Raw genomic sequence first — 55,858 nt, 5'->3', positions numbered from 1 at the left:
CCCCGATCGACTATCAGGACGCCTATTACTACGCCGAGCCGAAGCAGAAGAAGACCATCGCGTCGCTGGACGAACTCGATCCCGAGATCCGGCGCACCTATGAAAAGCTCGGCATCCCGATCGAGGAGCAGAAGCTGCTCGCCGGCGTCGAAGGCGCGGAGCCGCCGCGCCGCGTCGCGGTGGACGCGGTGTTCGACAGCGTTTCGGTCGCGACCACGTTCCGCGACGAGCTAAAGCGCGCGGGCGTGATCTTCCTGTCGATCTCCGAGGCGATCCGCGAATATCCGGAGCTGGTGAAGAAGTGGCTGGGCCGCGTCGTGCCGCAGCGCGACAATTACTTCGCCACGCTCAACAGCGCGGTCTTCTCCGACGGCACCTTCGTCTATGTGCCCGAAGGCGTGCGCTGCCCGATGGAGCTGTCCACCTATTTCCGCATCAATGCGGAGAATACCGGCCAGTTCGAACGCACGCTGATCGTCGCCGACAAGGGCGCGTACGTCTCGTATCTGGAGGGCTGCACCGCCCCGATGCGCGACGAGAACCAGCTCCACGCTGCGGTGGTCGAGCTGGTCGCGCTGGACCATGCCGAGATCAAGTACTCGACCGTCCAGAACTGGTATCCGGGCGACGAGAACGGCGTCGGCGGCATCTACAATTTCGTCACCAAGCGCGCGCTGTGCCAGGGGCGCAACAGCAAGGTGAGCTGGACGCAGGTGGAAACCGGCAGCGCGATCACCTGGAAATACCCGTCTTGCGTGCTCGCCGGCGAGAACTCGGTGGGTGAATTCTACTCGGTTGCCGTCACCAACAACCGCCAGCAGGCCGATACCGGCACCAAGATGATCCACCTCGGCAAGGGCAGCCGCTCGACCATCGTGTCGAAGGGGATCAGCGCCGGGCGGAGCGACAACACCTATCGCGGCCTCGTCCGCGTCGGGCCGACCGCCGAGAACGTCCGCAACTTCACCCAGTGCGACAGCCTGCTGCTCGGCGACCAGTGCGGCGCGCATACCGTGCCCTATATCGAGGTCCGCAACCCGTCGGCACAGATCGAGCACGAGGCGACGACGAGCAAGATCAGCGAGGACCAGCTGTTCTACGCCATGTCCCGCGGGCTCGATCAGGAAGCGGCGGTGGCGCTGATCGTCAACGGCTTCGCCCGCGAGGTGCTCCAGCAACTCCCGATGGAGTTCGCGGTGGAAGCGCAGAAGCTTCTGGGGATCTCGCTTGAGGGGAGTGTTGGATAGTGCTTTTGATCTTGGCCCTTGCCCAGGCAGTCGCCGCTCCTTCAGCAGCAAGCGACGGAGCCGATGTCGCGTTCGGCTTTGATCGTTCCGGCAAGGTTACGCATTGCACTGTGACGAAGAGTAGTGGCGATGCCGAACTGGACGCACGGACGTGCGACATGGTTCGCTGTCAGCCCTTCAAGCAGCGCCGTCCAGCCAAAGATTTCGCTGCCTGTGTCGCTTCCGAGAAGGTGAAGCGGTCGCGGCCCCGCTGAACTTCTGCCCAGATCAAAGGCAAGGCTCCATGATGCGCAAAATCGAAAACCTCCACGCCGAGATCGACGGCAAGCCGATCCTCGAGGGCTCGCTCCCCGTCAACGCGGGCGAGATCCGCGCGGTCGGCGACCCGAACGGCGCGGGCAAGTCGGAGCCTGGCCGATGATCGTCGCCGCGCTCCTCCTGCTGCTGCAGAGCACCATCGTTTATGACGATCCCGGCGACGCCCCGCGCGTGCCGGACGAAGCGGGGGTGATCTATGCGGATTATCTCGGCTGCATCAGCGACCCGCTGGAGCCGGTGATGGCCAGCGGCGAGCCCGCCGGCAAGGCTGCGCGCCTCGCCCTGGTCCGCAAGACGCTGGCCGGTTGCGCGGCTCTCCGCGCGCAGACCGCGGCGGGCATGGAGGCGAAGATCGCGCACGAGGGCGACTGGAAGCAGCCCGCCCGCCGGGCCGCGCTGATCGAGGAGATACTCGGCAAGGCGGAACAGCGGGTCAGCTTTTCCGTGATCGAACCCGACGCATTCCGCCAGATGATCGAGAGCTTCCGTACGTGCCTCGACGCCGGCGGCGACAAGGAACGCTGCGCCACGAAGCAGCCGCAACAGGAACCCCATGCTCAAGATTGAAAACCTCCACGCCGAGATCGACGGCAAGCCGATCCTCAAGGGCCTCTCGCTCACCGTGAACGCGGGCGAGGTGCACGCGATCATGGGGCCGAACGGCGCGGGCAAGTCGACGCTCGGCTACGTCTTGGGCGGGCGGCCGGGCTATGAGGTGACGGAAGGCAGCGTCCACTTCCGCCCCACCCGTCATGGCGAGCGCAGCGACGCCATCCTGGGGGGCACGCGCGACACTGGATTGCTTCGCTCCGCTCGCAACGACGGAGAGGCGGCTCGCAATGACGAAGGCGGCGACTGGATCGACCTCCTCGCCCTCGAACCGCACGAGCGCGCCGCGGCGGGGCTGTTCCTCGGCTTCCAGTATCCGGTCGAGATCCCCGGCGTGTCCAACGTCCAATTCCTGCGCGAGGCGCTGAACGCGCAGCGCGCCAGCCGCGACGAGAAGCCGCTGTCCGGCGGCGAGTTCCTGAAGCTCGCCCGCGCCCAGGCCGATGCGCTCGGGCTCGACCAGGAGATGCTCAAGCGCCCGGTCAATGTCGGCTTTTCTGGCGGCGAGAAGAAGCGCAACGAGATGGTGCAGATGGGCATCGTCGATCCTGCCTTCGCGATCCTCGACGAAACCGACAGCGGCCTCGACATCGACGCGCTGCGCATCGTCGGCGACGGCATCAACCGCATCATGCGCGCGCCCACCAAGGCCGTGCTGCTCATCACGCACTATCAGCGGCTGCTCGATTACGTGAAGCCGGACGTCGTTCACGTTCTGGCGGACGGCCGCATCACCCGCACCGGCGGGCCGGAACTCGCCCATCAGCTCGAGCGCGAAGGCTATGCGGGCGTTGGGGCCGAGGTGACGGCGTGAGCCTTCGGAGGTGCAGTTCCCCGGCGAAGGCCGGGGCCCGGCTTCGGCGCGACGCGCCGATCGATGCTGCCGCGTCGGCTGTTGATCGGGACTGGACCCCGGCCTTCGCCGGGGAACCCGGTCATGGTTGAGGCGCTGGATCTCCCCACCACACGGGGCGAAAACTGGCGTTGGGCCGACATGCCCGCGTTGCAGGCGGCGCGGGCGTTGCGCGGAGAGGCCGATCTGCCAGACCGCTTGCTGAAGGGCGCAGCGCGGCTGGTGTTCGTCGATGGCCAGCTTGCCGAGCATCTGAGCGACGTGGACGCGCTGGACATCACGCGAACGACGCTCGCCAGCGACCATCCGCTCGCCGCCCACGCGAATGGCGACGCGGTGGCGCTCGCCCTTGCGGCGCAGAGCGTCACCGCGCTGGAAGTCGTCCGCCTGACAACGGGGGAGGGGCATGCCCCCCTCGCCATCACGCTTGCGGCGGACGCGGTGCTCACCTTGGTGGAAACCTTTGCCGGGGCGGGCTGGTCCAACGCGCTGACCCGTTTCGACCTCGCCACCGGCGCGCGGGCGATGCGGGCGGTGCGCGTGGTGCAGGAGGCGGGCTTCGTCTCCACCCGCGACGAGGTGCGCGTGGGCGAGGCGGCAAGCTTCGTCTCCACCGCGCTCGCCGCCACCGGCGCGGGGGTGCGGTTCGATGCGATGCTGACGCTCGACGGCGACGGTGCCTTTGCCGAGTTCGGCGGCGCGCTGCTGACCCGCGAGGACCAGCGCCAGGAATGCGCGGTGCGCGTGCGTCACGCCAGGCCCAACGGCCAGAGCCACCAATTGTGGCGCGCGGTTGCCGCCGATCGCTCCACCGCCAGCCTCGCGGCCGCGGTCGAGGTCGCGCGCGATGCGCAGAAGACCGATGGCGAACAGTCGCTGCGCGGGCTCCTCCTGCAACGCACCGCGACGGTGAACCTCAAGCCGGAGCTGGAGATCTTCGCCGACGACGTGAAATGCGCCCACGGCGCCACGGTGGGCGAGCTCGACCGGCGGGCGCTGTTCTACATGGAGTCGCGCGGCATTCCGGCACCCCGCGCCAAGGCGCTGCTGACCCGCGCCTTCGTTGCCGATGCGCTCGGCCGCATCGCCGACGAGAGCGTGCGCGAGCAGTTCGAGGCGGCGGCCGACGCCTGGCTGGAGCAGACGCTGTGAGCGGCGCCGCGCCGCTGGACGTGGTGGCCGACTTCCCGGCGATCCCCGTCGGCTGGGCCTATCTCGACACCGCGGCCACCTCGCAGAAGCCGCAGCCCGTCATCGACGCGATCGCGCGCGGCTATGCCGAAACCTATGCAACCGTGCATCGCGGCGTGTACCAGCGCTCGGCCGACATGACGCTGGCTTATGAAGCGGCGCGGCGGAAGGTCGCCACGTTCATCGGCGGCAATCCGGACGAGATCGTCTTCGTGCGCGGCGCGACCGAGGGCATCAACCTCGTAGCAGCCAGCTGGGCCGCGCAGCAGCTTCGGCCCGGCGACCGCATCCTGCTCAGCCAGCTGGAGCATCACAGCAACATCGTCCCGTGGCAGGTCGCCGCCGAGCGCACGGGCGCCGCGATCGACGTGGTGCCGCTCACCCCGGACGGCCGCATCGACCTCGAGGCGATGGCGGCGATGCTGACGCCGCAGCACAAACTCGTCGCGCTGGCGCACGTCTCCAACGTGCTCGGCTCCGTGCTCGACGCCAGGGCCGCGACGGAGCTGGCGCACGGCGTGGGGGCGAAGATCCTGATCGACGGCTGCCAGGCAGTGCCCCGGCTGCCGGTGGACGTGGCGGCGATCGGTTGCGACTTCTACGTCTTCTCCGGGCACAAGCTGTACGGTCCGACCGGGATCGGCGTGCTGTGGGGCCGCGCGGAACTGCTGGAGGCGATGCCGCCCTACCAGACCGGCGGCTCGATGATCGACCGGGTGAGCTTCGCGCAGACCACCTACGCCCCCGCGCCGACCCGGTTCGAGGCAGGCACGCCGCACATCGTCGGCGCGCTCGGGCTGGCGGCGGCGATCGACTATGTGGAAACGATCGGGCTGGATCGTATCCATGAACACGAAACGGCGCTCGTGCGTCAGGCGCGCGCGGCGCTCGGCCGGATCAACTCCGTCCGTCTGTTCGGGCCGGACGATGCCGCCGGTATCGTCTCCTTCGCGGTGGAGGGGGTGCATCCGCACGACGTCGGCACCATCTTGGACGAGGGACAGGTGGCGATCCGCGCCGGCCATCATTGCGCGCAGCCGCTGATGGACGTGCTGGACGTGCCGGCCACCGCCCGCGCCAGTTTCGGCGTCTATAACGGGCCCGGCGACATCGAGCGGCTGGTCGCCGGGATCGAGAGAGTGAGTAGGATCTTCGGATGAGCGAAGAACGTATCATGGTGGAAGAAGTGGACGCGGTTGTCACGCCGCCCAAGGCGCGGGTTGAAGATGCCCCGCGCGAACGCGATTACCTGTCGGGCTTTCTGGCCCAGCAGCCCCGCGCGCAGGGTACGGGCGAGCCGGGCGGCGCGCTTTACGAGGCGGTGATCGACGCGCTGAAGGAAATCTACGACCCCGAAATCCCGGTCAACATCTACGACCTGGGCCTGATCTACGGCGTGGAGGTGACCGCGGAGGGCCATGCCGCCGTCACCATGACGCTGACCACGCCGCATTGCCCGGTCGCGGAGTCCATGCCCGGCGAAGTGGAGCTGCGCGTCGGCGCGGTGCCGGGCGTGTCGATCGCGGACGTGAACCTCGTCTGGGATCCGCCCTGGGACCCGCAGAAGATGACGGACGACGCCAAGCTCGAACTGGGGATGCTGTGATGGCCGACACGATGACCCGCACCCGTCCGGCCGCGCTGCTGCTCACGCCCGCTGCCGAGGCGCGGATCGCCGCCCTGATGGCGCAGGCGCCGGAGGAGGCGATCGGGGTGAAGCTGTCCACGCCGCGGCGCGGTTGCTCGGGGCTGGCCTATTCGGTGGATTTCGTGGCCGAGGCGAAGCCGTTCGACGAGAAGATCGAGACGCGCGGCGGCACGCTTTACGTGGACGGCGGCTCGATCCTCTACCTGATCGGCTCCACCATGGATTGGGTGGAGGACGATTTCACCGCCGGCTTCGTGTTCAACAACCCCAACGCCAAGGGCGCCTGCGGCTGCGGCGAGAGCTTCACCGTCTGACGCTCAGCCGGCGCAGCCGGTCGTCCGCTGCGACCAGGTGACGTTCAGCACCTTCCACGCGCCGCCCTCGCGCACCAGGTCGAAATGGTTCACCCCGCAATGCTGCACCTGGCCGTTCAGCCGGAAGGTGAAGGGTGCCCACACCATGGCGATGTCGCCGTCGATCTCCACGGCGGGATCGCTGATCGTCTCGTAGGCGCCGCTGCCCGGCTTCAGCCCGGCGGTGAACTGTGTCCAGGTCATGCGGCGCACGCTGCGGCTGCCGTCGGGCCGCTCCACCGCGGCGGTGGCGCTGCCGTCGGCGCGCAGCACGGCGTTCGCCGCCTCGGCGCTCCCGCTGCGGATCGCGCCGAGCAGCGCGTTCACCGGCGCCAGCACCGCCTCTTCCTCTGCGCCCCCGATCGGCAGCGGATTGGCCGGCGGCAGCTTGGGGCTAGGCGTCACCTGGCTGGACATGGATTGCAGGGCGAGCAGCAGGGCGAACAGGGGGGAGGGGGTCAGCATGGCGCCACGCTAGGCTCTGGCGTCGCTCCCGGCAACGATGTAGCAATCGGGTCCATGAAGCGCCTCGCCCTCGTCGCCGCCCTGATCGGCACCACCGCCCTTGCCCAATCCGCAACGCCGCCCGCCCCGCGTCCGGCCGGCGTGGACACGACGGCCATCGACACGTCGGTGAAGGCCGGCGACGATTTCGATGCCTATGCCAACGGCGCCTGGCGCGCGCGCACCACCATCCCGGCGGACCGCGCCTCCACCGGCGTGTTCTACGACGTGTTCACCGTCGCGGAAAAGCGCAACGCGGAACTGATCGCCGGCCTCGGCGCCGCCAAACCGGCGGCGGGCACCGATGCGCGCCGCATCGCCGATTATTACGCCGCCTATCTCGACACCGCCGCGATCGAGCGCCGCGGCCTGGCGCCGATCAAGCCGGAGCTCGACGCGATCGCCGCGCTGCCCGACAAGGCGGCGCTGGCGCGGATGATGGGGGCGGACCTGCGCGCCGATGTCGATCCGCTCAACGCCACCAACTTCCGCACCGAGCATCTGTTCGGCCTGTTCGTGTCGCAGGGGCTCGCCACGCCGGACCGCACGGTGCCTTATCTGTTGCAGGGCGGCATCGGCATGCCGGAGCGCGATTACTACCTGTCGCAGGACGCGGACAAGGTCGCCGCGCGCAAGGCCTATGTCGACTACATGACCCAGGCGATGACGCTGGCCGGCCTCTCCGACCCGGCCGCTCGCGCGCAGCGGGTGATGGCGCTGGAAACGAAGATCGCCGCCGCGCACCTCGACTATGTCAGCTCGCAGGACGTGACCAAGGCGAACAACGTCTGGCGCGCAGGCGATTTCGCGACCAAGGCGCCGGGGCTCGACTGGAAGGCGTTCTTCGCCGCTGCGCAGCTGGGCGGCCAGTCGGAGTTCATCGTCTGGATGCCGGACGCGACGACCAGGCTCGCCGCGCTCGTCGCCAGCGAGCCGCTGGCGGCGTGGAAGGACTGGCTCGCCTTCCACCATATCAATCAGGTCGCCAGCGTGCTCCCCAAGGGCTTCGACGACGCCAGCTTCGCCTTTTATGGCAAGACGCTGTCGGGGGCGCAGGTGTCGCGTCCGCGCGACAAGCGGGCGATTGCGGCGACGAACGGCGCGCTGGGCGATGCGATCGGCAAGATCTACGTGCAGCGCTATTTCCCGGCCTCGTCCAAGGCCGAGATCCAGTCGATGGTGAAGAACATCCTCGCCGCGTTCGACGGGCGCGTCGCCAAGCTCGACTGGATGGCCCCCGCCACCAAGGCCGAAGCGCGCCGCAAGATCGAGACGATGCGCGTGGGCGTCGGCTATCCGGAGAACTGGCGCAGCTATGCCTCGCTGGAGATCCGCGCGGACGACCCCGTCGGCAACCTCCAGCGCGCGCGGGCAGCCGAATACCGGCATCAGCTCTCCAAGCTGGGCAAGGCGCCCGATCGCGGCGAATGGTGGATGACGCCGCAGACGGTGAACGCGGTCAACCTGCCGCTGCAGAATGCGCTGAACTTCCCCGCCGCGATCCTGGAGGCGCCGTTCTTCGATCCCCGCGCGGACGCGGCGAGCAATTACGGCTCGATCGGCGCGGTGATCGGGCACGAGATAAGCCACAGCTTCGACAATAGCGGCGCCACGTTCGACAGCTCGGGCGCCCTGCGCAACTGGTGGACGGACGCCGACCTTGCCCGGTTCAAGGCGCAGGGCAAGATGCTGGCCGACCAGTACAGCGCCTACGAGCCGCTGCCGGGCGCCAAGGTCAATGGCGAGCAGACGCTGGCGGAGAACATCGCCGACGTGGCCGGCCTCACCGCCGCCTATGAGGCCTACCACGCCTCGCTCGGCGGCAAGCCCGCCCCGGTGATCGGCGGCCTCAGCGGCGACCAGCGCTTCTTCCTCGCCTTCGCGCAGAGCTGGCGCGAGAAGACGCGCGAGGCGGCGCTGCGCAGCCAGATCGCCACCGACGGACATGCGCCGGGGGGCCTGCGCGCGCAGACCGTGCGCAACCTCGACGCCTGGTACCCGGCCTTCCAGGTGCAGCCCGGGCAGAAGCTGTACCTCGCCCCGCCGCAGCGGGTGAAGGTGTGGTGAGGCTCAGGCTGCTAGGCTGAGCTTTCCACTGCGCCTCCCCGGCGAAGGCCGGGGTCTAGTTGGGGGACGCCGATGATGAGCGTTGCGGCTCGCCGCAGAAGCTTTCCCAACTGGACCCCGGCCTTCGTCGGGGAGAAGCGAGTAGGCGAAGCTCTTATCGCCCCACCGCCGCCACGTCCGGCGCTGCCCAGCCGCCGCCCAGTGCCTGGTACAGCGTGACATAGGCGTTCAGTCGGTCGGTGTTCGCCTGGATGAGCGACAATTGCGCGCTCAGCAGCCCGCGCTGTGCATCCAGCTGCTCGATGTACGAACTATAGCCTGCGCGATAGCGATTGCTGGCGTTGCGCAGCGCACCGGCCAGCGCGTCGCGCTGCCCGGCAAGCGCCACCGCCTGCTCGCCCGAACGCTGCACGCCCGCCAGGCTGTCGTCCACTTCGCGGAACGCCTGCAGCGCGGCCCGGCTAAAGGCGAACGCCGCCTGGTCGCGCCGCGCCGCCGCCGTGTCCGCCTGCGCGCGCAGCCGCCCGCCGTCGAAGATCGGCGCCAGGATGCTGCCGCCGAGCGAGAACACGCCGATGCCGGCCGGCAGCAGGCTGGAAAGCGCCACCCCGGTCGACCCCGTCAGGGAAAGCCGCGGCAGCAGCGCCGCGCGCGCGCTGTCGAGGGTGCGGTCGGCGGCGACGAGGTTCTGCTCGGCCTGGAACAGGTCAGGCCGGCGCCGCAGCAGATCGGCGGGCAGGCCGTCGGGGATCGCGGGAAAGACGAGGTCGTCGAGATTGCGGCCGCGCGGGATCGCGCCGGGCGTCTGCCCCAGCAGCAGCGACAGCGCATTCTCCTGCCGGCTGATCGCCAGCTCGGCCGCGGGCACCAGTTGCAGCGTCGCCTGATACTCGGCCTCGGACTGCCGCAGTTCCAGGTTGGAGGTATAACCCGTCTCCGCCCGGCGCCGGGCGATGCGCAGGCCTTCGCTGCGCGCCCCCAGCGTCTGGCGCGCCACCGCGAGCCGCTGGTCCAGCGCGCGCAGGGTGATGTACCCGGTGGCGACCTGTGCGGCGATCGTCAGGCGCACCGCGTCGCGCGCCGCCTCGGTGGCGAGCAGGGTGGCGCGGGCGGCCTCCGTCGCCTCGCGCAGCCGGCCGAACAGGTCGGCCTCGTAGGAGATGGTGGCAGCGGGCTGGCCGGCGAGGGAGGTGCTCGGCTCGCCGAAGGCGTTCACCGCGCGCGCTTCGCTGAGCGAGCCGCCCAGGTTGAGCTGTGGCGTCAGCTGCGCGCGGGCCAGACGGGTCTGCGCCTGCGCTTCCTCGATGCGCGCGATCGCCGCGCCCAGATCGGGGTTCGCGGCCAGCGCGCGGGCGACCAGCCCGGTCAACACCGGATCGTCGAAGGCGCTCCACCAATCCGCGCGGATCGGCGTGCCGGGGCCGAGCGCGGTGCGCCAGGCGGGCGGCGGCACCACCGCCGCGCCGGCGGGCGGGGCAGGGCGCTCGCCCACGCACGCGGTCAGCGCCAGCGCGCCGGCCGTCAGGACAGCGAGAGCGCGCGTCACCGCGGCTGCGGCCCGCCGGAGGTGTCCACCCGCGCCTGCACCGACATGCCGGGGCGCAGGCGGGTGGCGAGGGGCTGACCGGGATCGATGCGGATGCGCACGGGGATCCGCTGCGGCACCTTGGTGAAGTTGCCGGTGGCATTGTCCGGCTTCAGCACCGCGAACTCGCTGCCGGCTGCTGGCGAGATCCGCTCTACATGGCCGGTCAGCTTGGCATTGCCGAGCCCGTCCACCGTGAAGATCGCCGGCTGGCCCACCGCCATGCGCGCGGTTTGCGCTTCCTTGAAGTTGGCGATCACCCAGGTTTCCGGCGGCACCAGGAACATCAGCTGCGATCCGGCGGTCACATACTGGCCGTTGCGCACGCCCACTTCGCTCAGCCGGCCCGTTTCGGGCGCGCGGATCACGGTGTTCGCAAGGTCGATCTGCGCCAGCCGCTGCGCCGCCTCCGCGCCGGTGACCGCGGCCTGCTGCCCGCCGCGGCCGACCTCCACCGTGCGGATGTCCTGCTGGGCGATGTTGCGGGCGGCCACCGCCTGCTGCAGCTGCGCCTGCGCCTGGCGCAGGGCGGCGAGCGTCTGGTCCCGCTCGCGCAGGGACACCGATCCGTCGGTCACGAGATCGTTGACGCGCGCCATGTCGGCCTGCGCCCGCATCAGCTGCGCGCGGGCATTGGCGACGGCGGCTTGCTGTCCGGCGAAGCTCGCCTGTCGGCTGGCCGCGGCCTGCCGGCTGTTGGCCAGCGTGGCCTCCTGCGCGCCGACCTGCGCCGCCGCCTGGTCGACCCGCTGGGCGTAGATGCGGTCGTCGATCTTCACCAGCGGCTGGCCGGCGGCCACCTGCTCGAAATCGCGCACCAGCACCTGAGTGACGTAACCGGACACCTGCGGCGCGATCACGGTGGTGCGCCCGCGCACATAGGCGTTGTCCGTGCGCTCATAGGCGTTGGCGAAGGGCGGCAGCCGCCACGCGGCCAGCACGGCGAGGATGCCGGCGAGCGCCACCAGCGCCAGGACGATGATGGCGGTGCGGCTTGGCCGTGGCGGCGCCCAGCCGGAGCCGACCGGCGGGGGCGGCGCCTGCTCGGCGGCGCGCTCCTCGGTCACGGGGGCGGGAGAAACGGGGGAGCGGGTGTCGGTCATGCAAGGGCCCTGCGCTCGCGCCAGCGACGGCGGGCGAGCAGGAAAAGGAGATACAGGAAGGTAGCGGCGGCGAGCGCCGCGACCAGCCGGAAGACGTCGTCGTAAGCGAGCACGTTCGCCTCGCGCGTCGCCGTCTGCGACAGCAGCGCGCCGCCTTCCGCCGATCGCAAGGCGGGATCGCCGACCACGCGCGCCAGGCCCGCCGATCCTGCCTGCAGCCGCTGGGTGACGATCGGATCGGTCGGGTCCACCGCTTGCGTGATGGCGGCGCTGTTCGCCTTTTCGCGGATCGTCTGGTAGCTGCCGAGCATCGCCGTGCCGGCCAGCCCGCCGACGCTGTTCAGGATGCCGAACAGGGCGACGAAGCTGATGATGTGTCCGCTCCCCTGTTGCAGCGCGCGCGTCATTCCGAACAGCAAGGACGGACCAAGGAAAAAGGTTCCGGCAAAGGCGATCACCATCTGCGTCAGGTACATCTGCGGCGCGCGGGTGAGGCTGGTGGAATAGCTGTCAGCCCAGGCGGCCACCGCGACCAGGCCGATCGCCAGCATCACCGGATGGGCGAGCTTTTCCACGTTCAGCGTGATCGCGCTTGCCGCGACGCCGGCGGCCGAGGCGAGGAACAGCAGCAGGAAGAAGGTGCCGAGCTGGTCGTTGTTCTGGCCCAGCACGGTGAGCAGGCCCACCGCGGCGAAGGTCTGTTCCGACAGGACGATGCGCGCCATGATCGTGACAACGGCAAAGCGCAGGATGTCCGCGCTGCCGAGCCAGCGGGTGTTGAGCAGCGGATTGGCCCGGTGATGCTCGATCAGCAGCGCGGCGGCGAGCATTGGAATGGCCGCGATCAGCGCCCAGGCGATCCATGTCGCATTGGTCCACCAGACATAGCGGCCGAGCCCCAGCACCGCCGCGAACAGCGCCACCGCGCTGCCGTAAAGCGTGAAGGTGACGAAATCGAGCGGCTCGAACGCCTTCTGCCGGACGGTCGGCGGCAGGCGCAGCAGCGCCACGGCGGCGACGCTGAGCAGCGCCAGCCCCAGCTCGAACAGGTACAAGGTGCGCCACTGCGACATGGCGAGCAGATCGGGCGAGAACATGCGCGCGAGCGGCGTCGCGCATTGCGGCACGCCGATGCCGACGACCACCGCCTTCAACCGCCACTTCGCCGGAAACGCCTGCATCATGTAGTAGAGGCACAGGCTGGACAGCGGCGCGCCGGCCATGCCGCTGGCCGCGCGGACGATCAATGCGGTGGAGAAATCGAGCACGAACAGGTGCGCGAACGTGATCGCGGCATACAGCCCCAGGAAGATCAGCGCGAACGGCCGGAGGCCGAACTCCTGCCGGAACTTGACCAGCAGCAGGTTGATGCTGGCATTGGTCGCCACATAGATGGTCGGCAGCCAGGCGATCTCCACCGGATCGAGCCCCAGCGCGCCCTGCAACTGGTAGGTGTTGGCCGAGATCAGCGAGTTGCCGAGGCCGCCGGTCAGCCCCACCAGCACCGCGATCAGCGCATAGGCGATCTGGCGGCGGAGCGGATGGTCCGGGGAACCGGGCGAGCCGGGCATCACCGGGCGCTCGTGCGCGGCGAACTCCCATTCCTGTTCGGTCAGGAAGCGGCGCAAGCGATACCAGGGCGTCAGGAGGGTGCTGGACGACACGTGCGTGTCCATGCGCCGAACATTGCTGCTCTGCAACGCCGTACGGCGCCGCCGTTGATAAAGCTCAGTCAACCGCCGGGGCGAGGGCGGCTTCCAGCCAGTCCGGCCGCAAGGCATCGCCGAGCGCCTCCACCCGGCGCAGCTCCACCATCCAGCCGAGGTCGGGATAGGTCGCGCGGGTGCGACTGCCCGGCGCGGAAAGGGGGGCGACGACCAGCCGGCGGTTCACCTTGGCGCGGTAGTGCATGCGCGCGGTGTTCTCCTGCCCGACATAGCAGCCCTTGGTGTAGCTGACCCCGTTGAGCTCCGCGCCGTTGCATTCCAGCCACAGCGTTTCGCCGTCGCCCAGCTCGCCGCGCCCTTCCGTCACGCCCAGCGCCAGGCGATGCTCGCGCCAGCCCTCCGCCGGTTCGCCCGCCGGCCCGAGCCAGCGCCGGCCGAGCGCCGCCAGTCGCGGGTCCGATACGCCCGCCTCGCCGTCCGCCGACCAGTGCACCGCGCCGGCAGCCGGTTCGATGGTGATCGCGCGCCGCAGCCGATACAGGGACAATCGCCGCGCGAGCGCCTCGGCGGCATCGGCCTCGCAGTCGATCAGCACCGCGTCGCCATCCGCCCACAGCAGGAAGTCGAACAGCGCCTTGCCCTGCGGCGTGAGCAGCCCCGCCCAGCGCGGCCCTGCCTCCAGACCGGCGGTGTCGTTGGTGACGAGCCCCTGGAGAAAACCGCGCACGTCCTCCCCGGCCAGCCGGATCAGCGCGCGATCGGTCAAGGTGGTGGCGGTCGAGAAGGTGCCCATGGCCGCTACCTAGGCACGCGGGACGACCCGCGCTAGGGCAGCACCATGACCGAGCGCCTGACGATCCGCCGCCCCGACGACTGGCACGTGCACCTGCGCGACGGCGACATGCTGCGCCTGGTGGCGGGGCACACGGCGCGGCAGTTCGCCCGGGCCATCATCATGCCCAATCTGGTGCCCCCGGTGACGGAGGCGGCGACCGCCGCCGCCTATCGCGACCGCATCCTGGCCGCGCTGCCCGAGGCCGCCGCCTTCACGCCGCTGATGACCTGCTACCTGACGGACGCCAGCGATCCGGCCGAGATCGAGCGCGGCCATGCCGAAGGCGTGTGGGTCGCCGCCAAGCTCTACCCCGCGCATGCCACGACCAATTCCGCCCACGGCGTCAGCGACATCCGCGCGCTCACCGGCGTGCTGGAGACGATGCAGCGGATCGGCATGCCCCTGCTGATCCACGGCGAGGTGACCGATCCCGCAATCGACATCTTTGATCGCGAGGCGGTGTTCGTGGAGCGGATCCTCGCGCCGCTGGTGCGCGACTATCCGGCGCTGAAGATCGTGCTCGAACATATCACCACCGAGGAAGCGGCTTCGTTCGTGCGCGAGGCCGGGCCGAACCTCGGCGCGACGATCACGCCGCAGCACCTGCACCTCAACCGCAACGCGCTGTTCGCCGGCGGCTTGCGCCCCCATGCCTATTGCCTGCCGGTGGTGAAGCGCGAGCGGCACCGGCTGGCGGTGCGCGCGGCGGCGGTGTCCGGCTCGCCCAAATTCTTCCTGGGCACCGACAGCGCGCCGCACGCGATCGGGCGCAAGGAGATGGATTGCGGCTGCGCCGGCATCTTCAACGCGCCGTTCGCGCTGGAAAGCTATCTGGCGGTGTTCGAGGAAGAAGGGGCGATCGAGCGCTTCGAGGGTTTCGCCTCCGAGCACGGTGCCCGCTTCTACGGCCTGCCGCTGAACGAGGGGACGGTGACGCTGGCGAAGGGGAAGGCGACGGTGCCGGAGCGGGTCGGCGACGGCGCGCTCAGCGTGGTGCCGTTCCATGCCGGCGAGACGCTCGGGTGGCGCTTCGCGGGGTGAAGGGCGGGTTTCGACCGGCCCCTCTCTGAACGGCTCCCCGGCGGAGGCCGGGGTCCAGCTGGGGAAGCGCTTGTAGGTGAGCGTGGCACCTTCCCGCCGAAGCTCTCGGGCGATCGCGCGACCGTCTCACGTCCCAATGCCGCCGCGGCTTAGTTGGGAAGCGCGCGTAAGACAGCGCAGCACCCGCTGTCGAGGAAAGCCGCCCGCACTATTCCCCGCCGCGGCAAAGCCGCGTCGTCGGTCGGAGCGATGCTCCGCCGGCCGGACCGGCGTGAGTCCAGCCGCTGCAGGCGGCTGGCCACGCTCGGTCAGAACGGCAGCCAGTTGTTCTTGTGGCTGAACTTCATGTAGCCGACGTTCACGCCCTGCCGCCAGCCGACGCCCAGGCGAATGGGGATCAGCACCACGTTGCCGCGGCGCAGGTAGGTCGCGGCGAACCCGCCGACGAGGTACAGGCGCCCCTCCGCGGCGGGAAAGCGCGCATAGATCTCCTCGCTGTCGTACAGGTTGTAGACGAGAACGAAGACCTTGTTCGCGTCGCCACCCAGGTCGAAGCCTACGGAAGGCCCGGTCCAGTAGATCGGCTGCTGGCCCTCCACCTTGTGGAACATGGTTCCCTGGCCATAGCGCAGGCCCACCACCAGGGCCCCGGAGGCTTCCTTGCCGGAGATATACGCGTTGGGGCGGCCCTGTTCCTTGAGCGTCCGCTCCAGAATGCCGGCAAGCCCCGCGGCGCCCTTGCCGAACACGCCTTCTGCGGCATTCAGCAGTTCCGGCTCGGTGAAGGTGTCGCCGCGTGCCGCATCGGCGTTTGCCGCCTCGCGGGTGCCGGTGGTGCCGTCCGCGCCGTTGCGCACGGGAGCGGGGGCGGGCTCGTTCGCAGGCCGTGCGGGCGCCTCCGCAGGCGCTTCGTCGGCCACCGGCACCGGATCCGGGTCGGCGACGGGCGGCGGCGCGCGTCGGCCGGGTGCCAGGTCCGCATCGATCGCCTGATTGGGATCGATGGTGCGGACCTGCGCGGCAGCAGGCGACGCCATCGCGACGACCAGAAGCAAGGAACAGAGCAGCGTGCGCATGGTAACAGAAATCCCCCGGGGCATGGCCCGGCGACAAGGTTAACCCGACATCGCCTTGCCCGGCAATGAACACGCGACGATCCGAGTCGATCCGACGCCAAAAAGCGGTCGCAGACGGTGTTGATCGCCCGCCCGACCATCGCTATAGCCGCGCATCTGCCGCCGAAACCGGAGACGTGGGTGAGTGGCTGAAACCAACGCTTTGCTAAAGCGTCGTACCTCCAAAGGGTACCGAGGGTTCGAATCCCTCCGTCTCCGCCACCGGGCCTTCCGCAGCCTTCCGCGCGCTCCCTCCTAAGCCCTTGTGACCCGCAGAAATCCTCGGCTTTTGTTGCCGTGGGCTTCCGTTGCCGTTCGCCCGCTTTCGCGCTAGGAGAGGGGGATAGGGTGGGGGAAACGCTCCACGACCCTCGCAAGGAGGCAGCATGGGCAAGTTGACGCAGGCCAGCATCCGGGCCGCGCTCGCCAAGCCGGGGCGCTACCGCGACGGTGACGGGCTGCTGCTGTTCGTCAGCAAGCCGGGCCTCGCATCGTGGGTGTGTCGCTATCAGAAGGACGGCAAACGCCGCGACTTCGGGCTGGGTTCGCTCAAGACCATCAGCCTTTCGGAAGCACGGGAGAAGGCCCGCGCAGCCAAGAAGGCGCTGACGGAGGACCGCGACCCGCACACCCTCTGGAAGCAGCCACCCGCGATGACCCGCCTGTTCCGCGACGTGGCGGGCGAGTTCGTGGCGGCCAAGCTGTCGCCGGGTGGGCAGAAGCTGGCCCTCTCCCGGTTGCAGGCCCACGCCTTCCCGGCGCTCGGCAAACTGCAAGTGCAGAGCATCGACGCAGATGCCATCGCCAAGGCGCTCGCGCCGATCTGGCAGAGCAAGCCCGAAACCGCGAAGCGCGTTCGGCAGCTTGTCATCCGCGTCATCCGGTTCGCCCGGCCAGACGGCCCGCTGCTGGAGACGACGCTGGCGAAGGGCGTGAGCGACCGGCTCCCCGCCCAGCCGCGCCGGGGTCGCTTCGCCGCGATGGACTACCGGGACGTGCCGGGCCTGATGACCCGCCTCGAAAGCAAGGGCGGCTTCGGCGCGCTCGCACTTCGCGCCACCATCCTGACCGCCGCCCGGTCGGGCGAGGTCCGGGGCGCGACCTGGGATGAACTCGACCTGGAGCGCGGCGTGTGGACAGTCCCGGCGGAGCGGATGAAGATGCGGCGCGCGCACCGCGTCCCGCTGTCGCCGGAGGCGCTTGCCGTGTTCCAGCAGGCCGCCTCGCTTCGCCGGGCGGGCACCAACCTCGTTTTTCCGTCAGCGAAGGACGGGATGCTGTCCGACATGACGTTGAGCAAGGCGCTCCGCGACCTGGGTGTTACCGACGCGACGGTGCATGGCTTCCGCTCGACCTTCCGCGATTGGGCGGCGGAGCAGACCAGCCTGCCCGGGGAGGTCGCCGAAGCGGCGCTCGCCCACGCCGTCCCCAACGCGGTCGAAGCGGCCTACCGGCGCACGACGTTCTTCGACCTGCGGCGCGACCTAATGGATGCCTGGGGACGCTTCGCCAGCGGCGCGGGCAGCGCGACGGTCGTGCCGCTCGCCAGCGCCAGCGCGTAGCAGGCACGACTTCCGCCCGGCGTCACCCGCCGCCGTTGGAGCCTTGATCTGTTCTCGCGCTGTTCCTATAACGCCCGCCCATAGGGGCGATGCCCCGGTTCTAAGCCGACCCGACGTGGGGCGGCACGGACATATTCCAGTGGAGTATGTTCGTGACGGTCAAGGCTACCTTTCCCGCCAGCAGCGCCGATGCGGCGGCTGACCTCCAGCCCAAGCTGGTGAGCGTCGAGAAGGCGCGCAGCCTCCTTGGCGATATCGGCAAGACCCGGCTCTACGAGTATTTCTACAGCGGCGATCTGACCCGGGTGAAGGTCGGCGCGCGCACCTGCGTCACTGTCGAGAGCATCGACCGGCTCGTTGCCCGGTTCATGCAGCAGGCCGCGTGATGGATGCCCCTCCCCCCGCAGGGGGAGAGGACAGCGTCACTGTGGCAGGCGACGCTCCCCTTTCCACCCGTTCCGCCCCCGCTGGCAAGACCCTCTTCCGCAAGCAGGACGGCTCGTGCTTCGCTACCGGCGGCGCGAACGCTCGTGCGCTGCTCAAGATGATGGCGTCGCCAGGCGGCATCACGACGCTCGACCTGTGGCCCCGGCGAGCGGATGAGCCCGGCATCACCACCCGCTTCGGCAGCGTCCTCTATCAGCTTCGCACCCGGTTCGGGCTGGTTATCGACACGCTCTACGAGCCGAACATCACCCGGCCGGGACGGCACGGCGTGTATCTTCTGCGCGAGCGCCTGACGGTCGTGGGCAGCGGGTAAGAAGAGGCTGGCCGGGCGGCGGCAACCGCCCAGCCAGCACCACCACCGGCGCGGAGGGTATGACCAAGACCGTGGCGCGCCGGGACGTGAAGGCACCACCTACGGGGATGCGTCCATAAGTGCCAGCCCAGCCGAAGGAGCAAGGGGCGGACGCCGGGGCAGGGAACAGCCTCGAAAGCAGTGCTCCCGCCGTCTCGCCAGCCCTTGCGAGCGGTGCCCGAACGCGAGGCCCGGCTCCGCCGTCCATCGCCCAGGGCAGGGACGCCTCCTTCGCATCGGCCAATGGCCAGGGCGGGGGATGGTCGCCTCTGCCCTCTGCTCGGCCCTCACCACCATCCATCAACGGCTGAACCAACGTAGGTTATTAGGAGAGAGGGGTTGTCGAGTTCCGCGCGCGAAGCCCTGGACAGCAGCAAGGGAGGCCGCCCAGCCCGCCCGGTGCCCGCCGACTTCGCCGCGCGCTGGCCGCAGGTGGGTTGGGAGGGAGCGACGCTCGAATGGGGCACCCATTCCCGCGTCATCGCCCGGTGGCTGGCCGAGTGCGGGCGGGAGCGGCTGATAGCCGCGCGGGTCGCGTTTCTGGAGAGCCAGCGCGCGCTCCGCGACCGGGAGCGGCGCAAGACATACGGGATGGCCCGGTGAGCCGGGCCGCGCCGCCGCAGGGCCGCAAGGCGGGTCGCGCCGGACCTCCGGGGCCTCCCGCGACGCGCGGCGCTCTGGCGGCCTCCTGGCGGGGCCGGGTCACCCGGATAGATGCCCGCCTACTGCTGCCTTCCCGGTTGATCGGAAGGCAACCGGTCTCGCCAGAACTTCGCGGCGCGCTCGTACACGACGTCAGGGGTCAGCTTGTTGAAGAGGGCGAGCACCTGTTTATCGACGCACACGTTCCCGTTTGCATCGTAATAGGCCACCTCTTCATCGTGCAGGTGAAGGAGGTGGGTGGCGGCCTCCTCCTGATAGAGGAACCGCTTCGCCTCGAACTGCGCGAGCATCCAATCCGCTGCGTCCTGACGCGTCATTTCTTTGCCGGTGGCGTGTATTTTTGAAGCAGGTGCTCGGCATAGTTGCCGGAGTCGGCAGTCGCGCCTTTGAACCATCGGCAGAGATAGGTCTTTCGGGTCCGGCCATCTGGAGTTTCGCCCGGAACCTCATCAACGGTCATGGGCGGGCCACCCGATTTGAGCACCACAACGTCACCCTGGTTGAACATATTCGCCATCAGCAAAACCTCCTGCGTGAAAAGGTAGGAGACTCACTGGTGCCATGCCAGCGCCGACTTGTCCTTGGGTTTCGTCCCTAAACTTCCGATCGCCCGGTGCGGTAGGCCGTCTCGGTGAGCAGCACGACCGACAACGCCCAAGAGGGCAATGACAGCAACACGGTTCGCGATGGCGAGAAGGTCAGTCTTCCCTTCTCGTTCCGCGACAGCGCCCGGCGAGGTCCACCCCCGGCCCCGCCGCTCGCCGGGCGCACCCTTCGTTGCACGGACACCGGACGGCTGACCATCATCGACGGCAGCATGGCCGCCGCCATCGGCAGCGAGGCGGCGCGCTCGGGCCTGACGGTCGAAGGCTACCTGCGGCGGCTGCACTACGCACTGGAAAGGAGCGACGCATGATCGAGATGGCTGGCCTGTCGGCGGAGGAACTCGCCTTCATGGGAAGCCCCGAAGGCGAGGCGGCCATCGCGCGCGCCCGGCGGGACCATGAACTTCGCACCCGGTCGCAGCCCGACGCGCTCGGCTGGAGCATCGGCCATGTCGCCGCCGCCGTCCGGGCCGGTTACCTGGAGCGCCAGCGCCAGCAGTTCGCTGCCGCGACGGAGCAGGCCGGGGCCGACTACCGGAACGGCGAACTGGTCGCTTTGCGCGCGCTCCGCAACGAAGCCGCCGCTGCTGGAGGCCGCAATGTTCGCTGACGCCGTGCCCGCGCTGGATGAGCGCATCGCCGCCGCGCTGACCGGCACGGACGCCCTCACGTCCACCGATGCGAGCGCGGTGCTGGAGGAAGCCGAAACCGAGTTCCGGTCGCTGGAGCAGCAGGCGGACGCGCTCGACACCGAGGCGCTGTCGCCTTCGCTCACGCTCGCCCAGGCGCAGGCCAAGCGGGCCGAGGCTGGCGACCTGCGCTTCCGCAGCGACCGGCTGGACGCCGCCTGTTCGGCGCTCCGCATCCGCGTCGCCGATCTGCGCGAAGCCGAAGAGCGCGCCCGGCGGGCGGCGCAGCAGGAGGCCGCGCGGGAGGCGCGCGACGAACTGGCGGCGGAGATTGCCGACCGCTACCCCGCCCTGGTCCGCGAACTGACCGGCCTCGCCAAGCGCATCGCCGACTGCAACGCGGAGTGCGAGGCAGCGGGCATTCCGGCGACCGCCGAAGCGCAGGGGCGCGGCGTCCCGGCGAACTTCATGGTCAGCGGCGGCACCCTCGCCACCATCGGCAGCATCAACCTTCCCCTGCCGCGCGCCTACGGCTCCGCCTGGGGCACCGGCGGCAGCATGTTCGGCGGCGTCGAGTATCCGGGCCTGAACGCCTGATGCCGGGTGACCGGGTAGCGGCGTCCCGCCTACAGGGGGAGAAGCGCGCCGTCCGGTCCATTCCGCCGCCCAAGCGCGACACGGAGAGGGCGAAGCGCGCGGCGGCTCCGCCCCGGTCCAAGCCCGGCGATGGGCGGCGGCTCACCAGCGCGGCGAACCTCCCCCGCATGGCGGGCTGGAACCGCTGGCGGCCTGCCCGCCGCATCATCGACGTGCCGGGCGAAGGGCAACGGGAGCAGACCGAGGGCGAGGCGATGGCGCAGGCCCGCGCGCAGGTTCTCGACCTGATGGCGGCCGGGGTCCGGCAGTGCGATATCGCCAAGCTGATGCAGCCGCCGATGGACCCGGCGACGCTCCGCAAGCACTTCCGGCACGAACTCGCGCTCGGCAGGCAGCGGCAGATGGCAGTGGTCGCGGCGGTCGCCTTCCGGCTCGCCACCAGCGGCGATGACCCCGCCATGACCCGCTTCTGGCTGCGGACGCGGGGCGGCTGGCGCGACGGCGCAGGCGAGGCGCGCAGCGGCGGCGGCGTAGTCATTCAGTCGATGACGGGGGATGACCGGCTATAGGACGGCGGCGTCGCCGGTGGCGAAATCCGAAGGCGAGCGTAAAAGGGGAGCGGCAACGAAGAAGGGGAAAAGCATGAAGTGGACTGGACTTGCCGCGCTTCTCGTTTGGTGGTCGGCTGTAGCTGCTGCCGCACAACCGGTTGGCTTGAAGAACTATGTCCTTGGCTCGCCGATTGCTGAACTGCGGTCGCAACCACTAGACCCCGGCAAGTATGGTCCCCGGCGCGTCCGGTGCAGCGACGACGAAGGCGCGCCTGCCTGGATGGTTGCTGCTTACCCTTCAATGGTCGCCTGCTCATTCGAAGAGCAGATCGGTTCTAGCTGGGTCCGATCAGACCTTGCCCTCGACGCGGAGCGACAGGCAACCGTCATGTTTCATTACGCCGGAGGCAAGCTGGCCCTTATCGAAGCCTACATGGATCAGACGAGCGCGGGCGTCGTGGAAGAAAGCCTGGTGACCCGCTTCGGAGCGCCGACCCACCGCGCCACCCGCGCGTTTCAAGTTCAATCTGGCGCTACGTTCCCCCAACAAGAGGTCGAATGGACACTTGGCAATCGGAGCGTGACGCTGCTCTCGCCCGACCTCACGACCCGGCGCATGTCAGTCACTTACCGGGACACCAGCGCGCTCGCGCAAGCAAAGGCTCGGACCAAGCCCGCTGACATCATGTAATTGATTGTGGAGCGCATCGGGGAGGAAGCGGTGGGGGAAACGGAAAAAAGATGCCTGCCGAAAGCGGCAAATATTCACGCGATATGAGCGACTTAGAAGGAGTGGGTTAGACGGCCTCCGTCTCCGCCACAGCGTCCCGACGCTGACAAAGCCTCTTTACAAATTCGGTGATCTTGCTGGGGCTTGGGTCGCAGTGTGGGCGTCTATAGACGCTGCCGACGGTGCGCGCTGGGTCTTTGCGCCTGGAAAGCGTCCAGGGTGCGACTTCAAGGCTGCGGCGGCGCAAATTCGCGCGATTTAGAGGAGCGATCCGAGGAGATGGCCAGCGTGATTTGATGGCGGTAAATTGGCGGCCTTGGGCACGAGGCCTATGCTTGATGTTAAGTTTGCCGGCCGGCTAAAACGTCGGATCGAAGTTGAAGAAAACCGGATTGGAGAGCGCGACCATCTTGCCGGCCACCCCGGCGGCGTTGGGCACTTGCGGATACGGAGTCTGCGGCCCCTCGACCTCGACACGATAATAGGAGCGCTCGCCGGCGGGCGGCGTGTCCGCGAAGCGCACCACCGGCCCGGCGCCGCTCGCGGGATATTCGGCAAACTTCTCGCCGTTCCGGATCACCCGGACGATGTAGGTGGCATCGGCCAGCTTTCCGCCCACGAGCCGCACCTCGAAGCGCACCGGCTTGCCGCTCGCTTTGACATTGTCGCCCATCATCATGTCCGCCCGGCCATCGCCGTCGCGATCGGCGGTGAGCTCGACGCGCGGACCGTAGGGGCTGGCGCTGATCGAAACGCGGCCGTTGTCCAGCGCGGCGACCACCGCCTCCGGCGTCTTCGCTGTCGCGAACACCCAGGTCGTCGGCGTGCCAACATAGTTGGCGGTGCGCTCCATGCTGTTCTTGGTCGCCTTGTCGGGGCTCGGCGGCGTGCCGTGGTGCGAATCGCTGCCGCCGCGGCCCGTGATCTTCCGGCCGGTGCGCAGCATGTCGTCCCAGATCATCAGCGCCTCGACATTGCGCGGCCAGAGCACCGAGTTCCACACCTCGATTGAGTCGACCATGTCGAACGAGAAGCCGAAATGATCCTTGCCGCTCGGATGGTTGGCCGAGAGGTGCACGCCGAGCTTACGCTTGAGCGCCAGGATCTTCGCATCGCGCGCGTCGCGGATGTCAAACAGCGCCTGATGATCATAGAGCCTGGCCGAGAAGACGTTGCCGTGGCCGCGATTGGTCGTCCATTCGGCGCCGTAGAGCAGTACGAGCTTGTCCGAGCGGAACTCGGGATCGCTCCACGTATGATGCGCGACGTCGCCGTTCACGTGATTGTCGTGATCGGTGATGCCAAGGAAATCGAAGCCGGCCTGCTCGGCAAAGCCAATGATCGTAGCCTCGCTGTTGTTCGACGAATCGGTGCTGTGGCGCGAATGGATATGGAGATCGCCCTTCATCCAGACGCCGTCGCTCAGGCTGGCAACCGGCGGGATCGCGGGTTCCGTCGCGGCCGGCAAGGCGACCATCGCGAGCGCTGCCGCGAAAACCCATCTGCTGCGTGACGTGACGATCATTGCCTACTCCGACCCTACTTCGGCCGGCTGGATACTAGCTATCGCTATCATTTTTGTGACAACGCACGACCGCGCTGCCGTCAGGAGTCAGGCACAACCCATATTCGGGGAAGCTGAACATCGATCGGAACACGAAAGCCGCATCGGCGAGCACAAGATTCTGGTCGGCCTCCTCTTCCTTGAACATCTCGTCCATCGAATAGGCCATCTCGACCGACAGGCGGGTGCGGCGGCGCAGCGTCGCGCGGTCGACCTGCGGCAGATAGCGGTAAAAGATGTCGGTCAGCAGATCGGTGACGAAATTATGCGAATAGAGCCGGATCGGTGTGAGCGACGGCACCGAGCGCAGCGCGCGCATGATCCAGATCGCGCCGGGCTGGCTGCCGGTGATCTCCGACATCGTCTGAAGCAGCACGATCATATTGTTGGCGAGCGCCTCGATCCCCTGATCGGCAAATTCGGCCACCCACGCCTCCATCGCGACGTTCTGGCGCCGCATCAGCCGCTCGGCGAGCGCGAACAGGATCGCATATTTGTCGTCGAAATAGCGGTAGAGCGCGGGCGGCGTGACCTTGGCGCGCTCGCAGATCAGATTGGTCGAGATGCGCTCGATACCGACCTCGGCGAGAAGATAGCCGGTCGCGTCGAGCAGCGCGTCAAAGGTTCGCCGCGACCGTTCCTGTCGAGGATGGCGATATGCCGTCACGCGCTTTCACTCTCCCGTTGTCGTTCTCGTTCGCGAGGCTGGCTAACATCGCCACCACGCCGCGACAATGGAAGCGACCGGCACGCCCTGAGGCGTGCCGGTCCGTACGTATCAGAAGCGGAAGGTGACCGCGCCGCGGAAGCTGCGGCGGAACTGCGAGCTGCCGATGAAAATCGCCTGGCCTGCCTCGCCATTGTCAATCGTGCCGGCGCGCGGATTGCCGTTCACCAGCCCGAACTCGTTCGTGAGGTTGCTGACGATCAGGTTGAGCTGAACGTTGGGCGACACTTCGTAGCTCGCGGTGAGATCGACCACCCAGAAGGGCTTGAGGCTGATCTCGTTGGCGACGTCGGTGTAGCGCTGGCCGCTATAGTTGATGTCGCTTTCGATGCGTAGCTTGGAACCGAACAGGTTGAACGCCGGCGAGACGCGGAAGCTGTTGTGCGGCAGCCCGTTCATCCGGTGATCGGAATAGTCGGTCAGCACGCCGGCGTTGTTGGTGTAGACGAAGTCGGTGAACCGTGCGTCCTGCCAGGTCCAGGCGGCGTGGAGGTCGAACCACGTGGTCGGGCGCCAGCCGGCCTCGAGTTCGGTGCCCCAGGTGCGGGTGTCGCCAAGCACGCGGAACGGGGTGAGCGTGCCGTTGATGTTGCGGAAGTCCGAAATCTCGTAGCTGTTGTACTTGGTGCGAAAGCCGGTGAGGTAAAGATCGAAGGCCCGCCGCGAGAATTTCAGCCCGCCCTCGATGAAGTTCATCGTCTGGATCACCGGATCGGCGCCGGCATTGCCGATGAAGCTCGAGATGTTGGGCAGGCGGAACGTGTCGGTGTAGCGCACAAAGGCACCGAACCACGGCTCGAACTGGTAGTTCGCGCCGACCGTCCAGGCGGTGCGGTCGAAGCTGCGCTTGTAGGGCGTGAACACGCCGTTGCCGGTGGTCACCGAATCGTCGGCGACCGTGCTGCTCTGGCCCAGATTGACGCGGCGCTTGCCCTCCACTTCGCCCTTGATCGCGATGCGCTCCCAGCGCACGCCGCCGTCGAGGCGCAGCTTGTCGGTGATCTGCCACTCGTCGCTGGCATAGAGGGCGTAGGTGTCCGACGTGCCCTGCGCGTTGTTCCACTCCGAGCCATAGGCGGCCACGCCATTGTCGGTGAGCTTGAGCAATGGCGCGCCGTTAGCGGCATAGACATAGGCGTCGAGCACGCGCGCCTGGTCGGCGACTTCGGTGAGGATCGCGGCGCTGTTGGTCTCGAAGCCCTCGTCGACATTGGCGTAATAGCCGCCGAACGCGAAATTGTGCGTCCCGGCCAGCTCGAAGCTGGCGACGAGGCGCGTGTCGCTGATGAACTCGCTCAGCGGCGTGGTGTAGGAGCGCGCGAGATTGACCAGTGCGAGCCCGTTGCCGTTGGCGTTGGCAAGGTCGTAGTGCTCGCCGCTGTCGCGATAAACCAGGCCGAGCGTGCGGCCGCTGCCGGCCGGCGCCGCCGCCCCGAAGTTGCCGCTGAGCAGCGCCGAGGCCGTCGAGACGCTATACGGCGTGATGCTGTTGCGGCGCGTCCAGCTCTCGCGATAGCGGATGTTCTGCTCGATCTTCACCTTGTCGGCGAGTTCGTAATCGCCGGTGAAGCTGTACTGCGTGAGCTTGACGGTCGAGCCGACTCCGCTGTCGAAGCCATAGGTCCCGTCGGGCGTGCGGAAGTCGAAATAGCGGCTCTCGGGCCCCTGGATCGTGTCGCGTTTGGGATCGAAGCCGGGGACGCCGATCGCGTCGCCATTGGCATCGGTGGTGTAGATACCACCGCCCCAGTTGGTGATGCGCTCGTCGATCCGCTTGATCCCGAAGGTGACCGAGCCGCGACCGAAGTCGCGCGACAGGTTGGCGCGGATCTGGCCGCCTTCGCCGAGGCGGAAGCCGGCGTTGCGCGGACCGTCGTTGAGCCGGTAATAGCCGCCGACGAAGAAGCGCCAGTCGCCGATCGGGCCGCCGAGCCAGCCGTCGACGCGATGCGAGCCATAATCGGCCGCCTCATAGCGGGCGAGGCCCTTGAGCGTGTCGCCGCCCTTGCGGCTGATGAAGTTGATCGCTGCGCCCGGCGCGTTCGAATAGAAGATCGACGACGGGCCGCCGCGCACCACTTCGATGCGCTCGACGGTCTGGTCGTAGCGCAGCGACTGGTCGCCGTTGAGCCAGCCCAGCCCCGGATCGGCCTGAATCGCGATGCCGTCCTCGAGCAGCGCGACGGTCTGGAAGCCGTCGCTCGGGATGCCGCGGACGCGCACGCCGCTGCTCGCCTCGCCCGAGGTGTTGGTGATGAAGAAGCCGGGCACCTGCTTGAGCGCCTCGACCACCCCGATCGGCGCGCGCATCTGCAGTTCCTCGGACGAGATCGTCGAGATCGCGTAGCTGGCGTCGACCTTCTTCTGCTCGGTCGTGCCGGCGCGGCCGGTTACGATGATCTCGTCCCCCTCGGTTGCCTCGTCGGCGGGCGCCGACTGGGCAAGAGCAGGCGAGATCCAGGCAGCCCCGGCGCACAGCGCGCACGACAGGACGAGGCGGGAAACGGTAGAAAACTTCATTTTTGGCAACCCCGATTTGAGTACGGGGGCGCTATGATAGCTTTAATTATCATTTCTGTGACAACGCCGCGATGCGTAGATGACAGTGCCCGTTTGAAGCTGCGGTGCATCACCGGCGGACTCATGCTTTGTGAATGCGCCGACAATGCCGGAATCCTGACGCGAGGAGGGGTGAGCGCCGGGCTGACTGTTGAGACTCTGCCGTGGTGTGCGTCGCCCGCTTCGGTCAGCCTCAACCGGCGAGTGGAGCGATGGAACAGCCGCACACCCAGGTTGCGCTCCAGCAGTGCCACGTTGCGACTGACTGCCGCCGGTGTGAGCGACAGCCACCGTGCCGCCTCCGCACTGCGAATGAAGGACTCGAGATTGGCCAGTGTTTGCACGCGCCATCTTCAACGGATTGCAACCGGTGCGATCAACACAGACATGAACCCGGAGCCTGGCCCGTTTGCCGAAACCCTGAAAGGGCTCGCCGCGCTCGGCCGCTACGGAACGCCGGAGGAGGTCGCCGCCACCGTCGCCCTTCTGGTGGAGTGTCGCCGTGAACTGGCCTAAGCTGCCGGCGGCGATGAGCGGCCTGCCGGATTGGAACGGCCGGATCGTCGTCGACGCGAACAACTTGATCGAGGCCCCGCTGTTCAAGCCGGTAGCGCGGGGTGGCCGCACCTCCTCTGAGGTGTTTGCGGCGCCAGTGTGGTAAAGGCGTTCAACCATCTCCAGTCGCGGTTGCTCATCGGCGATCCGGCGAAAGAAGGCGGCCGGCGGGTGCCGTTCTATTCCGGCGACGACGCCGATGCGAAGGCGTAGATCGGTAGCCTGATTCATAGGCCAGAATTCTTCGGCATCGACCTCGGAGCTCTCGCTTTGAGCAGCCGTCTGGTGCAGTTTCCGGGCGGGCCGTTGCCCGCGCTGAACCTCGTCAAATTCGACTGACTGCTTCCATCATAGGAAAGGAACATCGCCATGCCTTTCGTGACCACCGCTGATGATGTCGAAATCTTCTACAAGGATTGGGGCCCTCGCGACGCCCAACCGATCATGTTCCACCACGGCTGGCCGCTCTCGGCCGACGATTGGGACACGCAGATGCTGTTCTTTCTCGAGAATGGCTTCCGGGTCGTGGCGCATGACCGGCGGGGGCATGGCCGCTCGGCACAGATATCGGACGGCCATGACATGGACCATTATGCCGCCGACGCCGCGGCGGTCGCTCGGCACCTCGATCTGCGCAATGCCGTTCATATCGGCCACTCAACCGGCGGCGGCGAGGCGGCGCGCTATGTCGCGCGCCACGGCGAGCCCGACGGCCGCGTCGCCAAGCTGGTGCTGGTGAGTGCGGTGGTGCCGATCATGGTAACAACCGAGGCGTTCCCGGGCGGGTTGCCGATCGAGGTGCTCGACGGGCTGCGGGGAGCGCTCGCGGCCAATCGAGCGCAGTTCTTCCGCGATCTCCCGACCGGCCCCTTTTACGGGTTCAACCGGGAGGGTGCGAAGGTGGACGAAGGCGTGATCGCCAATTGGTGGCGACAGGGCATGATGGGCAGCGCCAATGCCCATTATGCGGGTATCAAAGCCTTTTCGGAGACGGACCAGACCGACGATCTCAAGGCGATCACCGTGCCGACGCTCGTCCTGCATGGCGAGGACGACCAGATCGTGCCGATCGACCATGCCGGCCGGCTGAGCGTGGATCTGGTGCGAAATGGTACGCTCAAGACCTATCCGGGATTTCCGCACGGCATGCTCACGACAAACGCCGATACGCTCAACCCAGACCTGCTCGCCTTTGTGCAGAGCTGACCGGATGCGGGCCGCAGCGATGCGGCCCGCTCCACCACGTGACGAAAGGGAGCCACATGCCCACCGACACACCCGAGATCGCGCTGGTGCGGAGCTTCTTCGCTCTGATCAACAGCGAGCAGTTCGATGCCGCGATCGACCTGCTGGCGGCGGATGTCTTTTACCACAACATCCCCATGCCGGAGATGCGAGGGCGCGAGAACGTGCGCGGGTTCCATAAGAGCTTCGGCGTTGGAGATCGCGTTCGCGTGGACTGGCGCCTGCTCCGCATCGCCCAGGATGGGGACACCGTGCTGACGGAGCGGCTCGACATCTTCTCGGGCGACAATGGCGGGCGCATCGAGTTGCCGACCATGGGCAGCTTCAGGGTGGTGGATGAAGCAGTCAGCGAATGGCGCGACTATTTCGACCTTGGCAGCTTTGAGCGACAGGCAGCGAGCATACAAAGCGCACACTAAGCCCCGCCGCGAGCGACGTTGCACGGTTGCGCCGCTCCGATCCCACCGCCACAGCGTCTCGCGCCTGCGACGCGCCGCCGAATTGGCCCAGGTTCGGGCTCGTCCCGGAACGCGCAGCCGCCTTCGAGCACCTGCTTCTGCGCTGTCGTGGCGAGAGGCGCTGCGAAGAGGTGTTCGGAGCTGCAGTTAGCCCGTATCTTCCGAGCGCAGCGGCCGGCTTCCCTCAAGCGGCTGCGATTGTTTTCAGTGCCCGGGCAAACGCATCGATGTCCGCCGGCTGGGTGAACAAGGCGGGCGTCACGCGGATGCAGGCGCCGCGCGCAGGCCCGGCACGATGGACGGTGAAGATGCCGTGCTGGTCGAGCAGGCGCTGCGCCAGGGCCATGTTGCCCGGCACATCCGTGATCCCGCGCATCCGGAAGGACGTGATGGCGCCGTGCAGCGCCGGATCCTCCGGCGTTAGCACCTCGACCCGATCGATCAACCGCGCCTTCGACACCCAGCGATCGCGAAGCCAGCGCAGGCGGGCTGCCCGGCGGCTGCGGCCGATCTTGCGCTGAAACGTCAGCGCGGCGGCCACGGTGAGCTGCGCGGCATAGTCCAGCGTGCCGGTGTGAACGCGAGTGTGGATGGCGTCGGGCCCGCCGATCTCCTCCGCCGGGTCCCTGTCGATCCGCGCGAGCGCCGCGCGACGGATGTGGATCAGGCCGACGCCAAGCGGGGCGCCCAGCCATTTGTGCCCGTTGAGCCCGACAAAGTCGCAGTCCAGGTCGGGCAGGGTGAAATCGAGCTGTTGCCAGCTATGTGCGGCATCGACGATCACGTCCACGCCCCGCGCGCGCGCCATGGCGGCGATCTCCCGGACCGGGATCACCAGTCCGGTACGGTGGCTGAGATGGGTGAGCAGGATCAGCTTCAGCCGCGGCTCCGCCTGCATCGCCTCTTCATAGGCGGCGATCAGGCTCGCGCGCGTCGCGGGCTCCGGCAGCGCGATGCGGCGCACCCGCACGCCCCGCCGCGTGGCCAGGCTTTCCATGCAGGCCTGCATGCTGTCGTAATCGAGATCCGCATACAGCACCGCATCGCCCGGGGTCAGGCGGTTGTAGCCGAGGATCAAAGCCTTCAGCGCCTCCGTGGCGTTGCGGGTGAAGGCAAGCTCCTCCGGCGGCACCCCCAGTTCGGCGGCGACGTCGGCGCGGGCGGCGAGCAGATCCTTGAGCATGCCGCGACGCGCGTAGAAGCTGGTGTCCCGGTTCACCCGGGCAACGGCTTGCTGATAGACCTGCTGAACCGGACGCGGCATGGCGCCCCAATTGCCGTTCTCCAGCTGGATCACGTCCGCCGGCCGATCATATTGCGTCGCCACATCGGCCCAGAACCGCTCTTCGTCGGTCGGCACGGCAGCCAGGGCCGGGAGGGGCAGGGCGGCCGCAGCCGCCCCGCCCGCCAGAAGCGTTCGCCGGTTGATCATCAGAAGCTCATGCCAAGCCGCACATAATATTGGCCGCCATCGGTATCATAGGGAGCGTTGCGCGAGTAGATCAGTCCGCGGATCGCCTGGTTGGTGGCCTCGTCCGGATAGGCGTTGAACACGTTCTCCGCGCCCGCGCGCAGCGACAGGTTGGGCGTGATCCGGTAGGTGATCGAGGCATCGAACAAGGCGATCCCGTCGAAGCGCTGGAACAGCTCGCCCGTCGCATTGCCCGTCACGTCCGTCCACGGCCCGTAATAGCGGCCGCGCACGAGCAGGCCGACCGGCCCGATGTCATAGCCCAGAGTGCCCGTGGCGTTGTGCTGGGGCAGCCGCTCCTGGAAGATGCGGCGCTGCGTCTCGTTCGGAACGGCGGCGCTGGTGCCGCTGCGCACGGTGGTTTCGTTGTAGTTATACGCCAGCGCGGCGTTGACCCGGCCCGGCCCCATGTTCCGGGCATAGGTCAGCACCGCGTCGATCCCGCGCGTGCGGGTGTCGAAGTCGTTGGTGAAGTAGCTGACCGAGGTGAACCGATCGGGGTTGGGCAGCCCTGCCGGGATCGCAAGGGTCGCCGACTGGCTGAACCGGTCATCCACGTCGATCTGGTAGAGGTCCACGGTGGCCCCCAGGCCGAAGCCCGTCTGAAACACGAGGCCGGCCGAGATGTTCTTCGACGTCTCCGGGCGCAGCGGCTGCGCGCCAAGCGCGACGGCGAGCGGGTCCGTGGGCGCAAGCCGGCCCTGGTTGAACACCTGCAGCGTGCGCGTGTCCAGGCCCTGGCTCACCACCCGCGTGTTGAGCTGCGCGGGCGTGGGTGCCCGGAAGCCGGTGGAGTAGGTGCCACGCACGCCGACCCAGGAGGCGGGGTCGACGCGGGCGGACAGCTTGTAGGTGAACTTGTCGCCGAAGCTGGAGAAATCCTCGTACCGGCCCGCGGCGCCGAGCGAGACCATGCGCACGGGGCGCCATTCGAGATCAACATAGCCGGCATAGCTGCGCTGGCGGAAGTTGCCGGCCTGGGCCGGGCCGAAGCCGGGAAAGCCGTTCGAGTTGGGGGCCAGCCCCGTCGCCGCGCCCGGGCCGATGGCGTAGGATGCGGGATCGCCCGTGCCGACGATGTAGCGCTCGATGCGGCGCTCTCCACCAAAGGCGATGTTCAGCGGCTCCGCGCCGCCGATCGGCAGCTTGTAGACGAGGTCCGCATTGAGGTTGAACTCGCGCTGGCTCAGCCGGCCGAGATAGAAGCTGGTGGGGCTGAGCGGCCCAAGCGAGGCGTTGAGGCTTTCCCCCAGCGAGTAGTCGATCCGGCTGCGGCCGGCCGAGGCGCTGAGATCGTAGGTGAACCGGTCGCCGAGTTCGCCGCGCAGGCCGCTCGCCAGTTGCAGGTCGGCGAATTCCGTGCCGAAACGCGGGGTGAACCCGGCGGGATAGAGGCTGCCGAAGTTGAACCCCGGAAAGGCGCTGCTCGCGCCATAGACGCTGGCGGTGCCATCGGGGTTGCGCCAGTTGAAGTCGGTTACCCCTTCGCCCTGCTGCACCGTGCCGAAGGCGTAGAGCGTCGCGGCGGGCGCCAGTTCATAATGCATGTCGAGCGCCGCGCGCACGCGCTCCTCGTCCGGCTGGCCCCAGCGCTGCACGGGGTTGGGCACCGCGATGTCGGGATGCGCGGCCTGAAAGGCGATCGCGTCGGGGCGCTGGCGGGTGCGCGAGGTCGCTTCGGCATGGTCGTACTGGCCGGTGAAGACGATCGCGCCGCGATCGCCCAGCGCGATGCCGCCCCGCGCTCCGGTCTGATACTCCTTCCCGTCGCCCTTGTAATATTGGGAGAACTGGCCGAACGCCTCCATGCCGGCGGTGTCGTCCAGGATGATGTTGATGACGCCGGCGATCGCATCGGAACCATATTGGGCGGAGGCGCCGTCGCGCAGCACCTCGACCCGCTTGATCGCCAGCGAGGGGATGCTGGCCAGGTCGGGCGATTGCGCGCCGCGCGTGCCGAGCAGCGCGGAGCGGTGGTAGCGCTTCCCGTTGACCAGCACGAGCGTCTGGTCGGCCGAGAGGCCGCGGAGCGATGCGGGGCGGACAAAGGCCTGGCCGTCCGCCGCGGGCAGGCGCTGGACGTTGAAGGACGGCAATAATTGCGCGAGATTGTCGTTGAGATCGGCCGACACGCTGGAGCGGATGAGCGCCTCCGGCAGCACGTCCACGGGGGACAGCGTGTCATATTGCGTGCGGCCGCGCTCACGCGTGCCGGTCACCACCACCTCGCCCTGGCGCGGGGCGGCGTCGGCGGAACTGGTGGACGCGGCATCCTCCGCGGTCGCCACGGACTGCGCCAGGGCGGCGGGCGCGCAAAGGACGTGCAGCGCGGCAACCGCGCAGCTGGTAACAAGCTTCATGGTGTCTCCCCCCGGCGGCTCCTTCGGCTCGCCTGCCGCGCGGACGTAGAACTCGGTCATGTCAGGCCTGTTACACCGGCGCTGCCCAAGCGTGACAGGGTGGCGTGCCCGCGATGCCGCTTCATGCAGGCTTGCGGCGCGCGCCGGCTACCAAGCGTGCGACCCGGTCGCTGGTTGAGGGCGACCAAGTCACGTCCTGGCGGAGGCTGACGCTCCCCAAGCGGTTGCGAAAGGTTCGGCCGGCCGGCGCGCGTACAGGCCGAATGCGGCGATGAGCAGGTAGCAGCCTGCCGGCAACAACAGGGAGGCGACCAGACCGATCGTGTCTGCAAGCACGCCGGCGATCAGGGGGATCACCGCGCCGCCGAACACCGCGACCATGATGATGCCCGATCCGTCCGCGGCACGCGGGCCCAGTCCCTCGCTGGCCAGGGCGAAGATGGTCGGGAACATGATCGAATTGAACAGCCCCACCGCCAGCAGCGCATTCGCCGAGAAGGTGCCGCCCGTGCCCATGGAAACCAGGATCGCAGCGGCCGCGCCGAGGGCGACCGCGGCCAGGACCTTGCCGGGGCTGATCGCGCGAAGCACGGCCGAGCCCGCGAACCGCCCGATCATCGCGCCACCCCAGTAGAAGAGCAACTGCTTGCCCGCGGACTCGCCCGTCAGGCACAGGGTATGGTCCGATTGCAGATAGGTGACGAGCATCGACCCGACCGCGACTTCCGCGCCGACATACAGGAAGATGGAAAGTGCGCCGCAGCTCAGCCGCGGGCGCCGCAGCAGCGCAAGGCTGGAGAACAGGCTGCCGGTCCGGTGGCGCTCGGTTGTCAGGCGATCGCGGAACATCCAGACCGTGGCGGCAATGAGCGCCAGCGCGACGGCGAGGCCGGCATAAGCGTGTGCCACGGTTTGTGCTTCCGCGACGCGGTACGCCGCCGTCGGCACCAGCGACCCTGCCGGCTGCCCGCCCCGGCATGCAGGATCGACAACCCGCGTCACGTTCCAGAAGGACCGTGCGCTTCCCCCGCCAGACGGGGCGAGCGGCGCCAGGATCAGCACCGATCCGACAAAGGGAAAGATCGTGGTGCCGACCGAGTTGAAGGCCTGGGCGAAGGTGAGCCGGCTGTGCGCCGTTTCCGGTCGCCCCAGCAGGCTGATGAGGGGATTGGCCACGATCTGCACCACGACGATGCCCGCCGCCAGGACGAACAAGGCGAACAGGAACAGCGGATAGAAGCTTGCCCGTGCGGCGGGAATGAACAGCAGGCAACCGGCCATCATCGTCAACAGGCCGATCACCGCGCCGCGCATATAGCCGGTCCGGTTCACCAGCATCGCGCCCGGAATGCCGATCACGGCATAGCCGGTGAAGAAGCAGAACTGGATCAGCATGGCCTGCGTGTAGGACAGCGTGAACAGGTCCTTCAGCTTGGGGATGAGGACATCGTTCAGGCTGGTGATGCCGCCGAACAGGAAGAACAGCGAGAAGACGAACAGGCGCAGCGCCGGCGCATCCGTCTGTGGGCGGGCCGCCGCCCCTTCGGGCGCTCCGCCGCTCATGCTGCCTGTTGCGCCCGCCACCTATCTCTCCCCGCTTCCGGTCTGTCGCTGTTGCAGCGGCGCCGGTCGGCTTCAGCAAGCCGGATCGTGACAACGATGTCAACACAAGACGGCTGGTTCGGATGAGGATGGAACTATTCTGTCGCTTGCGGCGGCGGCGGCCCCGAACTGTCGCGCACGACAAGGGAATAAGGAAGCTCGATGGGGCCGGGCGCAGAGCCGCCTCCGCCCACCAGCATGCTGATCGCGGCGGCGGCCATTTCGGGGTTCGGTTGCCGCACGGTGGTCAGCTGCGGCCAGGCGATGCGCGCGATCTCTGCATCGTCGAAGCCGGTGATCGACAGCTGCTGCGGCACGGCGATGCCATGGCGCATCGCCACCACGAGCGTGGCCAGCGCCATCTCGTCGTTGCACGCGAAGATCGCGGTCGGGATGTCGCCGCTGCCCAACAGCGCCTCCGCCGCGGCCAGGCCGGTGCGGAAGCTGAAATCGCCCTGCATCACCCGGCGGGCGGGCACCGCGATCCCCGCCGCGCGCATCGCGTCCGAAAACCCTTCCCAGCGCGCGACGGCCGCGCTGTGCGTCGGATTGCCGCGGATAAAGGCGATATCGCGATGTCCCAGGCCGAGCAGGTGGTCGGTCAGCTCGCGCGCGGCGGCGCGGTCGTCCATGCGGACGTAGGGCGTGCGCTCCAGCGCCTGTCCGGGGGCGATGCGCACCACCGGCACGTCATGCTCCTCAAGCAGATCGAGCAGATCGGGCCAGTCGCAGATCGGCGGCGTCAGGATCACGCCGGCCAGGCGCAGCTCCTGCAAGGTGGCGGCGAGCTTCGCCATCCAGTCGGGCAGGGAGCGATCGACAGGCTCGACGATCAGGTGATGGCTCAGCTCACGGCAGCGCACGATCGCCCCGCGTTGCAGATCGGCGGCATAGCCGGTGGACGGCTGGTCGAAGAACAGGCCGACCAGAAAGGAGCGCGCGCTCGACAGCCCGCGCGCAAAGGCGTTGGGCCGGTAGGCGAGCTCGGTCACCACCTTCATCACCGCCTCGCGCACGGCGGGGCGCACATGTTCTTCGCCGTTGATGACCCGCGACACGGTCTTGGGCGACACGCCGGCACGCGCGGCGACGTCCTTGATGGTGACCGTGCTCACGCAGCCGGCCCACGATCGCAGCCCTGCCCGGGCGCAGCAGCGAGCGGCCGGCGACCGGCTCCCCGCGCACACCAGGGGAGGCGCCGGACGCGGGAGGCTGGATCGAACATCATCCCGTCAGCCTAGGGCGTGCGCTTCGGGTCAACAAGCAGGAGCTCGACCTGCCAGGGCCGATCCTCCGGTCAGGAGCAACTCGCCGCGCCGGTGGCGGGCGACCCGAAACGGACCGCGGAAATGGTCAGGTCCAGGGCGCCTGCCGTTGACAGGACGAACGGCCTGGTGACCCGGGATAGCTCCGCCGGCGAAAGACAGCGCAGTGGCACCGCGATCTCCCCCCAGCCACCGACCGCCGCCTGGTGCCGCACCCGGTCGGTGACGGGCACATCGTTCAGCGTGACGAGAGCGGTGGGCGCCCCATCCACGCGCAGCGATACGATCAGCGCGACCTCGCCATTGGCTTCGCGCGTGAGGTCCACCGGCTCGCCGACCAGGGCGGCGCTGGCCTGCCCGCGCCCGGTCCAGGTCAGCCGCACCGAATCCTCCTGCCCCGCACGGTCTGCGGCGCGTGCGGAGATGAGATCGGGGCCGGGATTGGCACGCAGATCGTCCGGCGCCCCGATCAGCAGCCGGCGTCCCGCGGTCGGCTTGCCGCGCGCGAACAGCGTGTTCCGGTCTCCGCCGGCATTCGCGCGCACCTCGGGCAAGGGCGCGAGTTCGCCCTTGTCCTTCGCCTTCAAGCCATAGCCATAAGCGAACAGCGGGTCGTAGCCCGGATCCCCAACGTTCAGCGGCGTCTGGTCCGAGCGTTTGGGCCAGCTGAAGGGGAGCGTGCCGCGAAACTCCTGCTTGCCGAACAGGACATCGGCGACGCCTGCACCTTCCGATCCCGGCAGCCAGGCGGCGACAAAGGCGTCGGCGGCGTTGAGATAGGGGTTCACCCACAAGGGACGGCCCGACAGGAACACCGCCACCACCGGAACGCCCGCTGCCTTCAGCCGCTTCATCGTCGCCAGGTTGTCGACGGTCGCCGGGTCGTCAAAGGCGACATCGGCCTTGTCGCCCTGGAACTCGGCATACGGATCCTCGCCGAAGACCACGATGGCGGCGTCCGGCCTGGCCGTCATGCGACCGTCCACGCTCAGCGTCGCGGTTCCGCCTGCCGCCCGCACTGCCGCGTCGATGCCGCGCCAGATGGAGGTGGCGTTGGGGAAATCGGCCGGTGTCGTGCCCGTTCCCTGCCACGACAGGGTCCATCCGCCGGCCTGCTTGGCGATGTTGTCCGCGCCATCGCCGGCCACCAGGATGCGGGCACCGGGCTTGAGCGGCAGCAGCGAGCCCGAATTCTTGAGCAACACCAGCGATTCCTGCACCGCCCGGCGTGCCACCGCGCGGTGATCGGCCGCGCCGAGCAGGTCGTAGCGGCCGGCAAAGGGGCGGGCGGACGGCCTGGGTGCCTCGAACACGCCGGCCCGAAACTTGACCCGCAGCACGCGGCGCACCGCCTCGTCCAGCCGCGCCATCGGGATCGCGCCCGATTTCACGCCGGCCAGCGTCGACTGCCAGATGCCCTTCCAGCTGTCGGGCGCCATGTAGATGTCGAGGCCCGCATTGATCGCTTGCGGGCAGTTGGTGGTGGTGCAGCCCGGGATCTGGCCGTGCGCGTTCCAGTCGCCCACGACAAAGCCGTCAAAGCTCCAACGCTTCTTCAGCACACCGGTGAGCAGGCTCGAATTGCCGGTGATCTTGCTGCCGTTCCAGCTGGAGAAGCTGGCCATGACCGACTGCACGCCGGCCTTCAGCGCCGCCTGATACGGCCCCGCGAACAGGGTGCGCAGCTGCGCCTCGCCCATGCGCGTGTCGCCCTGGTCCTTGCCGTGGTCGGTGCCGCCGTCGCCCAGGAAGTGCTTGGCCGTGGCGATGACGTGGCCGCCCTGCAGCCAGTCGCGCGCGCCGATCCGACCCTGCAGCCCCTCCACCAGCGGGCCGGCATAGCTGGTGGCGATCGCCGGATCCTCGCCAAAGCCCTCGTAGCTGCGGCCCCAGCGATCGTCGCGCACCACCGCGATGGTCGGGGCAAACGTCCAGTCGATGCCGGTCACGCGCATTTCCAGCGCGGTGATCTCGCCGATGCGACGCATCAGCGCCGGATCGCGGGTCGCGCCCAGGGCGATGTTGTGCGGGAAAAGCGTGGCGCCGACGACGTTGGAATGTCCGTGCACCGCGTCGATGCCCCAGATGGCGGGAATGCGGGGCAGGGCGGGGTCGTCATTGGTGGACGCGGTCCAGAAGGCGTCGGCCAGCGCCAGCCAATCGGCGGCGGGCGCGTTGTACCGCCCGCCGGGATCGGAATTGCCGCCGTTGAAGACGGAGCCGAGATGATAACGGCGCACATCCTCCGGCGTGATCGAGGCGATGTCGCCCTGCACCACCTGGCCGACCTTCTGTTCCAGCGACATGCGCGCCAGCAGATCGGTGATCCGGGCCTCGATCTGCTTGTTCAGGCGAACGGGCGATTTTTGTGGGGGCCAGGCGTCGGGATGGGCGGTGCCGGAGGGCTCGGCCGGGGCGGAAGGCGAGGTCTGCGCCGCCGTGCCGGCCGCGAGTGCCAGCAACGCCGCGCTGCCCAGCGCCCGAATCATGAATGACATACCCATCCGCTCCCGCCCACGATCATGTTCTTTGTGACATCGATGTCGGCTGTACGCCGTTCCGTCAAGTGCCGGAAGGCTGCCGCAATCTCCGGCGCGGGAGGTGGCGGCCGGAAAGCCTTGGCCTACACGGCAGAATGTGCGTTGACATCGATGTCTGAAGGTATAGCAAGAGGCATCAGCGGGGACACACCGCAGCAATAAACGACGCGGCTTTGCCGAACGGGAGGGATGAATGCGGGGTCTCACACTATCGCGTGCGCTGGTGCGCTCTGTTTCCGGCCTGGCGCTCGCCGCCGGCATGGCCGCACCGACGGTCGCGACGGCGCAGGTGGCGGCCCCGACGGGGGCGGCCGATCCGCAGCAGGGAACGCCGCAGGCCGACACGGCACCGGGGCGGCAGGCGGAAACGGGCGCTGCCGCGACCAACGCGGTTCCTGATGCGCAATCCGATGACATCGTAGTCACCGGCGTTCGCGCCTCCCTGGAACGATCGATCGCGATCAAGCGCGAGTCGTTCGGCGTGGTGGATGCGATCTCGGCCGAGGATATCGGCAAGTTCCCGGATACGAACCTGGCGGAATCGCTCCAGCGCATCACCGGCGTGTCGATCAACCGCGTCAACGGCGAGGGCCAGCAGGTCACCGTCCGCGGCTTCGGACCCGATTTCAACCTGGTGACGCTGAACGGCCGCACGCTGGCGACCTCGCTCGTCCAGGTGGTGGGCAGCGACAATCCCGCGGCCGGTAATGGCCGCTCGTTCGACTTTTCCAACCTGTCGTCCGAAGGCGTGAAGACGCTGGAGGTCTACAAGACCGCCCGCGCGGCGATCCCCAGCGGCGGCATCGGCGCGGCGATCAACATCGTCACCCGCCGCCCGCTGGATGCGCGCTCGACCGGGCTCACCGGCAGCATCGGCGTGAAGGCCGATTACGAGACGAGCGTCGAGGACTGCCTGAGCTGCGGCGACAAGGTCACGCCCGAGGTCACGGGACTGCTTTCCTGGGCGAATCCCGCCGAGACGTTCGGCGTCGCGCTGTACGGCAGCTACCAGAAGCGCAACTTCTCGACCACCAGCGCCACCGCCAATGGCTGGGCGGTGCGCACGCTGGACGAGTTCCTGAACGATCCGTCGCTCGTGAAGCCGGGCGCGACGATCGGCAACCGGCCCCAGGACGGCAGCACCCTGGTGTCCTATCCGGACTCGGACAACCGTTACCATTTCTCCGAAAACAACCGTGAGCGCATCAATGGGCAGGCGGTGGTGCAGTTCAGGCCCACCGACGGCCTGACCTTCACCGCGGACGCCTTGTATGCGCGCCAGACCGCCAAGGAACGGCGGTCGAACAGCTCGATCTGGTTCTCCCATCCGTTCGACGAGGTGCGTTTCAGCGATCCCGACGACGGCGTGGTCACCGCCGACTATACGCATGAAACCAACAACGGCCTGAACGGCAATCCCGGCGGCCCCAAGGATATCGCGTTCGAGAACCAGTATCGCGCGCAGAAGAACACGCTGCAGGATTATGGCCTCAACGGAAAATGGGAGGTGACCGACCGTTTCACCGTCTCGGTCGACGGCCATTACAGCAAGGCGGCCAGCACGCCGAACAATCCGCTCGGCATGAGCCAGACCGCGGTCGGCCTTGCTGCCAATGTCGTGGCGGAGCACAGCCTCGACTGGAGCAGCGGCTTTCCCGTCGCCAACTGGACGTTCGACGACAGCGTGAACGGCAACAAAAACGGCGTGTTCGACAGCGGCGACGTGGGCAGCACCGTGTCCAACAACTTCACCGGCAGCCAGCGGCAGAAGGTGAAGGAAATCCGCGCCGATGCCGGCTGGGACTTCGGTGGCGGCAGCCGCTTCGATTTCGGCGGCAACTATCGCGATGCCGAAACCAATGCGCGCACGACAACCACGCGCGCGATCCTGGGCGACTGGAGCGCCGCGCGTCCCGGCGACGCGGACGCGGCGGTCGGCGGGCTCCAGCAATTCTGCCTGCTGTGCAAGTTCAACCATTACGATCCGCAGGCCGAAGGGCCGGAGCTGATCGCGTTCCGCACCGATGCGACGCGCCTCTATTCGGGCCTGTCCAGCCTCTACAACGCGACGCCCAGCGTGCTGTCCGACAGCAACGACACGGTGCGCGAGAAGATCTGGGCGGTGTACGGCCAGGTGTCGTGGAAGGGGCAGTTCGCCGGGCTGGATGCCGGGCTGGTCGCGGGCCTGCGCTACGAGCATACCGACGTCACCGCCTCGTCGCTGTTTGCGCTGCCGAGTGCCGTGGAGTGGCAGAGCGACAACGACTTCGCGCTGCAGACCTCGGGAACCCAGGCGTACCGCAACACCGGCAGCTACGACAATCTGCTGCCCGCGATGGATTTCCAGGTGAACCTGTCGGAAAACCTGATCGGCCGCTTTTCCTTCGGCAAGACCATCGCGCGGCCGACCTATGACAACCTGTTCGCGGTCACGAGCGTGGGCGCACCCAACCGCCCGACCTTCTTCGGCAACAGCCAGCCGACCGCCAACTTCGGCAACTCGAACCTCCAGCCGCTGATCTCCGACAATATCGACCTGTCGCTGGAATGGTATTTCAAGAAGGACAGCTATTTCTCAATCGGCCTGTTCGACAAGCGGGTGCAGAACTTCATCGGCAACAACACCACGTCGGAGACGATCTTCGGTTTGCGCGATCCGAGCTCCGGGGCGGCCGGCACGCGCTCCGGCGCCGCTGTCGAGGCGCTGCGGGCGCTGGGCGTGCCCATCGACGAAGCGAGCCTGTTCACGATGACGGCATTGATCGCCAACTCGCCGTCGGCCGCGGCGGCTCAGGCGACCTATGCGGCCAACCTGAGCAACATCGGACCGTTCCAGACGGCCATCGCCAACCAGTACAACATCACCGGCAATGCGGGCGATCCGTTCTTCAGCTACCAGGTGACCAGGCCGATCAACAACAAGAGCGCGCAGATCTACGGCTTCGAGGTCGCCGGACAATATTTCCTCGGCGGCACCGGCTTCGGTGTCTCGGGTGCCTATACCCATGTGGAAGGCGATATCGGCTTCGACGTGGGCGCCACGCCCGGCGTGACGCAGTTCGCGCTGCAGGGGCTGAGCGATACCGCCAACGCCACCTTGATCTACGACAAGTCCGGCATCTCGGCCCGCCTTGCCTATAACTGGCGGTCCAAGTTCCTGGCGAGCGCCAACCGCGGCGACGTGGCGCGCAACCCGACGTTCGTGGCGCCGTTCGGCCAGCTCGATCTCAACATCAGCTACGACATCACGCCGAGGATCGCGATCACGGCGGAGGGCATCAACCTGACCAAGGAGACCCTGAAGACCTATTCGCGCCAGACGAACAGCATCTGGTTCGAGCAGGAGATTGGATCCCGCTTCCTGCTGGGCGCGCGCTATCGCTTCTGATGGCCCTTGTCGGGCTGGCCGGGGCGCTTGCGACGATCCCGGCCAGCCGATAGCCTCCTTCTGAAGCTGGCGCCGACGCCCTCGCGTTGCGCCAGGATACCACAAGGCTCCGGTGCTCATGGTCCTGCTCAACAACGTCGATCATGCGGAGCTTGGTGTTCGCATGGGCCATGGCGCCGAGTTCGGCGACGACCTGAACCGGTTGCCGATCTTCCCTTCCGAGTTCGAGGAAGCGCAGCGCGACTATGCGATCGTGTTCCGGCGCGAGGGCGACGGGTTTCGCGCCGCCGTGCTGCTGGGCTTCGATGCGCGCGAGAACCTGTTCCTGACGCCGGCGGGATGGCAGGCGCGCTATGTGCCGGCGGTGCAGCGCCGCGGCCCGCTGTCGATCGGGTTTCAGGCAAAGCGCTCCGGCGCCGGCGCGGAACCGGTCATCCATATCGATCTCGACCATCCGCGGACCAGCCGGGGAGGCGGGGAACCGCTGTTCCTGGCGCATGGCGGCAATGCGCCGGCGCTGGAGCATATGGCGGACGCGCTGCGCGTCGTTCACGAGGGGGTGGAGGCGATGCAGGCGCTGGGATGGGCACTGGACGGAGCGGGTCTGCTGCAACCCGTGCACCTCGATGTCGAGGTCGGCGAGGGGCGCCGCTATCAGGTGGCGGATGTGTTCGCGGTCGATCGCCAGGCCCTTGCCTCGCTCGACGCGGCGACGCTTCATCGCCTGAACAGCGACGGTTTCCTGGCACTGGCGGTGCTCGCCGCGGCGTCGCTTGCCAATGTCGGGCGGCTTGCCGCGTTGAAGCGCGACAAGGACGCGCTGGCCGCATGACGGCGGTCCCCCGTCCGGTGCGGCGCCTGGAGGGGCTATCCCCCGAACGGCTGCCGTTTGCCGAACTGGTCGCGGCGGGCGAGCCGGTGATCCTGACGGGCGTGGTGCGCGACTGGCCGATGGTGGCGGCGGGGGCGCGCTCCGCCGACGAGGCCGTCGCCTATCTGAAGGGCTTCTATCGCGGCCAGCTTGTGGTCGGCTCCACCGCGCCGCCCGAAGCCGGCGGGCGGTATTTCTACGACCACACCCTGACCCGGCTCAATTTCGAGCCCGCACGTGTCGCGCTCGACGCCTATCTCGATCGCATCCTCGATTACCGGGACGATCCGGCGCCGCCCTCTTTCTACGTCGGCTCCACCGATCTCGACACCTACCTGCCCGGGTTCAGGGCCGCCAACGACCTGGCACTGGGCGATCCGATGTTCGACCCCGATCGCCTGCTGGTGAGCATCTGGATCGGCAACCGCACGATCGCCTCGACCCATTACGACATGACCAACAACATCGCCTGCTGCCTTGTCGGGCATCGGCGGTTCACGCTGTTTCCGCCCGAACAGGTGCGCAACCTGTATCCGGGTCCGCTCGAGCCGACGCCGGGCGGGCAGGTGGTCAGCCTGGTCGATCTGCGCGCGCCCGACATGGACCGTTTTCCCCGCTTCGCCGAGGCGATGGAAAGCGCCCGGGTCGCCGAACTGGAGCCGGGCGACGCGCTCTTCTACCCGGCGATGTGGTGGCACAATGTGGAGGCGCTCGACGCCTTCAACGTCATGGTCAATTACTGGTGGAACGAGGCCCCGGCGTTCATGGACACGCCGATGAATACGCTCCTGCACGGCCTGCTCAGCTTGCGGGACCGGCCGATGTCCGAGAAGCAGGCCTGGCGGGCGCTGTTCGACTTCTACCTGTTCGGCCCCGCCGAGCAGGCGGCCGCGCATCTGCCCCCCGAGGCGCGCGGGCCGTTGGCGCCGCTCGACCGGGTGGCGGCGCGTCGGCTGCGGGCGCTTCTCCAGCACAGGCTCAATCGATGACCGACATGCCTCCCGCCCTGCCGGACATCGTCATCGCGGGCGGCGGCACCGCCGGCTGGGTGGCGGCGGCGGCCTTTGCCAGCCAGTTGAACGGGCTGGCGCGCATCGTTCTGGTCGAATCCGACGAGATCGGCACCGTGGGGGTCGGGGAATCGACCATTCCCACCATCCGTACCTTCCACAACCTGCTCGGCATCGACGAGCGGCGTTTCATGGCGGCGAGCCAGGCGACGTTCAAGCTGGGCATCTCGTTCGAAGGATGGGAAACGCCCGAACGCCGCTACTTCCACGCGTTCGGTTCGGTGGGCCGGTCGGTGTTCATGGCGGACTTCCAGCATTTCTGGCTGGAAGCGGCCGGGCGCGGCTTTGGTGGCGAATATGGCGACTATTCGCTGGAGTCACAGGCGGCCGCGCAGGGCAGGTTCGCGGCCGGCGCCAAGTCGCCGCTGTCCTACGCCTATCATCTCGACGCCACGGCCTATGCCCGGTTCCTGCGCGGGCTGGCGGAAGCAGCCGGGGTCCGCCGGGTGGAGGGCAGGATCGAGCGGGTCGAGCGCCACGACGATGGCGACATCGCCGCGCTCCACCTGGCATCGGGCGAGCGGGTGCAGGGCGACGTGTTCGTCGATTGCACCGGTTTCCGGGCGCTGCTCATCGGGCAGACGCTGGGCAGCGACTTCGTCGATTGGAGCGAGTGGTTGCGCGCCGACAGCGCCTTTGCGGTGCAGAGCGCGCCGAGCGGGGCGCCCGTCCCCTATACGCGGGCGATCGCGCATGCCGACGGATGGCGCTGGCGCATCCCGCTGCAGACAAGGATGGGCAACGGCATCGTCTTTTCCAGCAAGACGCTGTCGGCGGACGAAGCGCGTGCGCGCTTGCTGGGCGCGCTGGACGGTGAGCCCCTGTTCGAGCCGCGGCTGCTGCGCTTCACCAGCGGGATGCGCCGCGAGGCATGGCGCAACAACTGCCTCGCGCTCGGGCTGGCCGCCGGCTTCATCGAGCCGCTGGAATCCACCAGCATCCACCTGGTCATGACGGCGGTGACGCGCTTCCTTCAGGCTTTTCCGTTCAACGGAGCGGCACCGGCCGTGCGCGATCGGTTCAACGCGCAGGCGCGCGCCGAGTGGGAGCATGTTCGCGACTTCATCATCCTCCACTACCATCTCAACCGGCGGCCGGAGGCGTTCTGGCGGGAGTGCGCGGCCATGCGCGTGCCGGACACGCTGGCGCAGCGCATCGCGGTGTTTCGCGACAGTGCCGGTGCGTGGCAGGACCAGGACGAGATCTTCCGCACGGACTCGTGGGTCGAGGTGATGCTCGGGCAGGGCGAGCATCCGCGCGCGCATCATCGATTGCCGTCCCTGCTTCCCGACGACCAACTCCGCCAATCGCTCGGCGAGCTTTCGCGCGGGATCGCCGAGCAGGTGCGGGGCCTGCCCTCCCACAAGGATTTCCTGGACAGCTATTGCCCCCATCAGGGTAGCGCGGCAGCCGCGTGATCCCCAATGCGTGGAGGTCGGCGCACCAGCGCCTGTCGGCAACGTGCTGCGCGCCCCTGCCTTCTTGGCGGATCGGGTTTCCCTTTCCCGCCGTCGATGGCAGGGGCGGTATATGCATCACGTCGCTTTCTATGATCTCGATCGAACGGTTACCCGTCTCCCGACCTGGTTCGCGTTTCTGGTTTCCAGCGCACCGCGGTGGCGCGTGGCGTTCCTGCCGGCGATGGCCGGCATGTGGCTCGCCTACACGCTTGGCCTGATCCGGCGCGACCGGCTGAAGGAGCTGATGCATCGATTGATGCTCGGGGGAGCGGTTCGCGGCGATCGCATGGCGGCGCTTGCCGAGCGGTTCGCCGATCGGACCTTCAACCGCAACATCCGTCCCGGCGCGCCCTTGCGCATCGCGGGCGACCGTGCGGAAGGATATCGTGTCGTGCTGGCGACGGCTGCGCACCGTTTCTATGCCGAGGCGCTCGCGCGTCGGCTGGGCATCACCGACGTCGTCGCAACCGATGCGAGCGTCAACGCCGCGGGTGCGATACTCCACCGGCTGGCGGGCCCGAACCTTTACGGCCCGGCCAAGCTCGCCGCCGTGGAGGCGTGGTTGCGCGCAGGCGGCATCGAGCGCGGCGCTGCGCGGCTTCGCTTTTACACCGATCATGTCTCCGACGCGCCTTGCCTGAACTTCGTCGACGAGCCGTTCGCCGTGAACCCGCATCGACGTTTGCGGGCCCTTGCCTCGGCCTGCGGCTGGCCGGTGCTCGACTGGCGCCCCGCCGCCGCAGCGCAGGGCCTCTGAACGCGATGCAGGCCATCATTCTGAGCGCCGGCCGCGGATCGCGGCTGCTGCCGCTGACGGAAACCATGCCCAAGTGCCTCGTCCCGGTGGGAGGGCGTGCGATCCTCGATCATCAGCTTGGCGCACTGGCCCAGGCGGGGATCACGCGGGCCGCCGTGATCGCCGGCTATCGCTTCGACCAGGTCAGGGAACATCTGGCGGCGCACCAGCCGCCCCTGTCCGTGGAGCTCCGCTTCAACCCGTTCTGGGCGGTGTCGAGCAGCATCGGCAGCGTGTGGGCGGCCAGGGACCTGTTGGACCGCCCGTTCTGCCTTCTCAACGGGGACACGCTGCTGAGTTCCGCGCTGCTCGCCCGCGGGCTGTCACAGGGCGGGGCGGGGGTCGGCCTGGTGGTCGAGCCGCTCGGCACACCTGCGACGGACGACATGCTGGTGGCCGTTTCCGGCTCCCGCGTGACAGCGGTATCGAAGGCGCTCGACCCCGCCCGCGCGACGCACCGCTCGCTGGGGGTGGTGCTCGCCGGGGAGGAAAGCGGCTACCGGCGGGCGCTCGAACAGGTCATCGCCCAGGAGGGCGGCGTCGATGCCTATCACCATGATGTGGTCGCCATGCTCGCGCGCCAGGGGGCCGTATCTGCCCTGATCGAGCAAAGCGGATCGTGGCAGGAGATCGACCGGCCTGCCGACATACAGGCGTGGGCCGGCGGCACGAACCGATGAAGCGTCGGGTGGCCGCCCTGTTTCTCGGCGAGACGCTCCTGATCCCGCACCTCTTCCCGATCGTGGAGCAGCTGGCGGAGATCGAGCCGGAGCTGCCCATCGACCTGTGGGTGTCCACGTCGGTTCACGAGGATCTGCTCACCGCCTGGACGGCGCCGCTGAAACGCGTCCGCGTGCGCCGGGCACCCGGGTTTCGCGCGATCGCGGGTGGCGCCGAGGGAAACATGCCGCAGCTTCCGGGCAAGCTGCCGATGCTGCTGCGGCTGTTGCCGCACCTCGCCCGCGTGCCGGTGGTGCTCTGTGCCGAGCAGACCAGTTTGTGGTTGCCCCGGCTCTTTCCCTGGCTCCCGACGCGGTTCGTCAAGACATCGCACGGCGTCGGCTCCATGAGCGCGCGCGACGACCGGCGGCGCAGGGCGGCCTTTCACACGTTGGTGCCCAGCGAGCAGGAGCGCGCAACCTATCTCGCGCGCGGCATGCCCGCCGAGCGCATCGTCGCCACCGGGTACGTGAAGGCCGGCTTTCGCCAGCGCACGCCTGCAAGCACGCTGTTCGCGGAAAAGCGCCCGATCCTGCTGTACACGCCGCACTGGCAGCCGCATCGCTCCTCCTGGCCCGCCTGGGGGGAGCGAGTCGTCGCCATGCTTGCGGCGCAGCGGCGCTGGAACGTGATCCTCGCCCCGCACCAGCGGCTGGTCGAGCGCGCACCGGAGGTGCGGTCGGTGCTGAAGGCAGTGGCGCACCTGCCGCACGTCCATTGCGACCTGGACAGCTTCGCCACCGTTGATGGGAGCTACACCGCGGCGGCCGACCTGTACCTCGGCGACACCTCCAGCCAGGTGATCGAATTCCTGGCGCGCCCCCGCCCGGTGGTGTTCCTGAATCCGTCCGCGCGCGACTGGCGCACGGACGCTTCCTATTCGATGTGGCGCGCGGGCGAGGTCGTCTCGGACCTGGCGGAACTCGAACCGGCGATCGAGCGCGCCGGGCAGGGGCACCCGGCCTTTGTCGAGCCCCAGCGCGAGATCGCTGCCGCCATGGGGGATGCCAGCGGCGCGGGGGCGCGCCGGGCGGCGGAGGAGGTGCTCCGCGTCCTCGCCATGCCGAGACGCGCGCGCTAAGGGGCCGCCATGTCGAGCAATCCGAATCCGCCAACCCCGCCGCATGTCGTGCCTCTGGGCAGCAACGACGTTTTGCTGTGGGGCATGACGGCGCACGAGCGGCTGCGGCGGATCGCCGCGGCGCAGAAGCTGCCGTTCGGTGCAGCGGGCGAGGGGCCGGCGATCCTGGCCAATCTCGCGTTCGTGTTCGACCCCGCATGGCTCGCCTACCTCAAGACGCGCCCCAACACGGTGCTGACACGCGACAACGTGCCGGTGCTGGCCCATGTCTCCGCGCGCGACCGCGGCGCGGTGGTCCACGCGGCCGAGACGGGAGCGGCCCTGCCGTCCCATCTCGAGGTGATCCCGGCGGAGCGCGAGGAGGGGATCTTCAACGAAGCGCTGCGCAAGCGCGAGCGGCCCTTTGCCGAACGGCTGGTGCCCGCCAACGTGCCCGCGATCGAGCGGGCGAGCTACCTGGGTGCCTACAAGGGCGTCACGGACGTGCTGACCAAGTATCTCTGGCCGGAATGGGCGTTTGCGCTCACCAGGCTTGCGGCGCGGATCGGTCTTTCGCCGAACGGCGTCACGGCGATCGGGACGGTGTTGTGCATCGTGTCGACAATCGCCTTCTGGAACGGCTGGTTCTGGAGCGGTCTTGCGACGGGGCTCGCCTTCATGGTGCTGGATACCGTGGACGGCAAGCTGGCGCGCTGCACCATCACGTCGTCGGCCCTGGGCAATGCCTGGGATCATGGCATCGATCTGGTGCATCCCCCGATCTGGTGGTGGGCCTGGGCGGTCGGCTGCGCCGTCTACGGACGGCCGCTTTCCGACGGCATGTTCTGGGCGGTGATGGGGGCAATGCTGTTCGGCTATGTCGCACAGCGGCTGATCGAGGGCGCGTTCATCGTGCGCTTCGGCATGCACATCCATGTCTGGCAGCCGTTCGACAGCCGGTTCCGCCTCGTCACTGCCCGGCGCAACCCGAACATGGTGATCCTGTTTGCGGCACTCCTCGTCAGTCGGCCGGACTGGGGCATCATCGCGGTGGCGGTCTGGACGATGGTGTCGCTGGCGGTGCATCTGTTGCGGCTCGTCCAGGCGATGCTGGAGAAAAGCGCGGGCAGGCCGGTCGTCAGCTGGCTGGCATGAGACCGCCTCGCCCGCCGGCCTGATCGCGCCTGACGCGCGGGCCGCACCGCATCGGCCCCGCGAATAGCGCAGCCCGGCTCCTCGGTCCGTCGCATGGGCCGAGTGAATGCCGCTTGTGTCTGCGTGAAGATTTCATATTTGGGTCATTCAACCGTCATTGTGACGGCCGCCATCTGCTAGGACGTTCGTACATGACCGATGTTTCAATTTTGCGGATGTCGCGCCGGTAATGAACCGTCTTCCCTCCGCGGCCTGGGCGCTCCCCCGGAACGATGTCGGGGCGATCGCCGGCATCGCGCCCGGTCAAGGACGCGAGCTTGCCTGGCCGGCACCTGTTCCAAGCCCGGGCTTTCGCTTCACGAAAGGTTCGCCGCGTGTGGCGATCGTGAGCAACCCGCGCAGCCGGCGCAACCAGACGGCCGAATTGTCGACGCGCGTGGCGCCGGGCATGCTGGCCGCCGCGCCGACGACGCCGCGGCAACTCGCCGACACGCTGGCGTCCTTTGCGGCGCAGCGGATCGACCTGCTCGTCATTGATGGCGGGGACGGCACCGTGCGGGACGTCCTTACCGCGGCCGGGGAGGCGTTCGGGGACGCGCTGCCGCCGCTTGCGGTTCTGCCATCGGGCAAGACCAATGCCCTTGCGTTCGACCTGGGAATACCCCTGGAGTGGTCGCCGGCGGATGCGCAGGAGGCGTTGGCGGCCGGCAAGGTCCAGACGCGCCCGCCGATCGAGATCGTGCAGGAAGACGGCACGATGCTGCGCGGATTCCTGTTCGGCGCGGGCGGCTTCGTTCGTGCAACGGAACTTGCGCAACATGCGCACCGCCTCGGAGCCTTCGGCAACCTGGCCGTCGGGCTCTCCGTTGCCGGTGCGCTGGCCCAGTCGCTGGTCGGTGGCAAGGCCAATCCATGGCGCGCAGGGGAGCGGGTCGGCGTCGTCAATCTGGTGACCGGCGAAACGAGCGAGCGGGACTTGTACCTGCTGTTCGGATCGACGCTTGAGCGTCTGCCGCTTGGCTTGCGCCCGCTGGGTCGCACCGCTCCCGGCCTCGATATCCTCGCGATCGATGCGCCGCCGCGGCTGTTGCCCATCGCCGCGCCGGCGATCCTGGCGGGACTGGAGGGGGAGTGGCTCCAGCGCCTCGGCTATCATCATTGCCATGCCACGCCGGCTTTTGCGGTGTCGCTGAAGAACGGCTTCATTCTGGATGGCGAATTGTTCGCGGGCGGCAACCTGAGCGTGCGGACGGGCGCGCCGATCCGCTTCGTCACGCCTTGACCGATCTCCAGCGATTCGTTGCCGCCGAGATCGAGCGGCCCGTTTCCCGCGAGATCGCGGAAGCCGGCCGTGCCGTGGCGGCGCGGCTGGGCGGCTGCGCGGTGCTGTTCTACGGATCGGTTCTGCGCACCGGCGATCTCGACGGCGTGCTCGACTTCTACGTCCTGCGCGGGGACGAGGCGCGCCCCGGCGTGGTGGCCGCCTGTCTCTGGCCGGACGTGAGCTATCACGAAGTCGCGGTGAACGGGCGCACCATCCGCGCCAAGGTCGCCTCCATGCAGCTCGCCACCTTTGCCCGCGCCGTTCGCGGCGACATGCTGGACACGACGATCTGGGCCCGCTTCGTTCAGCCGGTGGCGTTGATCTGGGCCGACAACGCGGCCACGCGCCAGCGGGTAGCCGCCGCGATCTGCGATGCGGCGGTGACCGCGGCGGGGTTCGCTGCGCTGCATGGCCCCCGGCGCGGAGCGGCGGGTGATTTCTGGCGCGCGCTGTTCCGCGCCACCTACCGCACCGAATTGCGGGTGGAGGCGCCGGGCCGCGAGGACCAGATCCTGTCCTATGATCGGCGGCGGTACGACGAGCTGCTGCCGCTGGCATGGACGGCAGGCGGCCTCGCGTTTGCCGGCGACGGCACCCGGCTCGCGCCATGCCCGACCGAGGCGCAGTTGCGGGCGCTTGCCCGATCGTGGATGCCGAGCGAGGCGACCGGCAAGTGGCTCAACCTTGCCCGTCTGGCCAAGGCGGCCTTCACCTTTGAAGGGGCGGCGCGCTACGCCTTGTGGAAGGTGGAGCGGCATACGGGCCTGCGCATACCGCTGACCCCGTTCCGGGAGCGCCACCCCATTCTCGCGGCGCCGGGCGTGCTTTGCCGCGTGTGGCGGCGATCCGCCGCGCAATGACCTTTGCCGCGCTGATCCTGGCGGGTTCGCGTGGCGGGGAGGACCCGGTCGCCTCCCACGCAGGCGTGGCGGACAAGGCCCTGGTCGATATCGACGGGCAGTCCATGCTGTCGCGTGTCATAGGAGCCGTGAGGGAGGCGGGCGTGGGCCGGATCGCGGTGTCGGCGCAGGGTCCTGCCGTGCAGGCCGAGGCCGATCGTTGCGGCGCGACGCCGGTCGCCGCGGAAGCGGGCCCGAGCGCCAGCACTGCATCGGGTTTGCGCACGCTGGGAGCGCCGCTGCTCGTCACCACGGGCGATCACGCGCTCCTGAAGCCCGAGTGGGTGCGGGATTTCGTGGCGCGGGTGCCCACGGGAACGGATGTCGCGGTGCTGGTGGCGCGCCGCGAGGCCGTGGGGGCGGCGGCGCCGGGTTCGCGTCGCACCTATCTGCGCTTTGCGGACGGCCATTGGTCCGGCTGCAATCTCTTCTTTCTCGCCACACCCCGTGCCGAAGCGGCCGTCCGGCTGTGGCAGGCGGTGGAGAAGGATCGCAAGCGGCCGTGGCGCATCGTCCGGCGGCTGGGGCCCGTTCTGTTGCTGCGATACCTGGCCGGGCGGCTGACGCTGACCGAAGCGGTGGCGCATCTCGGGCGCCGCGCCGGCGTGGTCGCGGCGGCGATCGCCTGCCCGGACGGGCTGGCCGCGGTGGACGTCGACAAGCCGGCGGATCTTGATTTCGTTCGCGGCTATCTCGCTCAGGCGCGCGTGCCGGATCGAGCGTAGCGCAGCACGGTTGCGCCCAGAAGCAGCGCGCCGAGCAGCGAGGAGGCGAACACGCCGATGCTGGCACCCGCCGCACCGATCCGCGGCAGCAGCGCCAGGGAAACCGCGATCTGCAGCACGATCCCTGCCGCCCGGCTGGCAACCGCGGTGGCCGATCGGTTTGCCGCCAGCAACACCGGTTCGAACGCGACCACGGCAAGGTCGATGCACCCGGCCGCCGCCAACCAGAGCAGCAGCGAGTACGCCGCCGCGTAGGCGAGATCGCCGCCGACCAGCACCAGAACGGGCCGGCCGAGCAGCGCGATCACCGCCAGGATCACCAACCCGGCGCTGCCGCTTGCCAGGAACATGCGCCCGAGCACCGGGCCGATCTCCGCCGGCGTGGTCCGGCGCACGGCGCGCACCACCTCCGGAAACGCGGCACGGGCGATCAGTTGCGCCAACTTGGCCAATGCCTGCGCAAGCTGCAGGGCAAGCCGGAACGCGCCCGCCGCGGCCGGGCCGGCGAACCCGCCGACGAGCAGCAGCGGCACCTGCTTGGTCGCGAGGCCGAGGCTGGAGACAAGGTTGCTGCTGAGGAGGAACCGGCCGAGTTGAGGGTTCTCGGACGCCAGCGCCCGGCGATCGAGGCGCGCGCCCCAGATGCGGGCGCCATCGCCATTGCGCACCAGCAGCCACCAATAGGCGGCGCCGGTGGCCAGTTCCGCCGCCGACCAGGCCCACAGGAACGCATGCAGCGTGGGCGCGAACACGGCCGCCGCGACCGCGCCGAGCAGCCGGACCAGCGGCGTGACGCTGTCGGCGGCAGCCGCCTGGCCGAAACGGTCGGACAGGCGCAGGATGCCGATCGCCGCAGAGCGGATCGTGGCAAGCTGCGCCACGGTGAAGATCATGGCATCGCGCATCAATGCCGGCGGGATGCCCAGCCTTTCGTGCCAGATGGCGAGGATCGCCGCGGCCAGGACGATGCCGGCCAGGGCGCTTCCTGCATCCAGCAGCACGCAGGCGCGGTACAGCCGGCCCAGCGCCTTTTCTCCGCCGGGTGCGAGGTGATCCGTGCCGTAGCGGACCACGACCTGCCACGTCTGAAAGCCGACAAGGGTGGCTAATCCCTGTGCGGCGCCCGTGATCAGGGCGAAGCGGCCGAAATCCTGGATGCCCAGCGTCCGCGTGGCGATCGCGAGGTACAAAAGTGAGAACAGCGCCAGCACGCCGCGGCTCGCCAACAGCCAGCCCAGGTTGCGCAGGACGGCGCGCATGCCGCCGGGCCGTGCCTCCTGCGTGACCTTTGTGCGCGAGAACATCGTGCGCGCCTAGGTTCCCCGGTTCGACGCTGCAAGGCCGCGTCATGACAAACCGGCATCGCCGGCCTATATCGCGTGCGCCTTTTTCGGAGTTCCACATCATCTGCGGCATCGCTGGTTTCTATGCGCGCGGGCAGGCGCCCGTTGCGGCGGCGCTTGTTGAGCGCCAGTGCGACACTCTGGTTCATCGCGGGCCGGACAGTCACGGCATCCTGACCGACGGCGATTTCGGTTTCGGCATGCGCCGGTTGAGCATCATCGATCTGCCCGGCAGCGACCAGCCGATCCGCAGCCACGACGGCCGCCATGCGATCGTCTTCAATGGCGAGATCTACAATTACCGCGTGCTGCGGGACGAACTGCGCGCCCTGGGGCACCGGTTTTCCACGCAGGGCGATACCGAGGTGGTGCTGGCGGCGTGGCGCCAATGGGGCGAAGCGGCGTGGGACCGGCTGGATGGCATGTTCGGCACCGCGATCTGGGACGGGCACACCCGCCAGCTGACGCTTGCCCGCGACGCGATCGGCATCAAGCCGCTTTACTACAGCTGGCAGGAAGGGAAGCTGGCCTTCGGATCGGAGCTGAAGGCCGTGCTTGCCGTACCCGGCCTGGCCTTCGACCCCGATCCGCGCGCGGTGCATGAGTATTTCAGCTTCGGCCATGTTCGCGCGCCGCGCTCGATCTATCGCCAGGTCGCCGTCCTGCCGCCCGGCCACGTTCTGGAGATCGGGCCGGCCGGTGAGCCGCAGCTTCGCGCCTTCTGGTCGGCGCGGTACATGCCGGCGGCACCCCGCCCGCTTGACGAGTGGGTGCAGGACTTCCGGGAAACCTGGATGGAGGCGGTCGGCAGCCAGATGCTGGCGGCCGATGTCGAGGTGGGCGCCTTTCTGTCCGGCGGCGTCGACTCCTCCGCGGTGGTCGCGGCGATGGCCCGGCTGTCGGACAGGCCGATCAAGACCTTCACCATCGGCTTTGCCGAGCGCGCCTATGACGAGTCCCCGCATGCCGAGGCGGTCGCGCGCCATCTCGGATGCGACCATCGTACGCACCGGCTGGTGCCGGCCGCAGCCCAGGCGATCCTGCCCGCCATTCGGCACGCCTATGACGAACCCTTTGCCGATCCGTCCGCGGTGCCGACCTGGTATCTGAGCCAGCTGGCCGCGCAGGAAGTGAAGGTCGCCTTGTCCGGCGATGGCGGCGACGAGCTGTTCTTCGGCTACAAGCGCCACCTGACCGAGCGGCGGCTCGGCCGGTTGCCGGGCATCGCCCGCCGCGCGGCACGGACGTTCGCCGATCTGCCGCCGCTTCCCTGGCGTGCCGGCAATCGCCGGCTGCAGCGCTGGCAGAAGACCGCGCGCAGCGCCGGCCTGCCGACCGGGGGCGCGCGCTTCTTCGCCAAAACGCAGATCACGTCCCCCGAGCTGCGGCGGCGGCTGTTCGCGGACACGCTGCTGGACGGCCGGGACGGCGACGATGCGGTGTTGATGCTCGCCGACGAATACCAGCCCGACATGGCGGAGATCTCCACCGACTCGCTGGAGCAGTTCGCGATGTGCGACCTCCGGCTGAACCTGCCTGCAGCGATGCTGACCAAGGTGGACAGGGCGAGCATGGCGCACTCGCTGGAAGTGCGCGTGCCGATGCTGTCCAGGGCGATGGTCGATCTTGCGCTGTCGATGCCGGCGGACGTGAAGCTCCGCGGCGGCGTGGGCAAATACCCGATCCGGGCCGCGGTCGCCCCATGGTTGCCGGCCGGGATCCTCGACCGACGCAAGCAGGGGTTCCAGATGCCGCTGGCCGAGTGGTTCAGCGGCGATTTCGGCCGTTACGCGGAGGAGCTCTGGCGGGAGAGCGGTGTCGCTGCCTCAGGCTATGTCAATGCAGCCGCCGTCGAAGGCATCTTTCGCGAACACCGGACGGGACGCCGCGACCATGGCAGGCTGCTCTATGCCCTAGCCATCTTCTGCCTGTGGTGGGCCGCTCGCGCGGGGCGCTAGTCGCCGGTCTTCAGCGGGCCGATGTTCAGGCCGCGACGATATTGCAGGACGATCTCGGTCCGTGTCGCGGCCCCGCGCCGGAGGAGGATGGCGGTGTCGGCGAAGGCCGGCTTCATGTGCAGGAGCGACAGGTGCGGATTGCGGGAAAAGCCGCCGCCATCGTTCCAGTCGGACGATCCGTTCGCGTTCGCATCGTGGCGCACGGCGATCGCATACCGGCCGGGCGCCGGCACGGAAAGGCAGACGTCCAGGCTCTGGCGGCCGGCAGGCTCCGCTTCGACCCGCCTGACCCAGCGACCCTTCTTCAGGAACGTCGCCGGATCGGGGCCATAGGCCTGGACCCGCACCCTGCCGGTGCCGGACTTCAGCCCGGTGACATGGACCAGCACCGACGGTTCGACCCCGGTGCCGCAGGCCGGCGCGCTTTGCCGCTCCTGTGCCCCGGCCACATTGCCGCCGGCCGCCAGGAGC

General features: G+C 68.5%; 54 protein-coding genes, 1 tRNA gene and 1 pseudogene (2 of these 56 cut by a window edge). 37 read left to right on the top strand and 19 right to left on the bottom strand.

The features are described from left to right. From sufB to DVW87_RS10955, 9 genes and pseudogenes are all read left to right on the top strand, one after another. Positions 1–1,247: the 3' portion of a Fe-S cluster assembly protein SufB gene (gene sufB / locus DVW87_RS10995; RefSeq protein WP_114687797.1), read on the top strand. 226 nt of this gene lie to the left of the window's left edge; 1,247 of the gene's 1,473 nt are visible here — the last part of the coding sequence; its start codon lies beyond the left edge, outside the window; the stop codon is at positions 1,245–1,247. Then, positions 1,247–1,501 (top strand): energy transducer TonB, encoded by a 255-nt coding sequence (locus DVW87_RS18615; RefSeq protein ID WP_420822332.1) that lies wholly within the window; start codon positions 1,247–1,249, stop codon positions 1,499–1,501. Before sufB ends, DVW87_RS18615 begins: the two co-directional genes overlap by 1 nt. 32 nt (positions 1,502–1,533) lie before the next feature. After that, a pseudogene (gene sufC, locus DVW87_RS10985) lies at positions 1,534–1,662 on the top strand (Fe-S cluster assembly ATPase SufC); the annotation flags it as partial. Between the two features lie 2 nt (positions 1,663–1,664). Then, entirely contained in the window at positions 1,665–2,132 is a 468-nt protein-coding gene (locus DVW87_RS10980) for a hypothetical protein (RefSeq protein WP_114687795.1), read from the top strand. Further along, complete coding sequence (gene sufC, locus DVW87_RS10975) at positions 2,119–2,988, top strand: Fe-S cluster assembly ATPase SufC (RefSeq protein ID WP_114687794.1); 870 nt, start codon at positions 2,119–2,121, stop codon at positions 2,986–2,988. The genes DVW87_RS10980 and sufC (DVW87_RS10975) overlap by 14 nt, the downstream gene beginning before the upstream one ends. 123 nt (positions 2,989–3,111) lie before the next feature. Then, positions 3,112–4,179 carry a SufB/SufD family protein gene (locus tag DVW87_RS10970; RefSeq protein WP_114687793.1) on the top strand — a complete coding sequence of 356 codons (1,068 nt, stop codon included), beginning with the start codon at positions 3,112–3,114 and terminating at the stop codon, positions 4,177–4,179. Further along, on the top strand, positions 4,176–5,378 hold the full coding sequence (locus DVW87_RS10965) for a cysteine desulfurase (protein ID WP_114687792.1): 1,203 nt from the start codon (positions 4,176–4,178) through the stop codon (positions 5,376–5,378). The genes DVW87_RS10970 and DVW87_RS10965 overlap by 4 nt, the downstream gene beginning before the upstream one ends. After that, positions 5,375–5,824, top strand: coding sequence for an SUF system Fe-S cluster assembly protein (locus tag DVW87_RS10960; RefSeq protein WP_114687791.1), 450 nt, complete (start codon positions 5,375–5,377; stop codon positions 5,822–5,824). The genes DVW87_RS10965 and DVW87_RS10960 overlap by 4 nt, the downstream gene beginning before the upstream one ends. Further along, positions 5,824–6,180, top strand: coding sequence for a HesB/IscA family protein (locus tag DVW87_RS10955; protein ID WP_114687790.1), 357 nt, complete (start codon positions 5,824–5,826; stop codon positions 6,178–6,180). The genes DVW87_RS10960 and DVW87_RS10955 overlap by 1 nt, the downstream gene beginning before the upstream one ends. Before the next feature lie 3 nt (positions 6,181–6,183). Here DVW87_RS10955 and DVW87_RS10950 read toward each other — a convergent pair whose 3' ends face one another. Then, on the bottom strand, positions 6,184–6,684 hold the full coding sequence (locus tag DVW87_RS10950; protein WP_114687789.1) for a nuclear transport factor 2 family protein: 501 nt from the start codon (positions 6,682–6,684) through the stop codon (positions 6,184–6,186). Positions 6,685–6,738: 54 nt separating this feature from the next. Between DVW87_RS10950 and DVW87_RS10945 the strand changes: the two genes are divergently transcribed. Next, positions 6,739–8,790, top strand: coding sequence for a M13 family metallopeptidase (locus tag DVW87_RS10945; RefSeq protein WP_114687788.1), 2,052 nt, complete (start codon positions 6,739–6,741; stop codon positions 8,788–8,790). 154 nt (positions 8,791–8,944) lie between these two features. Here the strand turns inward: DVW87_RS10945 and DVW87_RS10940 are convergent, their stop codons facing one another. From DVW87_RS10940 to ygfZ, 4 genes are all read right to left on the bottom strand, one after another. Continuing rightward, entirely contained in the window at positions 8,945–10,336 is a 1,392-nt protein-coding gene (locus tag DVW87_RS10940; RefSeq protein WP_114687787.1) for an efflux transporter outer membrane subunit, read from the bottom strand. Beyond that, positions 10,333–11,478, bottom strand: coding sequence for an HlyD family secretion protein (locus tag DVW87_RS10935; RefSeq protein WP_114687786.1), 1,146 nt, complete (start codon positions 11,476–11,478; stop codon positions 10,333–10,335). The genes DVW87_RS10940 and DVW87_RS10935 overlap by 4 nt, the downstream gene beginning before the upstream one ends. Beyond that, positions 11,475–13,142 (bottom strand): MFS transporter, encoded by a 1,668-nt coding sequence (locus tag DVW87_RS10930; protein WP_239017860.1) that lies wholly within the window; start codon positions 13,140–13,142, stop codon positions 11,475–11,477. The genes DVW87_RS10935 and DVW87_RS10930 overlap by 4 nt, the downstream gene beginning before the upstream one ends. Positions 13,143–13,206: 64 nt before the next feature. Beyond that, entirely contained in the window at positions 13,207–13,938 is a 732-nt protein-coding gene (ygfZ, locus tag DVW87_RS10925; RefSeq protein ID WP_114687784.1) for a CAF17-like 4Fe-4S cluster assembly/insertion protein YgfZ, read from the bottom strand. Positions 13,939–13,983: 45 nt separating this feature from the next. Here ygfZ and pyrC point away from each other — a divergent pair, with 45 nt between their 5' ends. Continuing rightward, the gene (gene pyrC / locus DVW87_RS10920; protein ID WP_114687783.1) at positions 13,984–15,021 is read left to right on the top strand and encodes a dihydroorotase; all 1,038 of its coding nucleotides are present in this window, start codon (positions 13,984–13,986) and stop codon (positions 15,019–15,021) included. 308 nt (positions 15,022–15,329) lie between these two features. Here pyrC and DVW87_RS10915 read toward each other — a convergent pair whose 3' ends face one another. After that, positions 15,330–16,097: a DUF1134 domain-containing protein gene (locus DVW87_RS10915; protein WP_181814803.1), complete on the bottom strand. Its 768-nt coding sequence runs from the start codon at positions 16,095–16,097 to the stop codon at positions 15,330–15,332. Positions 16,098–16,267: 170 nt separating this feature from the next. Between DVW87_RS10915 and DVW87_RS10910 the strand changes: the two genes are divergently transcribed. The 5 genes from DVW87_RS10910 to DVW87_RS10890 all read left to right on the top strand — a co-directional run bounded on the left by DVW87_RS10910 (position 16,268) and on the right by DVW87_RS10890 (position 19,100). Continuing rightward, positions 16,268–16,358, top strand: a tRNA-Ser gene (locus tag DVW87_RS10910). A 164-nt stretch (positions 16,359–16,522) separates the two neighbouring features. Further along, positions 16,523–17,698 carry a tyrosine-type recombinase/integrase gene (locus DVW87_RS10905; RefSeq protein ID WP_114687781.1) on the top strand — a complete coding sequence of 392 codons (1,176 nt, stop codon included), beginning with the start codon at positions 16,523–16,525 and terminating at the stop codon, positions 17,696–17,698. Positions 17,699–17,850: 152 nt separating this feature from the next. Beyond that, positions 17,851–18,084, top strand: coding sequence for a hypothetical protein (locus DVW87_RS10900; protein WP_220149819.1), 234 nt, complete (start codon positions 17,851–17,853; stop codon positions 18,082–18,084). Then, entirely contained in the window at positions 18,084–18,458 is a 375-nt protein-coding gene (locus DVW87_RS10895) for a winged helix domain-containing protein (protein ID WP_147276257.1), read from the top strand. The genes DVW87_RS10900 and DVW87_RS10895 overlap by 1 nt, the downstream gene beginning before the upstream one ends. 438 nt (positions 18,459–18,896) lie before the next feature. Next, positions 18,897–19,100 (top strand): hypothetical protein, encoded by a 204-nt coding sequence (locus DVW87_RS10890; protein ID WP_114687779.1) that lies wholly within the window; start codon positions 18,897–18,899, stop codon positions 19,098–19,100. 119 nt (positions 19,101–19,219) lie between these two features. On the opposite strand, the gene DVW87_RS10885 is transcribed toward DVW87_RS10890, so the two are convergent. Together DVW87_RS10885 and DVW87_RS10880 are read right to left on the bottom strand one after the other, a co-directional pair. Next, positions 19,220–19,477, bottom strand: a complete 258-nt coding sequence (locus DVW87_RS10885; RefSeq protein WP_114687778.1) for a DUF6953 family protein — start codon at positions 19,475–19,477, stop codon at positions 19,220–19,222. Further along, positions 19,474–19,677 (bottom strand): YodC family protein, encoded by a 204-nt coding sequence (locus tag DVW87_RS10880; RefSeq protein ID WP_114687777.1) that lies wholly within the window; start codon positions 19,675–19,677, stop codon positions 19,474–19,476. The genes DVW87_RS10885 and DVW87_RS10880 overlap by 4 nt, the downstream gene beginning before the upstream one ends. Positions 19,678–19,791: 114 nt before the next feature. Here DVW87_RS10880 and DVW87_RS10875 point away from each other — a divergent pair, with 114 nt between their 5' ends. The 5 genes from DVW87_RS10875 (at position 19,792) to DVW87_RS17795 (ending at position 22,233) form a co-directional block, all read left to right on the top strand. Beyond that, positions 19,792–20,076, top strand: a complete 285-nt coding sequence (locus tag DVW87_RS10875; RefSeq protein WP_114687776.1) for a hypothetical protein — start codon at positions 19,792–19,794, stop codon at positions 20,074–20,076. Continuing rightward, positions 20,073–20,375, top strand: a complete 303-nt coding sequence (locus DVW87_RS10870) for a hypothetical protein (protein ID WP_114687775.1) — start codon at positions 20,073–20,075, stop codon at positions 20,373–20,375. Before DVW87_RS10875 ends, DVW87_RS10870 begins: the two co-directional genes overlap by 4 nt. Next, positions 20,365–20,991 (top strand): hypothetical protein, encoded by a 627-nt coding sequence (locus DVW87_RS10865; protein ID WP_114687774.1) that lies wholly within the window; start codon positions 20,365–20,367, stop codon positions 20,989–20,991. Before DVW87_RS10870 ends, DVW87_RS10865 begins: the two co-directional genes overlap by 11 nt. Positions 20,992–21,158: 167 nt before the next feature. Further along, positions 21,159–21,560 carry a hypothetical protein gene (locus DVW87_RS10860; protein ID WP_147276255.1) on the top strand — a complete coding sequence of 134 codons (402 nt, stop codon included), beginning with the start codon at positions 21,159–21,161 and terminating at the stop codon, positions 21,558–21,560. A gap of 16 nt (positions 21,561–21,576) precedes the next feature. Beyond that, positions 21,577–22,233, top strand: a complete 657-nt coding sequence (locus DVW87_RS17795; RefSeq protein ID WP_147276254.1) for a hypothetical protein — start codon at positions 21,577–21,579, stop codon at positions 22,231–22,233. A 397-nt stretch (positions 22,234–22,630) separates the two neighbouring features. Here the strand turns inward: DVW87_RS17795 and DVW87_RS10850 are convergent, their stop codons facing one another. The 4 genes from DVW87_RS10850 to DVW87_RS18320 form a co-directional block, all read right to left on the bottom strand. After that, on the bottom strand, positions 22,631–23,797 hold the full coding sequence (locus tag DVW87_RS10850) for a CehA/McbA family metallohydrolase (protein WP_114687771.1): 1,167 nt from the start codon (positions 23,795–23,797) through the stop codon (positions 22,631–22,633). 34 nt (positions 23,798–23,831) lie between these two features. After that, positions 23,832–24,503, bottom strand: coding sequence for a TetR/AcrR family transcriptional regulator (locus tag DVW87_RS10845; protein ID WP_114687770.1), 672 nt, complete (start codon positions 24,501–24,503; stop codon positions 23,832–23,834). A gap of 111 nt (positions 24,504–24,614) precedes the next feature. After that, positions 24,615–27,083, bottom strand: a complete 2,469-nt coding sequence (locus DVW87_RS10840; RefSeq protein WP_114687769.1) for a TonB-dependent receptor — start codon at positions 27,081–27,083, stop codon at positions 24,615–24,617. Then, entirely contained in the window at positions 27,080–27,466 is a 387-nt protein-coding gene (locus DVW87_RS18320; RefSeq protein WP_275402084.1) for a helix-turn-helix domain-containing protein, read from the bottom strand. Before DVW87_RS18320 ends, DVW87_RS10840 begins: the two co-directional genes overlap by 4 nt. A 43-nt stretch (positions 27,467–27,509) precedes the next feature. Between DVW87_RS18320 and DVW87_RS18500 the strand changes: the two genes are divergently transcribed. The 4 genes from DVW87_RS18500 to DVW87_RS10820 all read left to right on the top strand — a co-directional run bounded on the left by DVW87_RS18500 (position 27,510) and on the right by DVW87_RS10820 (position 29,341). Then, entirely contained in the window at positions 27,510–27,638 is a 129-nt protein-coding gene (locus DVW87_RS18500; RefSeq protein ID WP_275402083.1) for a hypothetical protein, read from the top strand. Then, the gene (locus DVW87_RS18095) at positions 27,625–27,783 is read left to right on the top strand and encodes a hypothetical protein (protein ID WP_181814802.1); all 159 of its coding nucleotides are present in this window, start codon (positions 27,625–27,627) and stop codon (positions 27,781–27,783) included. The genes DVW87_RS18500 and DVW87_RS18095 overlap by 14 nt, the downstream gene beginning before the upstream one ends. 263 nt (positions 27,784–28,046) lie before the next feature. Further along, positions 28,047–28,883: an alpha/beta fold hydrolase gene (locus tag DVW87_RS10825; RefSeq protein ID WP_114687767.1), complete on the top strand. Its 837-nt coding sequence runs from the start codon at positions 28,047–28,049 to the stop codon at positions 28,881–28,883. Positions 28,884–28,939: 56 nt separating this feature from the next. Beyond that, positions 28,940–29,341 (top strand): limonene-1,2-epoxide hydrolase family protein, encoded by a 402-nt coding sequence (locus tag DVW87_RS10820; protein ID WP_114687766.1) that lies wholly within the window; start codon positions 28,940–28,942, stop codon positions 29,339–29,341. Positions 29,342–29,564: 223 nt separating this feature from the next. Here DVW87_RS10820 and DVW87_RS10815 read toward each other — a convergent pair whose 3' ends face one another. From DVW87_RS10815 to DVW87_RS10795, 5 genes are all read right to left on the bottom strand, one after another. Continuing rightward, positions 29,565–30,812 (bottom strand): aminotransferase class V-fold PLP-dependent enzyme, encoded by a 1,248-nt coding sequence (locus DVW87_RS10815; protein ID WP_114687765.1) that lies wholly within the window; start codon positions 30,810–30,812, stop codon positions 29,565–29,567. Continuing rightward, entirely contained in the window at positions 30,812–33,211 is a 2,400-nt protein-coding gene (locus DVW87_RS10810) for a TonB-dependent receptor plug domain-containing protein (RefSeq protein ID WP_114688201.1), read from the bottom strand. Before DVW87_RS10810 ends, DVW87_RS10815 begins: the two co-directional genes overlap by 1 nt. Positions 33,212–33,400: 189 nt before the next feature. Continuing rightward, entirely contained in the window at positions 33,401–34,774 is a 1,374-nt protein-coding gene (locus tag DVW87_RS10805; RefSeq protein ID WP_114687764.1) for a sugar MFS transporter, read from the bottom strand. A 134-nt stretch (positions 34,775–34,908) separates the two neighbouring features. After that, on the bottom strand, positions 34,909–35,928 hold the full coding sequence (locus DVW87_RS10800; RefSeq protein ID WP_114687763.1) for a LacI family DNA-binding transcriptional regulator: 1,020 nt from the start codon (positions 35,926–35,928) through the stop codon (positions 34,909–34,911). Positions 35,929–36,110: 182 nt separating this feature from the next. After that, complete coding sequence (locus DVW87_RS10795) at positions 36,111–38,576, bottom strand: glycoside hydrolase family 3 protein (RefSeq protein WP_239017859.1); 2,466 nt, start codon at positions 38,574–38,576, stop codon at positions 36,111–36,113. Positions 38,577–38,811: 235 nt separating this feature from the next. Here DVW87_RS10795 and DVW87_RS10790 point away from each other — a divergent pair, with 235 nt between their 5' ends. The 11 genes from DVW87_RS10790 to DVW87_RS10740 all read left to right on the top strand — a co-directional run bounded on the left by DVW87_RS10790 (position 38,812) and on the right by DVW87_RS10740 (position 52,086). Further along, positions 38,812–42,006 carry a TonB-dependent receptor gene (locus tag DVW87_RS10790; protein ID WP_114687761.1) on the top strand — a complete coding sequence of 1,065 codons (3,195 nt, stop codon included), beginning with the start codon at positions 38,812–38,814 and terminating at the stop codon, positions 42,004–42,006. Between the two features lie 118 nt (positions 42,007–42,124). Beyond that, entirely contained in the window at positions 42,125–42,838 is a 714-nt protein-coding gene (locus DVW87_RS10785) for a SapC family protein (protein ID WP_114687760.1), read from the top strand. Then, on the top strand, positions 42,835–43,866 hold the full coding sequence (locus tag DVW87_RS10780) for a cupin-like domain-containing protein (RefSeq protein ID WP_114687759.1): 1,032 nt from the start codon (positions 42,835–42,837) through the stop codon (positions 43,864–43,866). The genes DVW87_RS10785 and DVW87_RS10780 overlap by 4 nt, the downstream gene beginning before the upstream one ends. Further along, a complete protein-coding gene (locus DVW87_RS10775; protein WP_114687758.1) occupies positions 43,863–45,365 on the top strand; it encodes a tryptophan halogenase family protein in 1,503 nt (500 codons plus the stop codon). Before DVW87_RS10780 ends, DVW87_RS10775 begins: the two co-directional genes overlap by 4 nt. 112 nt (positions 45,366–45,477) lie before the next feature. Beyond that, positions 45,478–46,164: an HAD family hydrolase gene (locus tag DVW87_RS10770; RefSeq protein ID WP_114687757.1), complete on the top strand. Its 687-nt coding sequence runs from the start codon at positions 45,478–45,480 to the stop codon at positions 46,162–46,164. Between the two features lie 5 nt (positions 46,165–46,169). Continuing rightward, complete coding sequence (locus DVW87_RS10765) at positions 46,170–46,883, top strand: phosphocholine cytidylyltransferase family protein (protein WP_114687756.1); 714 nt, start codon at positions 46,170–46,172, stop codon at positions 46,881–46,883. Further along, on the top strand, positions 46,880–48,004 hold the full coding sequence (locus tag DVW87_RS10760) for a hypothetical protein (RefSeq protein ID WP_114688200.1): 1,125 nt from the start codon (positions 46,880–46,882) through the stop codon (positions 48,002–48,004). Before DVW87_RS10765 ends, DVW87_RS10760 begins: the two co-directional genes overlap by 4 nt. Before the next feature lie 9 nt (positions 48,005–48,013). Beyond that, the gene (locus DVW87_RS10755; protein ID WP_114687755.1) at positions 48,014–49,138 is read left to right on the top strand and encodes a CDP-alcohol phosphatidyltransferase family protein; all 1,125 of its coding nucleotides are present in this window, start codon (positions 48,014–48,016) and stop codon (positions 49,136–49,138) included. Between the two features lie 229 nt (positions 49,139–49,367). Next, a complete protein-coding gene (locus DVW87_RS10750; protein WP_114687754.1) occupies positions 49,368–50,420 on the top strand; it encodes a diacylglycerol/lipid kinase family protein in 1,053 nt (350 codons plus the stop codon). Continuing rightward, entirely contained in the window at positions 50,417–51,322 is a 906-nt protein-coding gene (locus DVW87_RS10745) for a hypothetical protein (protein WP_114687753.1), read from the top strand. Before DVW87_RS10750 ends, DVW87_RS10745 begins: the two co-directional genes overlap by 4 nt. Further along, positions 51,319–52,086, top strand: coding sequence for a nucleotidyltransferase family protein (locus DVW87_RS10740; RefSeq protein ID WP_114688199.1), 768 nt, complete (start codon positions 51,319–51,321; stop codon positions 52,084–52,086). The genes DVW87_RS10745 and DVW87_RS10740 overlap by 4 nt, the downstream gene beginning before the upstream one ends. On the opposite strand, the gene DVW87_RS10735 is transcribed toward DVW87_RS10740, so the two are convergent. Further along, positions 52,059–53,390, bottom strand: coding sequence for a lipopolysaccharide biosynthesis protein (locus DVW87_RS10735; protein ID WP_114687752.1), 1,332 nt, complete (start codon positions 53,388–53,390; stop codon positions 52,059–52,061). The genes DVW87_RS10740 and DVW87_RS10735 overlap by 28 nt on opposite strands. Positions 53,391–53,434: 44 nt before the next feature. Between DVW87_RS10735 and asnB the strand changes: the two genes are divergently transcribed. Then, positions 53,435–55,387: an asparagine synthase (glutamine-hydrolyzing) gene (asnB, locus tag DVW87_RS10730; protein WP_181814800.1), complete on the top strand. Its 1,953-nt coding sequence runs from the start codon at positions 53,435–53,437 to the stop codon at positions 55,385–55,387. Here asnB and DVW87_RS10725 read toward each other — a convergent pair. Continuing rightward, on the bottom strand, positions 55,384–55,858 hold the 3' portion of the coding sequence (locus DVW87_RS10725) for a DUF2141 domain-containing protein (protein ID WP_114687751.1). 38 nt of this gene lie beyond the right edge of the window; only the last 475 of its 513 coding nucleotides appear in the window; its start codon lies off the right edge, out of view — the gene reads right to left on this strand; it ends in the stop codon at positions 55,384–55,386. The two genes, asnB and DVW87_RS10725, sit on opposite strands and share 4 nt — an antisense overlap.

Source organism: Sphingomonas aracearum, from assembly GCF_003345355.1.
GTDB classification, from domain to species: domain Bacteria; phylum Pseudomonadota; class Alphaproteobacteria; order Sphingomonadales; family Sphingomonadaceae; genus Sphingomonas; species Sphingomonas aracearum.
This window is presented reverse-complemented; position numbering and strand designations above follow the sequence as displayed.

Coding starts and splice junctions, on each gene's coding strand:
- DVW87_RS10980 (WP_114687795.1), top strand. CDS start 1,665: ATGATCGTCGCCGCGCTCCTCCTGCTGCTGCAGAGCACCATCGTTTAT.
- sufC (WP_114687794.1), top strand. CDS start 2,119: ATGCTCAAGATTGAAAACCTCCACGCCGAGATCGACGGCAAGCCGATC.
- DVW87_RS10970 (WP_114687793.1), top strand. CDS start 3,112: ATGGTTGAGGCGCTGGATCTCCCCACCACACGGGGCGAAAACTGGCGT.
- DVW87_RS10960 (WP_114687791.1), top strand. CDS start 5,375: ATGAGCGAAGAACGTATCATGGTGGAAGAAGTGGACGCGGTTGTCACG.
- DVW87_RS10955 (WP_114687790.1), top strand. CDS start 5,824: ATGGCCGACACGATGACCCGCACCCGTCCGGCCGCGCTGCTGCTCACG.
- DVW87_RS10950 (WP_114687789.1), bottom strand. CDS start 6,684: ATGCTGACCCCCTCCCCCCTGTTCGCCCTGCTGCTCGCCCTGCAATCC.
- DVW87_RS10945 (WP_114687788.1), top strand. CDS start 6,739: ATGAAGCGCCTCGCCCTCGTCGCCGCCCTGATCGGCACCACCGCCCTT.
- DVW87_RS10935 (WP_114687786.1), bottom strand. CDS start 11,478: ATGACCGACACCCGCTCCCCCGTTTCTCCCGCCCCCGTGACCGAGGAG.
- ygfZ (WP_114687784.1), bottom strand. CDS start 13,938: ATGGGCACCTTCTCGACCGCCACCACCTTGACCGATCGCGCGCTGATC.
- pyrC (WP_114687783.1), top strand. CDS start 13,984: ATGACCGAGCGCCTGACGATCCGCCGCCCCGACGACTGGCACGTGCAC.
- DVW87_RS10915 (WP_181814803.1), bottom strand. CDS start 16,097: ATGCGCACGCTGCTCTGTTCCTTGCTTCTGGTCGTCGCGATGGCGTCG.
- DVW87_RS10905 (WP_114687781.1), top strand. CDS start 16,523: ATGGGCAAGTTGACGCAGGCCAGCATCCGGGCCGCGCTCGCCAAGCCG.
- DVW87_RS10895 (WP_147276257.1), top strand. CDS start 18,084: ATGGATGCCCCTCCCCCCGCAGGGGGAGAGGACAGCGTCACTGTGGCA.
- DVW87_RS10885 (WP_114687778.1), bottom strand. CDS start 19,477: ATGACGCGTCAGGACGCAGCGGATTGGATGCTCGCGCAGTTCGAGGCG.
- DVW87_RS10880 (WP_114687777.1), bottom strand. CDS start 19,677: ATGGCGAATATGTTCAACCAGGGTGACGTTGTGGTGCTCAAATCGGGT.
- DVW87_RS10870 (WP_114687775.1), top strand. CDS start 20,073: ATGATCGAGATGGCTGGCCTGTCGGCGGAGGAACTCGCCTTCATGGGA.
- DVW87_RS10865 (WP_114687774.1), top strand. CDS start 20,365: ATGTTCGCTGACGCCGTGCCCGCGCTGGATGAGCGCATCGCCGCCGCG.
- DVW87_RS10860 (WP_147276255.1), top strand. CDS start 21,159: ATGGCGGGCTGGAACCGCTGGCGGCCTGCCCGCCGCATCATCGACGTG.
- DVW87_RS10850 (WP_114687771.1), bottom strand. CDS start 23,797: ATGATCGTCACGTCACGCAGCAGATGGGTTTTCGCGGCAGCGCTCGCG.
- DVW87_RS10840 (WP_114687769.1), bottom strand. CDS start 27,083: ATGAAGTTTTCTACCGTTTCCCGCCTCGTCCTGTCGTGCGCGCTGTGC.
- DVW87_RS18500 (WP_275402083.1), top strand. CDS start 27,510: ATGAACCCGGAGCCTGGCCCGTTTGCCGAAACCCTGAAAGGGCTCGCC.
- DVW87_RS10825 (WP_114687767.1), top strand. CDS start 28,047: ATGCCTTTCGTGACCACCGCTGATGATGTCGAAATCTTCTACAAGGAT.
- DVW87_RS10820 (WP_114687766.1), top strand. CDS start 28,940: ATGCCCACCGACACACCCGAGATCGCGCTGGTGCGGAGCTTCTTCGCT.
- DVW87_RS10815 (WP_114687765.1), bottom strand. CDS start 30,812: ATGATCAACCGGCGAACGCTTCTGGCGGGCGGGGCGGCTGCGGCCGCC.
- DVW87_RS10810 (WP_114688201.1), bottom strand. CDS start 33,211: ATGAAGCTTGTTACCAGCTGCGCGGTTGCCGCGCTGCACGTCCTTTGC.
- DVW87_RS10805 (WP_114687764.1), bottom strand. CDS start 34,774: ATGAGCGGCGGAGCGCCCGAAGGGGCGGCGGCCCGCCCACAGACGGAT.
- DVW87_RS10795 (WP_239017859.1), bottom strand. CDS start 38,576: ATGTCATTCATGATTCGGGCGCTGGGCAGCGCGGCGTTGCTGGCACTC.
- DVW87_RS10790 (WP_114687761.1), top strand. CDS start 38,812: ATGCGGGGTCTCACACTATCGCGTGCGCTGGTGCGCTCTGTTTCCGGC.
- DVW87_RS10785 (WP_114687760.1), top strand. CDS start 42,125: ATGGTCCTGCTCAACAACGTCGATCATGCGGAGCTTGGTGTTCGCATG.
- DVW87_RS10780 (WP_114687759.1), top strand. CDS start 42,835: ATGACGGCGGTCCCCCGTCCGGTGCGGCGCCTGGAGGGGCTATCCCCC.
- DVW87_RS10775 (WP_114687758.1), top strand. CDS start 43,863: ATGACCGACATGCCTCCCGCCCTGCCGGACATCGTCATCGCGGGCGGC.
- DVW87_RS10770 (WP_114687757.1), top strand. CDS start 45,478: ATGCATCACGTCGCTTTCTATGATCTCGATCGAACGGTTACCCGTCTC.
- DVW87_RS10765 (WP_114687756.1), top strand. CDS start 46,170: ATGCAGGCCATCATTCTGAGCGCCGGCCGCGGATCGCGGCTGCTGCCG.
- DVW87_RS10760 (WP_114688200.1), top strand. CDS start 46,880: ATGAAGCGTCGGGTGGCCGCCCTGTTTCTCGGCGAGACGCTCCTGATC.
- DVW87_RS10755 (WP_114687755.1), top strand. CDS start 48,014: ATGTCGAGCAATCCGAATCCGCCAACCCCGCCGCATGTCGTGCCTCTG.
- DVW87_RS10750 (WP_114687754.1), top strand. CDS start 49,368: ATGAACCGTCTTCCCTCCGCGGCCTGGGCGCTCCCCCGGAACGATGTC.
- DVW87_RS10740 (WP_114688199.1), top strand. CDS start 51,319: ATGACCTTTGCCGCGCTGATCCTGGCGGGTTCGCGTGGCGGGGAGGAC.
- DVW87_RS10735 (WP_114687752.1), bottom strand. CDS start 53,390: ATGTTCTCGCGCACAAAGGTCACGCAGGAGGCACGGCCCGGCGGCATG.
- asnB (WP_181814800.1), top strand. CDS start 53,435: ATGACAAACCGGCATCGCCGGCCTATATCGCGTGCGCCTTTTTCGGAG.